41 protein-coding genes and 1 pseudogene (2 of these 42 only partly in view) are annotated in these 57,671 nt (G+C 58.7%); 22 read left to right on the forward strand and 20 right to left on the reverse strand.

What is annotated here, in order from left to right:
• The 3 genes and pseudogenes from AB7M22_RS01695 to AB7M22_RS01705 all read left to right on the forward strand — a co-directional run.
• Positions 1–619, forward strand: the end of a protein-coding gene (locus AB7M22_RS01695) for a tetratricopeptide repeat protein (RefSeq protein ID WP_454185019.1). The gene continues 1,364 nt to the left of window position 1, outside the view; the window shows 619 of its 1,983 coding nt (coding positions 1,365–1,983); its start codon lies beyond the left edge, outside the window; the stop codon is at positions 617–619.
• A gap of 153 nt (positions 620–772) precedes the next feature.
• Positions 773–1,180: a DUF6632 domain-containing protein gene (locus AB7M22_RS01700; RefSeq protein WP_454185020.1), complete on the forward strand. Its 408-nt coding sequence runs from the start codon at positions 773–775 to the stop codon at positions 1,178–1,180.
• Between the two features lie 105 nt (positions 1,181–1,285).
• A pseudogene (locus tag AB7M22_RS01705) lies at positions 1,286–1,516 on the forward strand (GMP synthase (glutamine-hydrolyzing)); the annotation flags it as partial.
• A 75-nt stretch (positions 1,517–1,591) separates the two neighbouring features.
• Here AB7M22_RS01705 and treR read toward each other — a convergent pair.
• Complete coding sequence (treR, locus tag AB7M22_RS01710) at positions 1,592–2,296, reverse strand: trehalose operon repressor (protein ID WP_008014686.1); 705 nt, start codon at positions 2,294–2,296, stop codon at positions 1,592–1,594.
• A 237-nt stretch (positions 2,297–2,533) separates the two neighbouring features.
• Here treR and treP point away from each other — a divergent pair, with 237 nt between their 5' ends.
• From treP to AB7M22_RS01735, 5 genes are all read left to right on the forward strand, one after another.
• Positions 2,534–3,976 carry a PTS system trehalose-specific EIIBC component gene (gene treP, locus AB7M22_RS01715; protein WP_454185021.1) on the forward strand — a complete coding sequence of 481 codons (1,443 nt, stop codon included), beginning with the start codon at positions 2,534–2,536 and terminating at the stop codon, positions 3,974–3,976.
• 119 nt (positions 3,977–4,095) lie between these two features.
• Complete coding sequence (gene treC, locus AB7M22_RS01720; protein ID WP_454185022.1) at positions 4,096–5,745, forward strand: alpha,alpha-phosphotrehalase; 1,650 nt, start codon at positions 4,096–4,098, stop codon at positions 5,743–5,745.
• Positions 5,746–5,839: 94 nt separating this feature from the next.
• The gene (locus AB7M22_RS01725; protein WP_454185023.1) at positions 5,840–7,063 is read left to right on the forward strand and encodes a carbohydrate porin; all 1,224 of its coding nucleotides are present in this window, start codon (positions 5,840–5,842) and stop codon (positions 7,061–7,063) included.
• Positions 7,064–7,224: 161 nt separating this feature from the next.
• On the forward strand, positions 7,225–9,759 hold the full coding sequence (gene ptsP / locus AB7M22_RS01730; protein WP_454185024.1) for a phosphoenolpyruvate--protein phosphotransferase: 2,535 nt from the start codon (positions 7,225–7,227) through the stop codon (positions 9,757–9,759).
• Positions 9,760–9,761: 2 nt separating this feature from the next.
• Positions 9,762–10,052, forward strand: a complete 291-nt coding sequence (locus AB7M22_RS01735) for a PTS transporter subunit EIIB (RefSeq protein WP_454185025.1) — start codon at positions 9,762–9,764, stop codon at positions 10,050–10,052.
• Between the two features lie 244 nt (positions 10,053–10,296).
• Here the strand turns inward: AB7M22_RS01735 and AB7M22_RS01740 are convergent, their stop codons facing one another.
• Positions 10,297–10,620, reverse strand: a complete 324-nt coding sequence (locus AB7M22_RS01740) for a hypothetical protein (RefSeq protein WP_454185026.1) — start codon at positions 10,618–10,620, stop codon at positions 10,297–10,299.
• Between the two features lie 947 nt (positions 10,621–11,567).
• On the opposite strand from AB7M22_RS01740, the gene AB7M22_RS01745 reads away from it, so the two are divergent.
• Together AB7M22_RS01745 and tadA are read left to right on the forward strand one after the other, a co-directional pair.
• A complete protein-coding gene (locus tag AB7M22_RS01745) occupies positions 11,568–12,944 on the forward strand; it encodes a multicopper oxidase family protein (RefSeq protein ID WP_008014673.1) in 1,377 nt (458 codons plus the stop codon).
• Complete coding sequence (gene tadA, locus AB7M22_RS01750) at positions 12,944–13,441, forward strand: tRNA adenosine(34) deaminase TadA (RefSeq protein ID WP_454185027.1); 498 nt, start codon at positions 12,944–12,946, stop codon at positions 13,439–13,441. Before AB7M22_RS01745 ends, tadA begins: the two co-directional genes overlap by 1 nt.
• A 134-nt stretch (positions 13,442–13,575) precedes the next feature.
• On the opposite strand, the gene cmoB is transcribed toward tadA, so the two are convergent.
• The 9 genes from cmoB to AB7M22_RS01795 form a co-directional block, all read right to left on the reverse strand.
• Positions 13,576–14,532 (reverse strand): tRNA 5-methoxyuridine(34)/uridine 5-oxyacetic acid(34) synthase CmoB, encoded by a 957-nt coding sequence (gene cmoB, locus AB7M22_RS01755; RefSeq protein ID WP_454185028.1) that lies wholly within the window; start codon positions 14,530–14,532, stop codon positions 13,576–13,578.
• Positions 14,529–15,308, reverse strand: coding sequence for a carboxy-S-adenosyl-L-methionine synthase CmoA (cmoA, locus tag AB7M22_RS01760; protein ID WP_454185029.1), 780 nt, complete (start codon positions 15,306–15,308; stop codon positions 14,529–14,531). Before cmoA ends, cmoB begins: the two co-directional genes overlap by 4 nt.
• A gap of 174 nt (positions 15,309–15,482) precedes the next feature.
• Positions 15,483–15,986, reverse strand: coding sequence for a hypothetical protein (locus tag AB7M22_RS01765; protein WP_454185030.1), 504 nt, complete (start codon positions 15,984–15,986; stop codon positions 15,483–15,485).
• Positions 15,987–16,155: 169 nt separating this feature from the next.
• Entirely contained in the window at positions 16,156–16,797 is a 642-nt protein-coding gene (locus AB7M22_RS01770; protein WP_454185031.1) for a lysoplasmalogenase, read from the reverse strand.
• Positions 16,798–16,799: 2 nt separating this feature from the next.
• Positions 16,800–17,192 carry a protease inhibitor I42 family protein gene (locus AB7M22_RS01775; RefSeq protein ID WP_427623005.1) on the reverse strand — a complete coding sequence of 131 codons (393 nt, stop codon included), beginning with the start codon at positions 17,190–17,192 and terminating at the stop codon, positions 16,800–16,802.
• A gap of 218 nt (positions 17,193–17,410) precedes the next feature.
• The gene (gene lon, locus AB7M22_RS01780) at positions 17,411–19,828 is read right to left on the reverse strand and encodes an endopeptidase La (protein WP_454185032.1); all 2,418 of its coding nucleotides are present in this window, start codon (positions 19,826–19,828) and stop codon (positions 17,411–17,413) included.
• Between the two features lie 1,142 nt (positions 19,829–20,970).
• Positions 20,971–23,379 carry a glucose/quinate/shikimate family membrane-bound PQQ-dependent dehydrogenase gene (locus tag AB7M22_RS01785; RefSeq protein WP_454185033.1) on the reverse strand — a complete coding sequence of 803 codons (2,409 nt, stop codon included), beginning with the start codon at positions 23,377–23,379 and terminating at the stop codon, positions 20,971–20,973.
• 217 nt (positions 23,380–23,596) lie between these two features.
• Complete coding sequence (locus AB7M22_RS01790) at positions 23,597–24,979, reverse strand: carbohydrate porin (RefSeq protein ID WP_454185034.1); 1,383 nt, start codon at positions 24,977–24,979, stop codon at positions 23,597–23,599.
• A gap of 206 nt (positions 24,980–25,185) precedes the next feature.
• Complete coding sequence (locus AB7M22_RS01795) at positions 25,186–26,031, reverse strand: TauD/TfdA dioxygenase family protein (protein ID WP_454185035.1); 846 nt, start codon at positions 26,029–26,031, stop codon at positions 25,186–25,188.
• 254 nt (positions 26,032–26,285) lie between these two features.
• On the opposite strand from AB7M22_RS01795, the gene AB7M22_RS01800 reads away from it, so the two are divergent.
• Together AB7M22_RS01800 and AB7M22_RS01805 are read left to right on the forward strand one after the other, a co-directional pair.
• Positions 26,286–26,516: a VF530 family protein gene (locus AB7M22_RS01800; RefSeq protein ID WP_007903672.1), complete on the forward strand. Its 231-nt coding sequence runs from the start codon at positions 26,286–26,288 to the stop codon at positions 26,514–26,516.
• A gap of 2 nt (positions 26,517–26,518) precedes the next feature.
• Positions 26,519–27,175, forward strand: coding sequence for a Pr6Pr family membrane protein (locus AB7M22_RS01805; RefSeq protein WP_454185036.1), 657 nt, complete (start codon positions 26,519–26,521; stop codon positions 27,173–27,175).
• Positions 27,176–27,235: 60 nt separating this feature from the next.
• Here the strand turns inward: AB7M22_RS01805 and AB7M22_RS01810 are convergent, their stop codons facing one another.
• Positions 27,236–28,033, reverse strand: coding sequence for a siderophore-interacting protein (locus tag AB7M22_RS01810; RefSeq protein ID WP_454185037.1), 798 nt, complete (start codon positions 28,031–28,033; stop codon positions 27,236–27,238).
• A complete protein-coding gene (locus tag AB7M22_RS01815; protein ID WP_454185038.1) occupies positions 28,030–28,611 on the reverse strand; it encodes a PadR family transcriptional regulator in 582 nt (193 codons plus the stop codon). Before AB7M22_RS01815 ends, AB7M22_RS01810 begins: the two co-directional genes overlap by 4 nt.
• A gap of 519 nt (positions 28,612–29,130) precedes the next feature.
• Here AB7M22_RS01815 and AB7M22_RS01820 point away from each other — a divergent pair.
• The 6 genes from AB7M22_RS01820 (at position 29,131) to AB7M22_RS01845 (ending at position 36,164) form a co-directional block, all read left to right on the forward strand.
• A complete protein-coding gene (locus AB7M22_RS01820) occupies positions 29,131–29,607 on the forward strand; it encodes a CS1 type fimbrial major subunit (protein ID WP_454185039.1) in 477 nt (158 codons plus the stop codon).
• Positions 29,608–29,718: 111 nt separating this feature from the next.
• Positions 29,719–32,241 (forward strand): CS1-pili formation C-terminal domain-containing protein, encoded by a 2,523-nt coding sequence (locus AB7M22_RS01825; RefSeq protein ID WP_454185040.1) that lies wholly within the window; start codon positions 29,719–29,721, stop codon positions 32,239–32,241.
• 70 nt (positions 32,242–32,311) lie between these two features.
• Positions 32,312–33,538, forward strand: a complete 1,227-nt coding sequence (locus AB7M22_RS01830; protein ID WP_454185041.1) for a hypothetical protein — start codon at positions 32,312–32,314, stop codon at positions 33,536–33,538.
• Between the two features lie 60 nt (positions 33,539–33,598).
• Positions 33,599–34,342 carry a molecular chaperone gene (locus AB7M22_RS01835; RefSeq protein ID WP_454185042.1) on the forward strand — a complete coding sequence of 248 codons (744 nt, stop codon included), beginning with the start codon at positions 33,599–33,601 and terminating at the stop codon, positions 34,340–34,342.
• A 63-nt stretch (positions 34,343–34,405) separates the two neighbouring features.
• Positions 34,406–34,900 (forward strand): CS1 type fimbrial major subunit, encoded by a 495-nt coding sequence (locus AB7M22_RS01840; protein WP_454185043.1) that lies wholly within the window; start codon positions 34,406–34,408, stop codon positions 34,898–34,900.
• Positions 34,901–34,925: 25 nt separating this feature from the next.
• Complete coding sequence (locus AB7M22_RS01845) at positions 34,926–36,164, forward strand: hypothetical protein (protein WP_454185044.1); 1,239 nt, start codon at positions 34,926–34,928, stop codon at positions 36,162–36,164.
• A gap of 59 nt (positions 36,165–36,223) precedes the next feature.
• Here the strand turns inward: AB7M22_RS01845 and AB7M22_RS01850 are convergent, their stop codons facing one another.
• Together AB7M22_RS01850 and AB7M22_RS01855 are read right to left on the reverse strand one after the other, a co-directional pair.
• Entirely contained in the window at positions 36,224–40,912 is a 4,689-nt protein-coding gene (locus AB7M22_RS01850) for a dermonecrotic toxin domain-containing protein (RefSeq protein ID WP_454185045.1), read from the reverse strand.
• Between the two features lie 173 nt (positions 40,913–41,085).
• On the reverse strand, positions 41,086–44,193 hold the full coding sequence (locus AB7M22_RS01855) for a transglycosylase domain-containing protein (protein WP_454185046.1): 3,108 nt from the start codon (positions 44,191–44,193) through the stop codon (positions 41,086–41,088).
• Positions 44,194–44,796: 603 nt separating this feature from the next.
• Between AB7M22_RS01855 and AB7M22_RS01860 the strand changes: the two genes are divergently transcribed.
• Positions 44,797–46,218 carry an amino acid permease gene (locus tag AB7M22_RS01860; RefSeq protein WP_454185047.1) on the forward strand — a complete coding sequence of 474 codons (1,422 nt, stop codon included), beginning with the start codon at positions 44,797–44,799 and terminating at the stop codon, positions 46,216–46,218.
• A 164-nt stretch (positions 46,219–46,382) separates the two neighbouring features.
• On the opposite strand, the gene AB7M22_RS01865 is transcribed toward AB7M22_RS01860, so the two are convergent.
• On the reverse strand, positions 46,383–47,507 hold the full coding sequence (locus tag AB7M22_RS01865; protein ID WP_454185048.1) for an OpgC family protein: 1,125 nt from the start codon (positions 47,505–47,507) through the stop codon (positions 46,383–46,385).
• A 241-nt stretch (positions 47,508–47,748) separates the two neighbouring features.
• Between AB7M22_RS01865 and AB7M22_RS01870 the strand changes: the two genes are divergently transcribed.
• From AB7M22_RS01870 to AB7M22_RS01880, 3 genes are read left to right on the forward strand one after another with little or no spacing between them, the layout of a single operon-like run.
• On the forward strand, positions 47,749–48,690 hold the full coding sequence (locus tag AB7M22_RS01870) for a glycosyltransferase family 2 protein (RefSeq protein ID WP_454185049.1): 942 nt from the start codon (positions 47,749–47,751) through the stop codon (positions 48,688–48,690).
• A 1-nt stretch (position 48,691) separates the two neighbouring features.
• Complete coding sequence (locus AB7M22_RS01875; protein WP_454185050.1) at positions 48,692–50,200, forward strand: glucosyltransferase domain-containing protein; 1,509 nt, start codon at positions 48,692–48,694, stop codon at positions 50,198–50,200.
• A gap of 8 nt (positions 50,201–50,208) precedes the next feature.
• Positions 50,209–51,798, forward strand: coding sequence for a glycosyltransferase family 39 protein (locus AB7M22_RS01880; protein WP_454188747.1), 1,590 nt, complete (start codon positions 50,209–50,211; stop codon positions 51,796–51,798).
• Here AB7M22_RS01880 and AB7M22_RS01885 read toward each other — a convergent pair.
• The 4 genes from AB7M22_RS01885 to AB7M22_RS01900 all read right to left on the reverse strand — a co-directional run.
• On the reverse strand, positions 51,776–53,395 hold the full coding sequence (locus AB7M22_RS01885) for an FMN-binding glutamate synthase family protein (protein ID WP_454185051.1): 1,620 nt from the start codon (positions 53,393–53,395) through the stop codon (positions 51,776–51,778). The two genes, AB7M22_RS01880 and AB7M22_RS01885, sit on opposite strands and share 23 nt — an antisense overlap.
• A 221-nt stretch (positions 53,396–53,616) precedes the next feature.
• Entirely contained in the window at positions 53,617–55,020 is a 1,404-nt protein-coding gene (locus AB7M22_RS01890; protein ID WP_454185052.1) for an ATP-binding protein, read from the reverse strand.
• Positions 55,017–56,828, reverse strand: coding sequence for a DAHL domain-containing protein (locus AB7M22_RS01895; protein WP_454185053.1), 1,812 nt, complete (start codon positions 56,826–56,828; stop codon positions 55,017–55,019). The genes AB7M22_RS01890 and AB7M22_RS01895 overlap by 4 nt, the downstream gene beginning before the upstream one ends.
• Positions 56,825–57,671, reverse strand: the 3' portion of a protein-coding gene (locus AB7M22_RS01900; RefSeq protein ID WP_454185054.1) for a cytochrome-c peroxidase. 113 nt of this gene lie beyond the right edge of the window; only the last 847 of its 960 coding nucleotides appear in the window; the start codon falls outside the window, past its right edge; it ends in the stop codon at positions 56,825–56,827. The genes AB7M22_RS01895 and AB7M22_RS01900 overlap by 4 nt, the downstream gene beginning before the upstream one ends.

Genomic DNA, 57,671 nt, shown 5'->3' on the forward strand with positions numbered 1-57,671 from the left:
GATAGGCTGTTCGGGTGAGGGTGATCAAGTCCAATGGCGGATTTCCCTGAGTCTCTGGAACTGCGCGACCCGTACGAAGCAAGTCGTCGAAAGCGGCAGCGCGGTCCAAGCGGAGCTCGGCGGGCTGGTGCTTGACCTTGAGAAACGCTTGCTTGCTTGCATTGGACTGAAGCGTGAGAAGCCAGTGGATGTGTTCTACCTGCATCCCACGGCCGAAGTCTTGCCGGTGTACCTGGCTGAACTGGGCCAAGCCTTCGTGTTGACGCTGCTTGCGAACGGGCATATGCCTAAGTCCTCAATGTGGGGGGAGCGTGCCATGCTCGACTGGCCGCTCAATATGGCCCTCCATTCGCCCACGGTAGAAGTGGCGAAATTGATGTACATCTCCGGATTGGGCAAAGCCCTGGATTACAAGTCGGACGTATTGGCCGAATACAAAGAACGCAGCCTGCAATTGCTGCGCGAGTTGGAGCAGGCGCACAGCCCTGCATTCCATTTGGCGCCGCTGATATGGAAGACGTTCGATATGCAAGCAGAATTACACGCTTATATTCGGAACTTGCCCGCTGATACAAGCCCGGCGCATAAGGCATGGCTGGAGCGAGTTAGCGAGGCATGAGGTCTTATGATCCGTCAGCTCTTCACATGTAGTTTTCACGGGGACAGTCAAGACGACTGACGGCTCCCGTTGAAAGGGTGCATGTCCGAGGAGAGTTCTATACTCACGGGCGTCCAGTTACGGCGACAGACACGCCGCAATAAGGAGCCTGCTATGAACGACAGCCAAAAACTCGCTGCCTTGCGCATCGTTTTGATCGCCGTGGGCCTGATCGCGTTGTTCGCTATCTGGCCGTTGATGATCCTGTGGCCGTCCGGCTGGACTTGGCACAGTGGGCATTCCGACTATCCGTTGATGATCGTCGGTATCTACGCGACGCTCGGCGTGTTCCTGCTGATGGCGTCTCGCGATCCGATGAAGCATCTGAGTTTGATCTGGTTTACGGTGTGGTCGAGCGTGGTGCACGGCGCGATCATGGCCGTGCAGTCCTTCGGTATCGAGACGGATGGAGCGCGGCATTTAGAACATTTATTCGGCGATGTACCGGCGTTGTTTATCGTCGCGGCGGTGCTGGCGTTCTTCACGCCGCGGGGCGAGAAGGCGTACTTGCTGCCTGATTGACCATGGAATGGATCCATAACGAAATGCCCTGTGGGTAACTTCCACAATTGCTGAAGACGCCATCGCTCAGGTTGGCACCGACAACGTACTGCTCGGCCTGTGCAGACGTTCCAGCCGGTGAAATCGGTTGGCGTTGTCGGCGATGGCCGTCGTTACGCTTGGGTGGTTGCCCTGCGTGCCGTGGAAACCATCGACTTCATGACCGCGCGTTGGGCACACCTGTCTTACGAACTGCTGGAAACTGTTTCCGGCCGGATCATCAACGAAATCGAAGGCATCTCCCGCGTCACTTACGACGTGTCGAGCAAGCCGCCGGCGACGATTGAGTGGGAGTGATCCCGCGCAAGCCTTGATGGTTTGATCGCAAGAAAAAAGGCCCCGTGAACGCGAGTTCACGGGGCCTTTTGCGTTTCAGCGCCGGGCGACGTCGGAGAAGTAGAACTTATCCAGCGTATGCCGCGACTCGGTGTACTCGAACTGCCTGCCATCCTGCAAAAACGTCTGGTTACTGACCACGATCACATGGCTCTGGCCGTCGAGGTCCAGGTGTTGCTGGTCGTCTTTGCTGCGGGGCACTGCTTCGATGGTGCGCTGGGCGTAGGCGATTTGCAGTTGCAGGGTCTGTTCGATGAAGGCGTAGATCGATTGTTCGGCGATGTCACGGGACAAGCCGGGAATCACGTCGCTGACGAAATGGTTGATGTCGAGGATCACGCGTTTGCCGTCGATCCGCCGCACGCGTTTGATCCGCGTGATCAGGCTGCCTTCTGCAGCCTTGATGTGTTCGAGCAGCGGGCCTTCGAGGGGGATTTGTGTGAACTCGACCACCTCGGTGCTGACGTCATTGCCCAGTCGCGGGTAGGTTTCCTGGAAACTGACGATGCCGCCGAGTTGAAACTCGATCGGGTTGGTCGACAGCACGAAGGTGCCTTTGCCGTGGACTTTCTGGGCGAAACCACGCTCCTGCAATTGCTCGATGGCCTTGCGCACGGTGCCGCGACTGGCCTGGTAGCTGTCCATCAGTTCGGTTTCGGACGGCAATCGGGCGCCGCGTTCCAGACGTTCGGTCGTGATACTGGCAAGCAGATCGCTGTAGATCTGGTTGTATTTACTCATGGGGATGGCTCTGTGCCGCGCTGTGCTCAAGGTTTCGAACCTTAAGGGCAGGGTAGGGGTTTGTCCATGCGGGTTTAGGTTTCTTTGACTTTTGAGGTAGGAAATATCGCCGCTTGTCGGGTTCAGGATAAACAAAACCAAACTCGTCTGTACGAGTTGTTGCAATAACTCGTACAGACGAGTACTTTTCGCTTCGGCGTGCTGCCAATAACAAAAAACTACAGCGGAAGAATAAGCATGAGCCACGACTATCCGAATATCGTCACTGAGCTGCTGCACAGCCTCGGTGGCAGCGATAACCTCGAGCAGGCCGCGCATTGCGTCACACGCTTGCGCCTGGCCCTCAAGGACCCGAGCCTGGTTAACAGCGCCACGCTGAACCAGATCGATCTGGTTAAAGGTTCGTTCTATACCGGCGGCCTGTTCCAGGTAGTCATCGGCCCCGGCGAAGTGGAAAAGGTCTACGCCGAGCTGCGTCGACAAACCGGTCTTGCCGTTTCAACCATCGCCGACGTTAAACAGAAAAGCGCCGACAAGATCCACCCGATGCAGCGATTGGTGCGGGTGTTTTCCGACGTGTTCATGCCGATCCTTCCGGCGCTGATCATTGCCGGCCTGCTGATGGGCATCAACAACCTGATTGGCGCCAAGGGCATGTTCATCGAGGGCAAGACCCTGCTGGACGCCTACCCCAAGCTTGACGGGCTCTGGAGCCTGATCAACCTGATGGCCAATACCTCGTTCGTGTTTCTCCCGGCGCTGGTGGGCTGGTCGGCGGCCAAGCGCTTTGGCGGCAGCGAAATCCTTGGCATCGTGCTCGGCCTGATGCTGGTGCACCCGGATCTGCTCAACGCCTGGAACTACGGCAAAGCGGTGGCTGGGCTTGAGGGGCAGAGCCTGCCGTACTTCGACATCCTCGGTATGTTTCAGATCGAGAAGGTTGGGTACCAGGGGCAAATCCTGCCGATCCTGATGGCGGCCTATGTGATGAGCGTCATCGAAAAGTGGCTGCGGGCGCGGGTGCCTAACGCCGTGCAATTGCTGGTGGTGCCGATCACCACCATCGTCGTCACCGGCGTGCTGGCGCTGGCAGTGATTGGCCCGGTGACTCGTCATCTGGGGATTCTCATTACTGAAGGTGTGGTGACCCTGTTCGACCTGGCGCCCATGGTCGGCGGCGCGATTTTCGGCCTGCTCTACGCACCGCTGGTGATCACCGGCATGCACCACATGTTTCTCGCGGTCGATCTGCAATTGATCTCCACCCAAGGTGGCACTTTCATCTGGCCGATGATCGTCATGTCCAACCTCGCCCAGGGCAGCGCCGCACTGGCGGTGTTCTACATGACCCGCAGTGTGCGCGATAAAAGCATGGCCTCGACCTCGGCGATTTCCGCTTACTTCGGCATCACCGAACCGGCCATGTTCGGGGTCAACCTGCGCTACAAGTTTCCGTTCTATGCGGCCCTGATCGGCTCGGCCCTGGGCTGCATCTTCCTGTCGCTGAACAAGGTCCAGGCCTCGGCGATCGGCGTCGGCGGGTTGCCCGGTTTCATCTCGATCATTCCGCAGTTCATTCCGATGTTCGTGGTCGGGATGGTGATTGCCATGGTCGTGCCGTTTGTTCTGACCTGCGGGTTGAGCATGAGGATTGTTCGGCCTGGGTATCGGGTTGCCTGACAGATCGCATTCGCGGGCAAGCCTCGCTCCTACAGGGGGGCGCATTCCAATGTAGGAGCGAGGCTTGCCCGCGAAGAGGCCCCCAAGGCCAGTACAAAACTTACTGAAGGAGTCCCGCCATGCAAGACTGGCAACGTTCGGTGATCTACCAGATCTACCCGAAGAGTTTTCACAGCCACGCCGGCAACCCCACGGGGGATTTGCTCGGCGTCGTGGCCAAGCTCGACTACCTGCACTGGCTGGGTGTCGATTGCCTGTGGATCACGCCGTTCCTGCGTTCGCCCCAGCGCGACAACGGTTACGACATCAGCGATTATTACGCCATCGACCCAAGCTACGGGACGATGGCCGACTGCGAGTTGCTGATCGCCGAGGCCGGCAAGCGCGGGATCAAATTGATGCTCGACATCGTGGTCAACCACACCTCGATCGAACACACCTGGTTTCAGCAGGCCCGCAGCAGCCTCGACAACCCTTACCGCGATTTCTACATCTGGCGCGACCAGCCGAACAACTGGGAATCCAAGTTCGGCGGTTCGGCCTGGGAATACGAAGCCCAGACCGGTCAGTATTACCTGCACTTGTTCGACCATACGCAGGCCGACCTGAATTGGGACAACCCCCAGGTGCGCGCCGAAGTGTTCAAGATGATGCGTTTCTGGCGCGACAAAGGCGTGGGCGGTTTCCGGCTGGACGTGATCAACTTGATATCCAAACCGGCGGACTTTCCGGAGGACAACAGCGACGGTCGGCGCTTCTACACCGACGGCCCGAACGTTCACGAATACCTGCAGCAAATGCACCGTGAAGTGTTCGAAGGCCATGACCTGATCAACGTCGGCGAGATGTCGTCCACCAGCCTGGAACACTGCATTCGCTACTCGCGGCCGGAGTCGAAAGAGCTGTCGATGACCTTCAACTTTCATCACCTGAAAGTTGATTACCCGAACCTGCAAAAGTGGGTTCGTGCCGATTTCGATTTCCTCGCACTCAAGCGCATCCTCTCCGACTGGCAGACCGGCATGCAGGCTGGCGGCGGCTGGAACGCGTTGTTCTGGTGTAACCACGACCAGCCGCGTGTGGTCTCGCGTTTTGGTCACGACGGAGAGCATCGGGTAGTGTCGGCGAAGATGCTCGGCACGGCGCTGCATTTCCTGCAGGGCACGCCGTTCGTGTATCAAGGTGAAGAACTGGGCATGACCAATCCGGGCTTCGATCACATCGATCAGTACCGTGATGTCGAAACCCTGAACATCTTCCGGCTCAAGCGCGAGGCAGGTAGCAGCGACGCCGACAACATGGCGGCGATCATGCAGAAGTCCCGGGATAACGGCCGCACGCCGATGCACTGGAACGCCGAGTCGAACGCTGGTTTCAGCGCGGTCGAACCCTGGATCGGCGTGCCGGCCAACGCGGCGCAAATCAACGTCGCCCACCAACTCGACGACCCGGATTCGGTGCTGCATCACTATCGACAGTTGATTGCGCTGCGTCGCAGTGAAACGTTGATGTCCGACGGCGTGTACCGGCAGTTAATGCCTGAGCACACACAAATCTGGGCTTACGTGCGTGAAGGCCATGGCGAGCGTTTGCTGGTGCTGAACAACTTCTATGGCACGCCGTGCGAAGTCGAGCTGCCGCCAGAAGTGATCAGCGAATCGATGATGCAATCTCTGGTGATCAGCAACTACCCGGACTGCCCGCCGCGCAATCGGCAGGTGTTTCTACGGCCCTATGAGTCGTTCGTTCTGCGCCTGACTGACCACTAAAAAACACTAATTCAAAAAACACGCAGAACGCTGCGCGGGGGAGTTTTGCGCGCCGATTCTGCTGCATCACACAATAAAAATAATGAGGTGGTTCTTGAAAACAACAATAAATCGCAGCCTTGCCGTCGCGAGCGTGTGCCTGGCGTTACCGTTGTCGGCCCAGGCGCTGGAGTTCGCCGGCTACTTGCGTAGCGGTGTCGGCACCTCGGTCAACAGTAGCTCGCAGTCATGTTTTCAATTGCCGGGTGCACAGTCGAAATACCGCTTGGGCAACGAATGCGAACAGTATGCGGAGCTGGAGTTGCGGCAGGATCTGTTCACACTGGACGACGGCTCGGTGCTCAGTGTCGACGGCATGGCCTCGCTGTATAACCAGTACGACCGCAGCCTGACGTTCAACGGTGACAACGGCTCGGTGCGCATGCCGCAGCTGTATGCGCAATGGTCGAACATGCCCAGCCTCAACGGCGGTTCACTGTGGGCCGGTCGGCGTTACTACAAACGGAACGATATCCATATTTCCGACTTCTACTACTGGAACCAGAGCGCCACTGGTGGCGGTATCGAAGATGTACTGATTGGTGATCTGAAGTACAGCTACGCCTTCTCGCGCAAGGACAACCTGTACCAGAAGGACTACATCAACCGTCACGATTTCAACGTCGCCGGCTTCGATACCAACCCTGGCGGTGAGCTGGAATTCGGCCTGAGTTACATCGACAAACCAGGCAGCCGCGACGCTCACCACGGTTGGGCGATTACCACCCAGCATGTGCAGAAAGGCTTTCTGGGTGGCAAGAATAAACTGGCCTTTCAGTACGGCGAAGGCCCCGGCACCGGGTTGGGTTATACCGGTAACGTGAAGCTGGACGACAGCAGTAAAAGCTATCGCGTGGTGGAGTTCTTCGACTGGCAAGTGACGCCGCGTTTCGGCGGACAGGTCGAAGCGGTCTACCAGAAAGACATTCGCCCGGACGGCGCCGACCAGAACTGGATCTCCCTTGGAATTCGCCCGGCGTATGCGATCACCGAGCAGTTCAAACTGGTGACCGAACTGGGCCACGATCAGGTTGAAGCCACGGGCGGGACGCGCAAACTGAGCAAGTTCACCTTCGCCCCGACGTGGTCGCCCAAGGGCCCGGATTTCTGGGCGCGCCCCGAGGTGCGTCTGTATTACACCTATGCCAGCTGGAACGAGGCGGCCAAGCGGGCGGCCAATGAACTGGCGGCGGGTTCGGCGTTGTCCGACACCGGCGCCTTCGGCACGGCGCGACACGGTTCGAACGTCGGATTGCAGGTCGAGTATTGGTGGAAATAATCGCCGCATGACCCCGTAGGAGCTGCCGAAGGCTGCGATCTTTTCTCTTGGGCTCACTTGAATCTCAAGCGGAAGATCAAAAGATCGCAGCCTTCGGCAGCTCCTACCAGGTACCGCGAGATCACAAGCGTCTTTTAAAGAACAAAACAGCAGGTGACGTCATGGCCACACCCCAACAATTGCAACTGCTGGCACCCTTGTCCGGCGTGCTGATGCCGCTGGACCAGGTGCCCGATCAGGTGTTTTCCAGTCGCGTGATCGGCGATGGTCTGTGTATCGATCCGACTTCGCAAACCTTGTGTGCACCGCTGGCCGGTGTGATCAGCAATGTGCAGGTCAGTGGGCATGCCGTCAGCATCACCGATGACAATGGCGTGCAGGTGCTGATGCACATCGGCCTCGATACCGTGAACCTGGCTGGAAAGGGTTTCACCCGATTGGTGGAGGAAGGTCAGCGGGTTGAGGTGGGGCAGGCACTGATCGAGTTCGATGCCGATTACATTGCCTTGCACGCACGCAGTTTGTTGACCTTGATGCTGGTGGTCAGCGGTGAGCCGTTCACCTGGCTGGCGCCCGAAACGGGTGTGGTGGAAAGTGGCCAGCCGCTGCTGAGTCTGAATCCATCCGAAGGGGCGGCCGATGAGGGGATGGCGCAGGAGGGCGAAGCGCTGTTTTCCAAACCTGTGACGCTGCCCAACACCAACGGTTTGCATGCTCGCCCCGCGGCAGTGTTTGCCCAGGCGGCGAAAGGTTTTTCTGCGAGCATTTGCCTGCATCGACAGCAGGACAGCGCGAACGCCAAATCCCTGGTGGCGATCATGGCGTTGCAGACCGCCCATGGGGACGCCCTGCAGGTCAGCGCGGCGGGCGCGGATGCCGAAGTGGCAATCAAGACGCTGGCCGAGTTGTTGGCCGCCGGTTGTGGAGAGGCCGTGACGGTGATGGCAGAGGTTGAGACAGTTGCCGCTGAGGCCTCATCGCTAACGGCGCTGCGCGGCGTCTGTGCATCGCCGGGGGCGGCGTTTGGCCAGGTGGTGCAGATTGCCGAGCAGACTCTCGAGGTCAGTGAATCAGGCGTCAGTCCTCAGGTTGAGCGTGAGCACCTGTCCCGAGCGCTGGCTAAGGCGGTTCTGGCCTTGCAGCAGTTGCGTGACAACGCCACGGGTGACGCTCAGGCAGACATCTTCAAGGCACATCAGGAACTGCTCGAAGACCCAAGCCTGCTGGATCAGGCACTGGCACTGATCGATGCAGGCAAAAGCGCCGGTTTCGCCTGGCGTGCGGCCACCGAGTCGACGGCCACTTTATTCAAAAGCCTGGGTAACGCCTTGCTGGCCGAACGGGCCGCGGATTTGGCCGACGTCGGTCAACGGGTGCTCAAGCTGATTCTCGGCGTAGAGGAGCATGTGCTGGAATTGCCGGAAGAGGCGATTCTGATTGCCGAGCAACTGACGCCCTCCCAAACGGCAGGCCTGGATACGCGCAAGGTGCTGGGGTTCGCCACGGTCGGCGGTGGCGCCACCAGCCACGTGGCGATTCTCGCGCGGGCCTTCGGTTTGCCGGCGATCTGCGGCTTGCCGGTTCAGATCCTGACACTGATCAATGGCACCCGGGTGTTGCTCGATGCCGACAAAGGCGAGTTGCAACTGGACCCTGATCTGGCCGCCATCGAGCAGTTGCAGGCCAATCGTCAGCTGCAAAAGCAACGCCAGCAATACGAGTTGGCGAACGCAGGGCTGGCCGCCTGTACCCGCGATGGGCATCACTTTGAAATCACCGCCAATATCGCTTCGCTGGCCGAAGCCGAACAGGCCATGGCGCTGGGCGGCGAGGGCGTCGGTCTGTTGCGTTCGGAGTTTCTTTATCTGGATCGCAACCATGCGCCGAGCCACGACGAACAGGCCTCCACCTACAGCGCCATCGCTCGTGCGTTGGGGCCAGCGCGCAATCTGGTGGTGCGGACCCTGGATGTCGGCGGTGACAAACCGTTGGCCTACGTGCCGATGGACCGCGAAACCAACCCGTTTTTGGGCATGCGCGGCATTCGTTTGTGTCTGGAGCGTCCGCAACTGTTGCGCGATCAGTTCAAGGCGATCCTGAGCAGCGCCGGGCTGGCTCGCCTGCACATCATGCTGCCAATGGTCACGCAATTGTCGGAACTGCGGCTGGCTCGCCAACTGCTTGAAGAAGAGGCGCTGGCACTGGGCCTGAATGAACTGCCGAAACTGGGGATCATGATTGAAGTACCGGCAGCGGCGCTGATGGCTGATCTGTTTGCGCCCGAAGTGGATTTCTTCTCCATCGGCACCAACGACCTGACCCAGTACACCCTGGCCATGGATCGCGATCACCCACGGCTGGCCAGTCAGGCCGACAGTTTTCATCCGTCGGTGCTGCGCCTGATCGCCACCACCGTGAAAGCCGCCCATGCCCATGGCAAATGGGTCGGGGTGTGCGGCGCCCTGGCTTCGGAAAACCTGGCGGTGCCGTTGTTGCTGGGACTTGGCGTGGATGAACTGTCGGTGAGCGTGCCGTTGATTCCGGCGATCAAAGCGGCGGTTCGCGAAGTGGATCTGCTGGACTGCCAAGCCATCGCCCAGCAAGTCCTGGGGCTGGAAAGTGCCGAGCAGGTACGCGAGGCATTGCGGCGGCACCACGAGGCGACGGTCGATACTTCACTGGTTCTGGAGAACTGAGCATGTTCGAGAAAATGCAGCGGGCGTTCTGGAAAGCGTTGACCCCGGACCTGGTGGTGGACGAGCCGAAAATGGAGACTCAGCCGGTTGGCGGTTTGGCCGCAAATATCGTCGCCGCGCTTGGCGGAGTGGATAACCTCAAGTCGCAACAGCCGGTGGCGTTGACCCGGGTGCGGGTGGAATTGCGGAATGTGGCGCGGATGGATCGACAGGCTTTGGCGACGGCGGGGGTGCCGGGGGTGATGATGCTGGAGGATGGAGTGGTTCATCTGATCGCCGGTCTTCAGCCATAACCGGACCTTTGTGGCGAGGGGGCTTCCCTGTGGCGAGGGAGCTTGCTCCCGCTGGGCTGCTGAGCGGACAATCCTGATTGTCGCCAACTCTACACGGTGATCGTTCCCACGCTCCGCGTAGGAATGCCTCAAGGGACGCTCCGCGTTCCAGCCACACCGCCGCTGTCGAGCCAGACACCGATGTGACGCAGAGCGTCACGGGCTGCATTCCCACGCAGAGCGTGGGAACGATCATTCAGCAACGTTAGTCCGAGGGCCGACCCCGCAACCGTCGTCCAATCACATCCAGCACATCACAGCCATCGCGCAATGGAATGGCGCAGAGCAAGGCAAAGTCACTGAGAATGAAGGATTCGCACTCGACTGAACCGCGCATCGACATGTTCTCAAGCACCTGAGTGACGGCACGAATTCGGTAGTTGGCGGCGTCATACAAAACATCGATCGGCGCGTGGGTATCGACGAACAGGGTGGGCATGTCGGTGCAGTTGCTGGTGAGCGCCATGAAGCGGTTGTCGGGGTGGGGAATTGGATTTTCGTAGGGTGGATCGGGGTGAAGACTTTTCATTTTTAAACCTCTGGTAGAAGTGGAGCTACCATCGGCCTTCCTACAGGCTTGGGTGGCAGCTATACGCGGGGTAGGAATATCGAGACCAGAGAACTCGACCACACCGAAGCGTGCCCGCGCACAGCCGCCGCAACTGATCTTACGGACACACGTTGATGGCCGCAATTCAGGTGTCGACGCCGAAGCGTCCTCTCTAGTCTTGAAGGGTTCCTACACCCCACCACTGAATTTTCAGTGACCACCAGAGACTATCGATTGAAAACATTCCACACCAGTTCATGGAAACCGCCGCAGGTTGAAGGAAACTTCCGATGACCTTGCCCAGAAATTTCGTAACCTGTAAGACCGCCTTCGCGGGCAAGCCTCGCTCCTACAGATCACCACCGTCCTGTAGGAGCGAGGCTTGCCCGCGATTGAGCGCGAAGCGGTCATAAAATCTATCTGCCTCAGAGATAGCAGGCCTTACTGTCGAGTTCTTGTTCGATGCGGGCGACGTGCTCCATCAACGCACCGAACGATAGGAGGCGGGGTTAAAAATCGGTTCGAGCATGAGCAATCCCTCGCGCAGAAAATTGGGCGCGGGGACTTTGCGGGGGAACGATCAGGAAAGAAGTCGGGAAAGGTGGAAATGGATGTAGGGCGATTCGCTGATTGGCGGCGACTAAGTCACGTTCAGCGAAGCGGCCGTAAACCCTGCAATCGCATTGCATTTGATACATCGCACTGGATGGTTTTACGACTGCTTCGCAGCCGAACGGGGGCAAGCCCCCTCGCCACAGGGTTCCATGTCATTCAATTAGCTGAGGTTGAACACACCAGGTGCATTGCCAGCCGTGCTTTGACTGTGACCATCCGCCGCTCTGCCCTTACTGTTTCTCAACCGCAGGTGTATCGTATTCGCCTTTTGCAGGCCCCGTGCCTGGCTGATACGTGAGGTAGTTGAGTTCATGTCCTTTACCCGTCGACAAATACTCGGTGGCTTGGCCGGTCTTGTGGTGGTTGGCGTGGGGGCCGGTGGCGCGTCGCGTTACTGGCTGGGCAAAATGGCCGACGCTGACGCCGGCCACGACTATGAGCTGATCGCCGCACCGCTGGACGTCGAGCTGGTAGCCGGGCACAAGACCCCGGCCTGGGCATTCGGCCCGTCGGCGCCGGGCACTGAGTTGCGCGTGCGTCAGGGCGAATGGCTGCGGGTGCGCTTCATCAATCACCTGCCGGTGGCGACCACTATTCACTGGCACGGCATCCGTCTGCCGCTGGAGATGGACGGCGTGCCGTATGTCTCGCAATTGCCGGTGTTGCCGGGGGAGTACTTCGACTACAAATTCCGCGTGCCCGACGCCGGCAGCTACTGGTATCACCCGCACGTGAACAGCAGCGAAGAGCTCGGTCGTGGATTGGTCGGCCCGCTGATTATCGAAGAGCGCGAGCCCACCGGTTTCAAATACGAAAAAACCTTGAGCCTCAAGAGCTGGCACGTCGATGAAGAGGGCGCTTTTGTAGCGTTCAGCATTCCTCGCGAAGCGGCCCGTGGTGGCACGGCGGGGGGCTTGTCGACCATCAACGGCGTCTCACAAGCGGTGATCGACTTGCCCGCCGGGCAGATCACTCGCGTGCGGTTGCTCAACCTCGACAATACGCTGACATACCGCCTCAACATCCCCGGCGTCGAAGCGCAGATCTACGCGCTGGACGGCAATCCGATTGAACCGCGCCCACTGGGCAAGGAATACTGGTTGGGGCCTGGCATGCGCATTTGTCTGGCGATCAAGGCACCACCGGCCGGTGAGGAACTGTCTCTGCGCAATGGCCCGGTACGCCTGGGCACCTTTCGCTCAGTGGCCAATACCGATGCGCCGACCGCGTGGCCGCCGGCGCTGCCCGCCAACCCGGTGGCCGAACCGGACCTGGCCAATGCCGAGAAACTCAACTTCAATTTTGAATGGGTAGGCTCGGTATCGGTGAATGTCGACAATGGCAAGCCGCCAAGCCTGTGGCAGATCAACGGCAAGGCTTGGGACATCACCGACAAGACCTGTGCCGACCGACCGATTGCCAAGCTCGAGAAGGGCAAAAGCTATATTTTCGAATTGAAAAACATGACTCAGTATCAGCACCCGATCCACCTGCACGGCATGAGCTTCAAAGTCATTGCCTCGAACCGGCACAAGGTTATCCCGTACTTCACCGACACCTACCTGTTGGGCAAGAACGAGCGCGCGCAAGTGGCGCTGGTGGCGGATAACCCTGGGGTCTGGATGTTTCACTGCCATGTGATCGATCATATGGAAACCGGCCTGATGGCCGCCATCGAGGTGGCGTGATGCGTCAGATACGCCCCGCAGCGATTATCGACCGCAGCCGTGATCGTGATTTCATGCGCGAAGCCCTGGCCCTGGCCGCTCAAGGCGCGGCGCTGGGTGAAGTGCCGGTGGGCGCGGTGCTGGTGCAGGACGGTGAAATCATCGGGCGCGGGTTTAATTGCCCGATCAGCGGCAACGACCCCAGTGCACACGCCGAGATGGTCGCGATCCGCGCCGCAGCCCAGGCCGCCAGCAACTATCGTCTGCCGGGCAGTACGCTTTATGTGACGCTAGAGCCGTGCAGCATGTGCGCCGGGCTGATCGTGCACTCGCGAATTGCGCGGGTGGTGTATGGCGCGCTGGAACCCAAGGCCGGGATTGTGCAGAGCCAGGGGCAGTTCTTTGCCCAAGGCTTTTTGAATCACCGGGTGTTGTATGAGGGCGGGGTGTTGGCGGAGGAATGCGGCGCGGTGTTGAGCGAATTCTTCAAGGCCCGAAGAGCCAAGCCAGCAGACTAAACACCGAATTACTGTGGGAGCGAGCCTGCTCGCGATAGCGGACTAACATCCAACATCTTCGTTGGCTGAAAGGCCCTCATCGCGAGCAAGCCCGCTCCCACAGGGGGATCTCCATGGGTAGGGAGATCGGTGTTTTACTTGCGGGCGACGATCACCGCGCGCATCGGCGCCGGCAGCCCTTCGATGGTTTTGCTGTGATCCTGCGGATCAAGGAAATCGCTCAACGACTGATACTTCATCCATTCCGTCCCGCGTTGTTCCTCGACCGTGGTCACGCTCACATCCACGCAACGCACATCGCTGAAGCCTGCGCGGCGCAGCCACAGTTCCAGCGCCGGTACCGATGGCAGGAACCACACGTTACGCATCTGCGCATAACGGTCTTCCGGCACCAGCACCTGCTGTTGATCGCCTTCAATCACCAGCGTCTCCAGCACCAGTTCACCGCCCTTGACCAGGCAATCCTTCAGCGCCAGCAAATGCTCGATCGGTGAGCGGCGGTGATAGAACACGCCCATGGAAAACACTGTGTCGAAGCCTTCCAGATTGGGAGGAAGATCCTCAAAGGGGAACGGCAAGTGCCAGGCATTGGGCTCGGACAGGTAACGCTGCACGGCCTGGAATTGGCAGAAGAACAGCCAGTTGGGGTCGACGCCAATCACGCTGTCGGCCCCGGCACCGAGCATGCGCCACATGTAATAACCGTTGCCGCAACCGACATCGAGGATGCGTTTGCCTTTCAGGTCCAGGTGCGGAGCTACCCGGGACCACTTCCAGTCCGAGCGCCATTCAGTGTCGACATGCACACCGAACAGGTCGAACGGACCTTTGCGCCACGGAGACAAACCCATCAGCGCGGTGCGCATTTGCGCACGGGTTTGGTTGTCGCAATCAGTGTCCAGTTTCAAGCCATTCAACAAATCGACTTCGCTAGGCTGAATCTTCGGCAACGCATCCAGCGCGCTCTGCCAGCGTTCCAGGTCGCCGTGACCTTTTTCCATTTTCTTGTCGAGTTGCGCTTGCAGGGTGTTGGCCCATTCGGCCAGCGGAGTACCGGCCAGACGGCGGGCGAGGGGGGACAGATCAATCATGGCAAGGCAATCAACGAGGCAAAGTTAAGACACTGGAACCACGGCACGACTTTCGAGAACCCGGCGGCCAGCAGGCGTTCGCGGTGTTCTTCGAGGCTGTCGGGCTTCATGACATTTTCGATGGCGCTGCGTTTCTGGGCGATTTCCAGTTCGCTGTAGCCGTTGGCGCGTTTGAAGGCCACGTGCAGGTCGGTGAGCAGCGCGTGTTCTTCGGGGTCGTTGAAGCGCAGCTTCTCCGAGAGGATCAGCGCGCCACCGGGCACCAACGATCGGTGAATGCGCGAGAGCAACGCGGTGCGCTGGTCCGGGGCGATGAATTGCAGCGTGAAGTTCAGCGCCACCACCGAGGCTGGCTGGAACTCGAGGGCAAGGATATCGCCTTCGATCACTTCCACCGGCAGCAACTCCTGGAACATTGAGTCCTGGCCATTGAGGTACTCGCGGCAACGCTCGACCATGGCCGCGGAGTTATCCACAGCGATCACCCGGCAGCCGTCGGTGCGCACGTGACGGCGCAAGGCCTGGGTCACCGCGCCGAGGGACGAGCCCAGGTCGTACAGCACGCTGTTGGGCTGGGCGAACTGAGCGGCGAGCACGCCGAGGTTTTCCACGATGGTCGGATAACCCGGCACCGAGCGCTTGATCATGTCCGGGAACACCCGCACCACGTCCTCGTTAAAGGCGAAGTCAGGCACCTGGGCCAAAGGCTGGGCGAAAAGGCGATCGGATTCTTTGCTCACGGCGGTTCCGGCGGTGTCGGTGGAAAAGGCCGGCATTTTAGCCAAATTGACGGGGGGATGCTTGGGTTGTCTGATAAAGCGTGAGAGATGCTCGGCGAGATCTTCTGTCTAGCTAAGGTAAGGAGCAAAACGTAGAAAGGATATGCTAAATAATGAATGAATGGCCAAGCCAGAAAATTGATGCTTGGCCATTCATGATTTGAAGTGCTATTACATTGGCCGCATCAATACGATAAATGTAGCTGTACCATCGATTTTAAGCTCTTCGTTTTTGTTATTCACACCTTTAAAATTTAATCCGATTTTATAGTGCAATTTGCTTTCGCTGTTTTCGATTGTCTCTACGGTGAATGTCCCGCTCTTAGGTTTATATGCGAAAGATGTGATAAAGCCTGCGACGGTTCCCGTTTCAAAGTAGTACGCGTCAAGAAAGGGAAAGTCTGAATCTGTAACAGAATACGCACCAGGTTTAATGTTTTTATCGAATTGCAGTAAAAAGCCTTTTTTATTTGCTTCTGAGATGTCTTCGGCATTAGCACGAGTGATAAAGCCGATCAACGTACCGCCATCGGTTCCGAATTCGGTGTTTTGGGTATAAAAAGGCACACGCTCCGAAATAGTAGCTTTAACTTCAGAGCTGACGGTGATGACCGGCTCTGCAATGGCCTGCGCCTCCTGCAGACCCGGAACAGAACGCTTATTAAAAATATTCATAAATTGCCTTCCTTGCGTTAAATGGATGGTTGCATATAACCATTCAAATAATAAGTTCGCAGAAGTAAGCATGGATACTGTCATATTTGACAGTTTTTTATGACATTTGGCTATGTTCGTGGTGTTTTTTATGTTTATGGCGAAGCGATTAACTGTCCAGAATCGGATTTTAATCGATGGGTATTTTTTTCGAAAACGCCGATGCCGCAATCCCCCATTGCCCCAACCAGTAGCTGAGAATGATTATGTATGGCGCGGCGGTGAATGGTGATACGAAGCGGTTGATGCCGATTACGCTGTCGGAGAACACAAAGGCCACCGCGCCTGCCGCCGCCAGTAGCGCTGATCGCTTGGGCACACCGGTGCCGAGTCGAGCGAGTGCGCGCCAGAGCATGGCGCTGATCGCAGTACCGTAGACAATCACCGGCACCAGCAGCGGCCCGAGTCCGTTGGAAATCAGAATCCCCAGCAGTACTGCGCCAACACCGAGGGCGAGAACCAGAGGTAACAACGCCAGACGCCGGCAATCGCTGAGATAAGCCTTGAGATATGCCAGGTGTGCAACCAAAAACGCCCCAAGCCCAAACACGAACAAATCTTGCGGCCACGCCAGCAACACGTCGCCGACCAGAGAGAAAATCAAACCCAGGCTGATCCAGCGCCGATAGTCACTGGGCGGTGCATCGTGCAACCAACCGAGCAGGGCCAGCACCGGCAACGGTTTGACCAGCAAGCACAGCAACGCGGCATGCACGCTGAGGCCATAAAGAAAGGTCACCGCGCCCATCAGCGCCAGAATCAGCCAGCCCACGATCAGTTAACCGCGATGGCGCAGTCGAAGGTTTTCACCGCCGGAACTTCTGGTGCCCATGGTTGTGAATAAGTCAGTCGCAAGCGGCCCGTGCCGGTGGCAAAGGCCTGGAAGCGCCAGGTGGAAATGCCCGCGCTGCCGACGATCCCGGCATCTTCCGGGTTGCTGTAAACCTCGGGGCTGAGCGCGCGCAACACGCCACCGGCCGAATCCTGGATCGCCCAGCGGTAACCCGTGGTCGGGTTGCTTGGCAGGGTCAGGATCAGGTTTTGCCCGTTGTTCAGTTGCACCGGGCATTCGCTTTGTTTTTCCACGGTCACGTTGTGTTTCGGTTGCGTGGCGCACGCGCTCAGCAGAGCGAGGGCGAGAGGGATAAACAGGCGGGTGGGGGACATAAGTCAGCGGCTCCGGCATTCACGACGAACGGCGAGCATAACTGAAGATGAGACAAAGTGTGACAGTGCTGGGAATGGGGGGTGTCAGGGCTGACGCCTTCGCGGGCAAGCCTCGCTCCTACAGGGGTGTGTGTCGATCACAAAAAATGCGAACGACACACACACCTGTAGGAGCGAGGCTTGCCCGCGAAAGCAATCGCACAGGCACTACACAACGATCAGAACAATATCTTCGCCACATCCGCAAAGCGCTTGGCAAAGTGCACGGTAATCCCTTCCTTCAGATAATCCGGCAGTTCTTCAAAGCTTCCACGGTTAGGCTCGGGCAGGATCAACTCGAAAATCTTCTGCCGACGCGCCGCGATGACTTTCTCACGCACACCGCCAATCGGCAGGACATGCCCGGTCAGCGTCAGTTCGCCGGTCATGGCCACGCCTTTTTTCGGTGGTTGGTTGCGGGCCAGGGACAGCAGAGCGCTGGCCATGGTCACGCCGGCGCTCGGGCCGTCTTTCGGCGTGGCGCCTTCCGGTACGTGGAGGTGAACGAAGGCTTCGTCGAAGAACGTCGGATCGCCGCCAAATTGCTTCAGATTGGAGCTGACGTAGCTGTAGGCAATTTCTGCCGACTCTTTCATCACTTCCCCCAGTTGCCCGGTGAGTTTGAAGCCACGGTTGAGAGTATGAATGCGCGTGGCTTCAATCGGCAGGGTGGCGCCGCCCATGCTGGTCCAGGCCAGCCCGGTGATCACGCCAATGCCAGACAGCACTTGCTCGTTGCGGAACACCGGCCGGCCGAGTGAGGCTTCCAGGTCTTTCGGGCCGAGCTTGATCACTGCTTTCGGTTCATCGAGCAGCTTCATCACGGCCTTGCGCACCAGTTTGCCGAGGTTTTTTTCCAGCTGCCGCACCCCCGCTTCCCGGGCGTAGCCGTCGATCAAGGCTTTCAATGCGTTGTCGCTGATGCTCAGGCTACCCTTGGACACGCCGGCTTTCTCAAGCTGTTTCGGCCACAGGTGACGCTTGGCGATCGCGACTTTTTCTTCGGTGATGTAACCCGACAGGCGAATCACTTCCATCCGGTCCAGCAACGGGCCGGGAATCGAGTCCAGAGTGTTGGCGGTGCAGACGAACAGTACTTTCGACAGGTCCAGGCGCAAGTCCAGGTAGTGGTCGAGGAATTCGACGTTCTGTTCCGGGTCGAGGGTTTCCAGCAGCGCCGAGGCGGGGTCGCCCTGGTAGCTCTGGCCCATTTTGTCGATCTCGTCGAGCATGATCACCGGGTTCATCACTTCGACGTCTTTCAACGCGTGGACGAGTTTGCCCGGTTGCGCGCCGATGTAGGTGCGGCGGTGGCCCTTGATCTCGGCTTCGTCGCGCATGCCGCCGACGCTGAAGCGATAGAACGGCCGACCGAGGGATTCGGCGATGGATTTACCGACGCTGGTTTTGCCCACACCCGGCGGGCCCACCAGCAACACGATGGAGCCGCTGATCTCGCCCTTATAGGCACCGACCGCGAGGAATTCGAGGATGCGGTCCTTGATGTCATCGAGGCCGGCGTGGTGTTTGTCCAGTATCTTGCGCGCGTGTTTGAGGTCGAGTTTGTCCTCGCCGTACACGCCCCAGGGCACCGACGTCGCCCAGTCGAGGTAGTTGCGGGTCACCGCGTATTCCGGTGAGCCGGTCTCGAGGACCGACAGTTTATTCATTTCCTCTTCGATGCGTTTCTGCGCCTGGGGCGGCAACACCTTGCCCGTCAGACGTTGCTCGAACTGCTCGATGTCGGCGCTGCGGTCGTCTTTGGTCAGGCCCAGCTCTTGCTGGATGACCTTGAGTTGTTCCTTGAGGAAGAACTCGCGCTGATGCTCGCCGATCTTGCGGTTCACTTCGGCGGAGATTTCTTTCTGCAGGCGCGCGACTTCGACTTCCTTGCGCAGCATCGGCAGGACTTTTTCCATGCGCTTGAGCATCGGCACGCAGTCGAGCACTTCTTGCAGCTCGCTGCCAGTGGCCGAGGTCAGGGCGGCGGCGAAGTCGGTCAGCGGTGACGGGTCGTTGGGGCTGAAGCGGTTGAGGTAGTTCTTCAGCTCTTCGCTGTACAAGGGGTTGAGCGGCAGCAGTTCCTTGATCGCGTTGATCAGCGCCATGCCGTAGGCCTTGACCTCATCGGTCGGCTCGGTGGGCTGGTGCGGGTATTCGACTTCCACCAGGTACGGCGGGCGATGGTGTTTGAGCCAGGTTTTGATGCGCACTCGGGTCAGGCCCTGGGCGACGAATTGCAGTTTGCCGTTTTCGCGACTGGCGTGGTGGACTTTGACCAGGGTGCCGTATTCCGGCAGGGCTTTGGTGTCGAAGTGGCGCGGGTCTTCCTGGGGGGTGTCCATGAAGAACAGGGCCAGGGAGTGGTGGTCGGATTGGCTCACCAGTTCGAGGGTTTCGGCCCACGGCTCTTCGTTGACGATCACCGGCAGTACTTGCGCCGGGAAGAAGGGCCGGTTGTGGATGGGGATGATGTAGACCTTGTCCGGCAGGTTCTGGCCAGGCAGGGCGAGGCCTTTGCCGGTGGAGTGGTGTTCGGCGTTGTCTGTTTCGGTGTATTCGCTCGTGTCTTCAGGGAATTCTTGCTGGTCGGTCATGGGGCACCTGCGCAATAGGGTATGGGTCTTAGATGGGGCAGGTGGGGGGTGGTTTCAATGGGCCTGGATATTTCAGCTTGTGTGTTCAGGGTTTTGACAGGTGTTTGGACTTGGCGGCCTTCGGGCCGACCATGTTTTGGTTGGGGGGTGTACATATCCGTTGCTGCGGTAACGGCGGCTTAGGGTTTCGCCCTTACGGCGAGGCACTTTTGGCAAACGCCCGGAATGCCGGCCCAGCCAAAAGTACCCAAAAGGTCTCGCCCCAAGCGTCCGGCCCCTCGCTGAGGCTCGGCGTTCCTTCGCTCCGGTATCCATCTGGGGGCATCGCCCTACGGTTGGCTTCGCTTCAACCTACATGCGATGGGTTCGACTGCGTCGAACGGCGCTGCGCGCCAATCCCCAGATGAACACCGGAACGAGGCCTCCCGAAGGGGCGGGTGGATCAAGATCAAAAGCCAGATCAAGAGCTGCAGGCGAGCTAACGCTCGGCCTGTTGAGTGGTGAGGGGCGGGTGCACGCCGATGGCTTTTTGTAGGAGCGAGGCTTGCCCGCGAAGGCGGCCTGACAGCCGACCAATCTCTCGCAGATGCACACGGTTCAATTGTGGGAGCGAGCCTGCTCGCGATGGCGGCGTGTCAGGCGACATCAATGTTGAATATCAGGCCGTCTTCGCGGGCAAGCCTCGCTCCTACAGGGGATCAGCTGTGTGGCGCAGGTTTTGGTATGGCCAAATAGGCAATGGAAAAGCACCAAGTAAAATTCAAGCCGCGACGCCCGGTCGCTGATTTGCAGCGACCCCCAAAGCCTATCCACCCCACTTCCGAACGACAACCGTCAAAACCTGTCGGAAAGTTCTCAAAAAATCACCACGACTGTAGGACCTGCACGGATATCTCTGACTACCACAATCAACTGTAGGAGCGAGGCTTGCCCGCGAAGACGGTGTGTCAGTCGACATTAATGTCGAATGTAAAATCGCCTTCGCGGGCAAGCCTCGCTCCTACAGGAGTTTTGGGTGTGTGGGGGATTGCATTACTGTCTAGTCCTGAAACAGGTGTAAACCTTATTCAGGACGGGACAGCGCCCACAAAAAAAGGCGACCCCCTCACAGGCGTCGCCTTTCCTTTAACTGCCGCTACCGCTTATTCCGACAGTTTGTACGCAATCACATAGTCACCCTGTTTGGTGCCGAGCGATCCGTGACCACCCGCAACAACGAGCACGTATTGCTTGCCGTCTTTACCGGTGTAGGTCATTGGTGTGGTTTGCGCGCCTGCTGGCAGGCGGCCTTCCCACAGTTGCTTGCCGTTTTTCACATCGTAGGCGCGCAGGTACTGGTCGAGGGTGCCGCTCAGGAAGGCTACGCCACCCGCGGTGGTGAAGGTGCCGCCCAGGCTGGGAACGCCCATGCTCAGAGGGATTGGAACCGGCGAGCTGTCGCGCACTGTGCCGTTCTTGTGCTTCCAGATGGTTTTGTTGGTGGTCAAGTCGACCGCCGCCACGTAACCCCAGGCCGGTGCCTGGCACGGCAGGCCCATTGGCGACAGCAGTGCTTCGAGAATCACACCATAAGGTGCGCCCTTGTTCTCTTGCACACCTTCGGTTTCGCTGATGCGAGGACCTTGCTTGGCGATTTCCGCTGCCGGGATCAGTTTCGATTTGAACGCCATGTAGCTCGGGTTCACGAAAGCAATCTGACGCACCGGGTCAACCGAGATACCGCCCCAGTCGAACACGCCGAAGTTACCGGGATAAACGATCGAGCCTTGCAGCGACGGCGGGGTGAACATGCCGTCGTAACGCAGGGATTTGAAGTCGATCCGGCACAGCATCTGATCGAACGGGGTCACGCCCCACATGTCGCGTTCCTTGAGGGTCGGCGGCACGAAGTTCAGGTCGGACATCGGTTGGGTCGGCGAAGTGTGGTCGCCTTCCACCGCGCCCTGCGGCACCGGAATTTCCTTGATCGGCACGATCGGCTGACCATTGCTGCGGTCCAGCACGTAGATGCTGCCTTGCTTGGTGGACGCGAGTACCGCCGGTTTCACACCGTCTGCGGTTTTCAGGTCCATCAGGGTTGGCTGGCCACCGACGTCCATGTCCCACAGGTCATGGTGGGTGAACTGGAAGTGCCAGCGCACTTTGCCGGTGGCGATGTCCAGCGCGGTCAGGCCGGCGGCGTGCAGTTCCGATTCAGGGGTACGCGCGCCACCGAACTGATCCGGGGTCTGGTTGCCCATCGGCAGGTAAAGCATGCCGAGTTTTTCGTCGACCGCGAACATGGACCACATGTTCGGTGAGTTGCGGGTGTAGGTTTTGCCTTCGGCAATCGGCGTGGTGTCGTCCGGGTTGCCGCTGTCCCAGTTCCACACCAGTTTGCCGGTGTGCACGTCGAACGCGCGGATCACGCCGCTTGGCTCGTCGATGGAAACGTTGTCGGTAACGTGGCCGCCAATCACTACCAGGTCTTTGGTGACCGCCGGTGGCGAGGTGGAGTAGTAACCGCCAGCGGTGAAGCCGCCGATGTTGGCTGTCAGGTCAACCTGGCCACCGTTGCCGAAGTCTTCGCACATTTTGCCGGTGTCGGCGTTCAGGGCGATCAGACGGGTGTCGGCAGTCGGCAGGAAGATCCGGCGCGGGCAGACGCTGGTCACCGGCGCGTTGGCCGTGCCGGTCGGGCTCTGCTCGGAGGCGTAGGCGGCGTCATCGTGATAGGTCACGCCACGGCAGGTCATGTGCGCCCAACCCTTGAAGTTCGCCGCGTTTTGCGTGGAGAGCTTCGGATCGAAACGCCAGATTTCCTTGCCGGTGTCCGGGTCCAGTGCGATCACCTGGCTGTGCGGCGTGCAGACATAAAGCATGCCGTTGGCTTTGAGCGGGGTGTTTTCGGCAGTGGTTTCGCCCGGGTCGTTCGGGCCAGGCAGGTCGCCGGTGCGGTAGGTCCAGGCGGGTACCAGTTTGCTGACGTTCTGCGGCGTGATCTGCGCCAGTGGCGAGTAACGATCGCCATGGGCGCTGCGGCCGTAGGAGTTCCAGTCGCCATCGGGCATGGCCGGAGCGGTGTTGGTCATGCCTGGCACGCTGTCGCGATCCAGTTCGCCCTTGATTTCACCAGGGTTGGTGAACAGGCTGGCCAGCGCGGCGATACCGGCGATGACCACGGCAGCACTCAGCACGCCGGTGCCGACCGGGTTGAACTCGCCGCTACGCAACGGGCGACGAAACCATGGCAGCAGCATGACGATGCCGAGGGTAAAGAGCAGCGCCAGACGTGGCACCAGTTGCCACCAGTCCAGACCGACTTCCCACAGTGCCCAGACCGTACTGGCGAACAGCACCACCGCGTACAGGCTCAGCGCAGCATAACGGTCGGCAAGCAGCAGCCCCCCGGTCAGCATCAGGCCGATACCGGCCAGCAGGTAATACAGCGAGCCGCCAAGCATGCTCAGCTTGATCCCCCCGGCCAGCAAGGCCAGGCCCATTAGTAGAAGCACGATACCGAGCAGGCTCGGCAGCAGACGGCTTCGACTGAAAGCACCATCAGCGCTCATAGTGTGGTTCTCCGTGACGTTTTAAGTAGTCCCGCGCAAGTTCACTGTAGATGACGATCTGGCGCGGGCAGGGTTCATATAAAAAACGGTTGGACGCCGCATTCCCTTGTAGGAGCGAGGCTTGCCCGCGAAGACGGATTAACATTCAACAAAAGATGCTGATTAATAAATCGCCTTCGCGGGCAAGCCTCGCTCCTACAAGGATTTGTGGTGATTCTTAGAACGACGACTGGATTTTGATCCCGCCAATCAGCGCGTCATCGACCTTGTCCACCCCACCGGGGTGGCGGATGTATTGCAGGTTCGGGCGTACGGTCAGCCAGTTCGTGACGTGCACACCGTAATAGAGCTCGCTGCTGTATTCGGTGTCTTGCGGTGGCAGGAACGACGGGTCGTCGAAATCGAAGACGGCGCGGGCCTGATTGGTGGCCTCGGCGTTCTTGCGGTAGGCCGGGTTGACATGGACACGGGCCAGAGCAAAACCGATGTCGTCCCTGGCGCGGGCATCGAACAAGCCTTTGTAGACGACGCCGGCCTGGACATAGTTGTCGATAGCGTTGGTCTTTTTGTCGTGCATCGTGCCGTTGGCAAACACGCTCAGGCCCCGAGAGTGGTCACTGGCGCGGCTGGTCAGCTGCTGCTGCACACGCAGCCACACGCCATGCTTGCTCGATGCGCTGCGGTAAGCCTCGCCACTCAGGGCTGCCGGCTGGCCGTTGCTGTCCTTGTAGACGTCGGTGGCCTTGGCATTGCTGTAGTAGTAACCGGCGCGGTATTCACCTGGCAGGCCATTGAATTTCGGAGTCCAGACCAGTTCCACCGGCAGGATAGCGCCCTGAGTGCCGCTGCCGCTGAGCTTGAAGCCGTTGTCCCGATCCAGATTGGACGGGTTTTGCTCGTAAGCCCCGATTTGCGCGTAGAACTCCGGCGTCAGGTGATATTTGACGCGCATCGCCCACTGGCTGACCGGCCAGTTGTACCAGATGCCGCCGACCCAGTTGCCGACCTGGGAACCGCAGAACGCCAGGTTCTGGAAGTCGCAGGGGAAGCTGTTGAAGTCTTCGCCCTCGCCGAAGCGGCCGACTTTGATATCGAGCTTCTGATCGAAGAATTTCTGCTGATACCACATCTGCGTCAGGCGCCAGGTCTGGCCGCGGCCCCAGACTTCCTGAGCCGAGGTGAAACCGCCGACCCGCGGATCGTTGATCCGGTCGTTGCTGATGTTGTTGCCGTTGCGCTCGGTGATGGTCAGCTGAAATTCAGCGTCGTCCCAGCCAAGAATCTTCTGCAAGTCCAGATGGGTACCAAAGCCAAACTGGTCGCTGTAGCGAGCGGTGCGGTCATGGTCGTAGCCGCCGTGCAGGTTGCTACCCATTTCACCGGTGTAATCGACTTTGAAGTCGTAGCCTTTTTCCGAAAGTTCGGTGCGCGTACCGTTCCAGTCACCGAGCATCCACGGCGAATCGCTATCGAAGGCCGGTGCAGCCTGGGTGCAGGTAGCAAGGCCCAACGCAGTGAACCCGCCAATCAGGTTTAAGGCTTTTCGACTGGCCACAGGGGGTAAGACAGCGCTGTCTCGCGGAGTTTGAAAATCGGGCATAGAGAAGAAATTCTTGGTCTTTTTCTAAAGGGGGTGAACTGAACGCAGCAGGAATGAAGCAGGGGAGAAGCGTTTCAGCTGGACGGGCGTAAGGATAATGTTCTGTTACACATAGAGAAAGAGCTTTTACTGACATGGATCATTTCGGATTTGGTAATAGTTGCTCAAAGACCGGCACCGCAGTACCGGTCGGGCTGTGGGCGGTGTTAACCGGCATGTATCAGAGCGCGATTGATGCACCGTGGTGAGCCGTGGAGATGCACTCGCTGCAAGTGTCGGGTGCATTGCGAAGTGAACGCTCGGCGTCCATGCAACAGCGAGTAATTATCGGCGATCAGCAGGTCGCCGGGTTGCCAGGCGTGAGCGTAAACGAACTGCGGATCGCACAGGCGCCGGTGCAGATCCAAGGCGAACTCGCTGATCTCTGATGCTTCGATACCGTGATACTCCAGCGAGTGACGGTTGAGCACCTGGCGGTTGGTGACGGGCGGTTCGCAGTAGCGCAGCACCCACTCGTGGTCTCGAGGATCATGTACCAACAGGGGCGACCGGACTTCGCCGCCATAGTGAGCGACTTTGTCGATACGGTAGGTCACCTCGATTGCCTGCCATTGCGCGAGTCGCTGTTCGGGCACCTGCCGGATCAGCGCGCGGGTATTAACGAAGGTGGTCTGCCCGCCAGCCTCAGGGCCAGGTGCTTGCAGGCAGTGAAACAGCTGGAATTCCGGGACTGTCGGTACAAAGACGCCGTCCCAGTGCAGGTGCATGTCATGGTGATCGAACACATGATCCTGCGCATCCCGGTGTTCGCGCACTTCAAGTATGTCGCCATACGAGCCTGACTGAATTTCGCCCCATTGCCTGGCGTAGTGCACCAGCGCCGTGGGGGTGTGCAAGTCATGGCTGAAGTCGCGCAGGATTACCAGGTGATGTTGTCTGGCGAGCTCGCGCAATTCGTCGATCGGCAAGCGGGACAAGGATTGCCCGCTGAAAGCCGGTGTGATCGTCAGCCCGAACGGCTGATTGAGTTTTTTTTCGATGCGTCCTTGCATGGAAAGTCTCCTGTGGTTGTGGGTCGTTGCAGGGACTTTAGCCTGCGGCATACAACCAAGTCGAAGACGCAGCTCGGAGGATGTTTTACCGGTTTTTTCCTGCGGGATCTTTTGCGAATGAGCCTGCTTGCACGCAGGAGTTCTCCTACAGTTAACTCAGGATCTGTCCCGGTATTCGAAGAGGCACTTCCACCTGACCACACCCTCGGCTAAGGTGCGCGGCTTCCATTCCTTTCATCGCTCGAAGGCCCGGCATGACCGAACAGAACAACAACCCGCTGCACGGCGTGACGCTGGAACAGATCCTCAACGCCCTGGTTGAACACTATGAATGGTCGGGGCTGGCCGAGCGCATCGATATCCGCTGCTTCAAAAGCGACCCAAGCATCAAGTCGAGCCTGACGTTCCTGCGTAAAACCCCGTGGGCGCGGGAGAAGGTCGAACGCCTGTACGTGAAGCTGATGCGCACCAAGCGCCCACTCTGAACATGGTCATACCCTCGACGCCAGGTTCTGCCGCGAGGCGTCGTTGTGTTGCCGTGGCGGCGATTCTGGGCTGGGCCGGTTTGAGCATTCAGCTGTACCTGATTCTATACTTGCGCTGGAGTGTTGCGGCCAGTCTGCTGGGTGGGCTGGTGAGTTTTTTCAGTTTTTTCACCGTGCTGAGCAATACGCTGGTGGCGGTGGTGCTGACCTGTGAACTGACGTCCCGCGAGTCGGCAGCGCGACGCTGGTTTTTACAGCCGTGGGTGAGCAGTGGAATTGCGGTGAGCATCGCCGTGGTCGGTGTGGCGTACAGCCTGCTGTTGCGCCATTTATGGCATCCCGAAGGCTGGCAATGGCTGGCCGATGAGCTGATGCATGACGTCATGCCGCTGCTGTTTCTGGCTTATTGGTGGTGCTGTGTGCCCAAAGGGACGTTGCGGTTACGGCACATTGCGTTGTGGGTGATCTATCCGCTGGTGTACTTCGGCTTTGCGTTATGGCGCGGGCATCTGCTGGCGGTTTATCCCTATCCGTTCATTGATGTGGACAAGTTGGGTTATCCACAGGTGTTTGTGAATGCAGGGGGATTGTTGGCGGGGTTTGTGCTGATTGCGCTGGTGGTGATTGGGCTGGATCGGTGGCGCACGGACCGGCAGTGAACACTGTGGCGAGGGAGCAAGCTCTTATCAAACAAAAAGCAGGTAACCACAGTGTTGTGGTTATTCCTCGTCGCTGTCATCCAGTCGCCAGTAGCCAACGGCTTTCACGAACTGCTCGTCCAGCCCGTGCTCATCGAGCAATACCCGGCGGATCTGCCGTGAGACCTTGGACTCGGTCGCCACCCACGCATACAGATTGCCATCGGGCACTTTGATCTGTTGCACGGTGGTCAGCAGGTTGTTTTTGCCTCCTTCACGCAACACCCAGATCACATCGACCTGGGCTGCGCTTTCCAGGCGTTGTTGTTCGGCGCCGTTCTCCACTTCCACGATCACCAGCGCACGCCGGTTGGCCGCCAGGCCTTCAAGTCGGCGGGCGATGGCGGGCAGGGCGGTTTCGTCGCCGATCAGCAGGTAGCTGTCGAAGATGTCCGGCACGATCATCGAACCCCGTGGCCCGCCGATGTTCAGGAACTGGCCAGGTTTGGCCTGCTCGGCCCAGGTCGAGGCAGGGCCATCGCCGTGCAGCACGAAGTCGATGTCCAGTTCCAGGGTGTCGAGGTCGTAGCGGCGCGGGGTGTAGTCGCGCATTTCGGGCAACGGGCCGTTGTCCTTGCCGGCGCCCAGCACCAGGTTTTCCAGCGCTGCTTCTTGCTCGGCATTCTGCGGGAACAGCAGTTTTACATGGTCGTCCGTTCCGAGGCTGATGAAGCCTGCCAGCTCAGGGCCACCCAGCGTAATCCTGCGCATGCGCGGCGTCAGGTCGACCACCCGCAGGACTTCCAGGCGACGGCGTTTGATCTCATGCATGACGCGGTGAATGGATTGGGATGGGGATTGCAGGATCACGTCAGTCATTCGGCTTTCTCCTGAACAGGTTGAACAGCGGGGCCATCGACGATGGCCTTGGCGGTGTTGTTGAGCAGGTCGCGCACCCGCAGGATTTCTTCCGGGCTCCAGCGTCCATGGTGCATTTGCAGGGCGTGGCGCAAGTTGTGCACCGCTTCGTGAATTTCGGCCGGGCGATCATGGCCACGCAACGAGCGTTTGCTGACTTCAATGCGCATGCGCACACCGTCCAGGGCAATCGCTTGTTCGCTTAATGACAGACGTCCGGCGTCGGTGATGCTGTAGCGTTTTTTTCCGCCCTCGGCGTCGCCCAGGATCATTTCGCTTTCTTCCAGAAAGGTCAGGGTCGGATAAATCACGCCGGGGCTGGGGCTGTAGGCGCCGTCGAACATGTTTTCAATCTGGCGGATCAGGTCGTAGCCGTGGCATGGCTGTTCGGCGATCAGTGCCAGCAACAGCAATTTCAGGTCACCGGGGGCGAATACCCGTGGGCCGCGTCCACTGCGTTCGCGGCCGGGTCCGGGGCGTTTCTCGAAGCCGTCGCGGCCATCGCCGTGTTCGCGGTGGGGGGAATGATGGTCTCTCATTTTTTGCGTTCTCTCGTCGTGTTTAGATACAACTTAAGATATATCTTAAAAGCTTCGCAAGGCCCCCCGACCAACGGCTGATCACAACGCCAGACGAGAATGTCACTGAAAATGGCGTTTTCGCCGCTCCAGAATCGGCTTTTAAAACGGGCGAACAAGTTGAAATTAGTGTTAACTCTCTAAAGTGACGATTCACACCTTAATTCATTAGCTTTGTAATATCCCTCCTACAGAAGTGGCAGTGTCGTTGTCGGCCTTTATTGCCAGTGTATTGGCTTTATGTAGTCTTGATCTGACAGTCGAACAGCGACTTTAACAATACTTCAGTATTTTTCTTTCCGCGGTCGCGGCACTTTGGCTACACCCTTTGAGGAACTTGCCTGCTTACTTTCCAGATTATTTGGTCGATCATCTTTCGGCGTTGAAAGTTGCACTGGAACATCACTGCTCGTGACGGTTGTGCTCCAGCGAAACTTTCAATACTTAGACCCTTTTTATTTAAAAGACAGGTACTGAAAGATGTTCAAGAAAATCGCGTTTGCTGCTCCTCTGGCTATTCTGGCACTGAGTTCCTCGATGGCGTTTGCGGCCACCGAAGCCAAGCACTCCATCAGCATTGTTGCCCACGTGCCGTCTGACGATTTCTACGCGGTACCGGTCGATGCGGACCTGGTCAACAAGGATCAGGACATGAGCTACAACCCGTCTACCGGCGCGATGAGAACAGTCGACGGGCACTTCGACGTGCTGCACACCGCCGGCAAGGTGCATGCCCGCCTGGAAGGTGTGCCGAAGCTGATTGCCGGTAACAGCACCATCGATCTGAAAGTCGAGCTCAATGGCAAAACGCTGACGACGACTTCGCAAGAAGTTGTTGGCGACACCGAGTCCAACGTCCGCTATCGCGCACCGTTCAAAATCAGCGCGACCGGCGCCAAGCCGGCTGCGGGTGATTACACCGGCGTCGTCATGCTGGTCGTTGAACCTTCCGTCTAAGCAACATCGGCGACGGTAAAACGTTTACTTATTCAAGTAGCGTAACCGGTCGGCAAGCTGTTTCGGTTTGTCGGCCGGGCTTTGACTTCCTTGTAATCAGAGTACTTGTTCATGTTCCCGATGACGCCCATCGCGGCAACGCTTGCGTTGCTGTTATGTAGCAGTGCATTTGCGGCGCCTACTTCCGTTGATCATACGCCTCGAAGTTTGCTGGCCCAGGCCAAGGGCCTGCCAGCGGAGTTCGAAGAGCATTTCTTCGATGTGCCATTGGCGGTGCGGGTCGAGCTCGATCAACAACCCCTCGGCGAGGCGATGATTGTGTTGTCCCGCGATGACCGGGTCACGTTGCTCGAATTCGCCGACACCAGTGACAGCCGCTTCAGTGCGAGCGAACGCGACACCTGGGCCACCATCCTCAAACCCGGCGTTGCGCTGGGCACCTGCACCGGACAATGCCCGGAACAGATGCTGGCGGTGCACTACAACCTGGAAAACTCATTGCTGTCGATCGTCACCGAAAATGCCGAACGCGACAGCGAAGCCAAGCGTTTCTACGACCAGCCCGAAGGTGGCAGCAGCGGCCTGATGGTGCGCAACCAGCTCAATCTCAATGGCGGTCAGGATCAGGACCTCGGCGGGCGTTTCGGCCTGGAGGCCAGCGGCAGCCTGGGCAATTGGAGCCAGACGTTCAACATGCAACTGGCGCGTCTTGGCGGGCCGGACGACAAGACCTATCACGCCGTGCATGAGCTTTACACCCAGCGCGAACTGCAAGGCAGTTTTTTTCGCCTGGGTTACTTCACCCCCAATTCCGAAGGCCTGACCCGTCAGCCGCGCTCGTTCGGCACCAGCCCCGACACCGCCGTGGGCGTGATGTACGGCAGCTCCGACAGCCTGGCGATCGACAGTCCCAAACCCAGCGTTTATCCGATTTATGTCACCGCCAATCGACAGGCCTCGGTGGAGATTTTCCGCGATGGTTTGCTGATCAACACCCAATCGGTGCCGGCCGGTTTGCAGACCCTCGACACCCGGCCATTGCCTGGCGGTATTTACGAGGTAGAAGTGCGCCTGATCGAAGACGGTCAAACCACCTCGACCACCCAGGAACTGATCTACAAACCGAATAACTGGCGCAATCACGATGAGCGCTGGCGCTACAACCTGTTCGCCGGACAGGAAAGCAAACTGCTCAGCAACTGGGATCAACAAAACAGCGGCGATGCCACGGCGGGAGCTGCGATCAACTATCTGTTGCACCCCCGTGTGATCCTCGGGCTGTCGGCACGTCAGGTTCGCAACACGCTGCAGTACGGCAGCTCCATCGACTGGAGCCTGGCCAACAGCATCAACCTGTATGCCAACCTTTATCAGACCGAAAACCACGGCACCGGCGCCGATCTGCAAGCTCTCTACAACTATGGCTCCGGCAGCCTGGTGGTGAGCCACAACCGCAGCTGGCTCGACACCACCAACACCTACGACACGTTGCCCGACGCTACCCGCGTGCGCCAACGCAACGTGTTCACCGGCGAGACCAGCAATTCATCGCTGGCACTGAACCACCGGATCAGCCGCAAAAGTTCGCTCAACGCGCGAGTGTCCCACAGCGATGGCAACGTTGAAGGCGTCGGCGTGGATCTGGGCTGGACACAACGCACCGTGCTGTTCGGCAGCGATGCCAACTGGCGACTGTCGTTGTTCGATCGTCCGGGCAGTTACAGCAGCGGCGACGCGCGCAATCGCGGAGTCGATCTGAGCATCAACATGGCGCTGGGTGGTCCGGGGCAGCAGGTTTCCGGGAGCATCGGCAGCCGTACCGCCCGTGACGGCAGCCGCGACACCAACGCCTCGCTCGGTTATCGCAAAGACCTGCAGGACCACGTCTTGCAGAGCGTCTCGGTGACCGCGCTGACCGACACCTACGGCGTCGGTCTGTCGAGCCTGGCGAACTTTCGCACCGATGCGGTCAATGGCGACGGGTTCATTCAGCGCTCCTCGTTCAACGAAAACTTCACCGGTGGCTTGAACCTGGACAGTACCGTCGTCGTTGGCGGCCAACGCATGGCCCTGACCAGCCAGCATCAGGGGCGAGGTGCCGGGATGATCGTTGACGTCGAGTCGGATATCGACGGCATCGCGTTGCGCGCTGACGACCTCAGCGGTGGCAGCGCGGCACTGCGCCCGGGGCGAAATTTCATTCCGCTGACGGCCTACAGGAACAGCTCGGTGAGCTTCGATTTCGAAGGCAATCACGCGCCAGCGGCCAGCATCGAGCCGGCTCGCACCCGCTATCACCTGAACAAGGGTGGCGTGGAGTACCGCAAGGTGCGGGTGATGAAAACCCTGACCGTGCTCGGACGTCTCGTCGACCCACAAGGCCGGCCGCTCAAGGGCCACCACGTGATCAACCACGCCAGTCGTGGGGTGAGTGAAGTCGATGGCTTCTTCTCGATGGAAATGCACGCCGGCTCACCGACGCTGGAAGTGCGTTACGCCGACCAGTTGCTGTGCCAGTTCCGGCTTGATACGGACAAGCACCGCAGTGAAAACAACGTGTTGATGATCGGCGACCTGCGCTGCTCGCCGGATACGTTGGCGGATGCCGGTTTCAGCACGCAGAAGTCAGGTTGAACGACAGCCGATGCACGGAATTTCGAGGGTTGGATCAGTGATGCATATGTCAGGAGCAACGGGCTCGCTAATGAGCCGCTTCACCCTCCTGGGCGTGTTGATGGTGTTGTTGCCATCATCCGCCGAGGCCGTAACTCAGGAGATCAGGGCGGTGTTCAAACCGGACCCCGCGAATCCTCAATTCAACGAGTTCAAGAACAGGACCCCAATGAGTGGTTTTTGTCTTGATAACCCGAACCAATGCAAGGCTGAAAACCTGTTCAGTCTGCGTTTGCCCATTCAGTCCTATTCGAATGCGACCATTCAGGGCGGCCATAGCAATGAGCGGCAGGGCGCGATGTTCAATATTCCATCGCAGTGGGAGACGATTACCGTGACTCATCCGACTGCCCCGCCGCAGGTCGTGAAATTTCGCGTTGCTGGTATGGGTGTGTCTTACAGGCTACCGCTGCCAGCGCCAGAGCTGACGAACGGGGCAGGGCACGATTATCTTTTTGCAGGGGGGATCTGGGCTTATGCCGGCCCCCCCTGTACTGGCTTGCTGGGCGCGGGCAACGACATCGGGTTCAACAGTTTCTGGAGGCATCCGATCAATGCGGGCGTCTGCGCCAAGCGAGCGATGTTCGACATTCCCCAGCCCTTCAAGTACGAAACGTTCGACTTTACCTATGAGCTCATTACCCCTGACCCCCTGGCAATGGTCTCGGGTCAATACACCGGGCAGCACGTGTTTCGAGTGGGGCCGAATCAGGCATTTGACCTGGGTGATGTCATGGTCCCGAATGATGACCTCATCGTTCTGGATTTCCACCTCGACGTCGAGCATGAGCTCAAAGTCGATATCCCCCCCGGTGGCAACATAATCCAGTTGCTGCCGGCCGGTGGCTGGCAAAGCTGGCTGGCGGCAGGGCGGCGCCCGGTGAAGTTGTTCCGTGACCAGACTTTCAATATCTCCGCCTCATCGCGTTTCAAGATTGAGCTGCGATGTGGTGTCAGCATAGATGAGAGGACCGAATGTGCGCTTGATAATCCTGACGAGAACCGTCGAGTCCCGGTGTTCGTCAGCGTCAGCCTGCCTGCCGGCTTGACCGACCTCTCCGGGCAACCGGTCCGGCACCAGCGATTGCGGCCGGGGCCGGAGAATGCCCTGCAGTTCAAACCCGGTTTTTATGTGGATCGGGCACCTGGCACTTTGCATTTCGAGATCCCGGCAGATCGGATGGAAGGGATGTTGCGGCCTGGCATGGCAAGCCGCTATTCCAGCCCTGTTTTTGTGATCTGGGATTCGGAAATCTGACGGGCTGCGCATCGAAAAATCGAGCCAGCACTGTGTTCAATGTCGTGGGGTTTTAAGGTTATGAAACGTCTGTTGCTAATGGTGGGTTTGAGCGGGTTTTCCCTGGGGCTTCAAGCCGGCCCGCAAATCAACGTCGGAACGGTGTACGACTATCTGGATGGCGATAAAAGCACCTATCTCAAGCGCGTGTTCAACAGTGGCGACAGCACAGCGTTCGTCAAGGTCAACATTCTGGAAATCGTCTATGACGCCGAGGGCACCCCTAACGAAGTGCCGGTCAAAAGCGACCCGGGCGCGACATCGCGCGACGGGCTGATGGCCAGTCCGGCGCGCCTGATCATTCCGGCCAACGGTATGCAGGGCACACGCCTGTTGTTCATGGGCGGGCGCGACACCGAGCGCTATTTTCGCGTGCGCTTCATCCCGGTGGTGCCGGAAAAGGAAGACGAATTCGCGGTGTCCAGCGATGAGCGTGAGGACTACAAAAAGAATCTGTCGGCCGGCGTCAACGTCATGACCGGGTTCGGCACGGTGTTCTTCGTCAGGCCGAACAACAGTCGCTACGACAGCCAGATCGAGAATGGCGCGAGCACCTACCGCATTCGCAACAACGGCAATACGTCTGTGGTCGTCGATGAGTTTCGCAACTGCTCGATCAAGCAGGAAAACCAATGCGAGCCCACCACCAAGCACCACATCCGTGCTGGAAAAGAGTTCGCGTTCGACAAACAGCCCGGTCGTGAATACCGCTTCAACCTGGTCGAGGGCGCTTCGAAAAAGACCCTGCACATTGCCAGCCAGTAACCACCGGCACACGCGAGTGGCTGCCGTTGCTCGTCGCTTTTTTTGACGTAACAGGTACCTGAAATGATCAAGCTATCGGCCATCGCCTTGTGGGCAGGCGTCACGGCACTGATGAGTTCCCTGGCGTTCGCCGCACGGGAAGAGCACAGATTCGAAGTCTCGGTGGATATTCCGACCTTGGGTTTTTACGTGATTCCGGCCGAGTCGAACTGGATTCATCTCGAGCAGACATTGCCGTGGAACATCCACACCTCAACGCTGGAAGGGCTGCGCAAGAACTTTGACGTCAAGCACGACAGCAGCGCCATCCACGCGCGGCTGGACAGCGAGCCCTACCTGTCCAACGGCCGCGACGATCAGAACATCTACCTGCTTGTCAGCTTCAACGGCAAGGAATTGAGCCATGACCCACAGCCCCGTGAAGTGCTGTCGCGTGCTCAGGCTGTTGCCGGCGGGCGTTTTCCCCTGCACATCCAGCCGAAAGTGCCAGCAGGTGGGTACAAGCCGGGTCGTTACTACGGGAATGTGCAATTGGTCTTCAGTGCCGCGGCACCGTGAACCCGATTATTGGAGTCAGGGATAGATGAAGCTTACACGTTGGTTATGCAGCGCCTGCGTGGCGTGGACGATTGCGGCGCCGGTCCGGGCCGAACAGGTGGAAATCACTGCATTGTTCAAACCGGATTCGGCACGCCCGCAAATGAACAAGTTCGAGAACACCACGCCGCTCAGCGGTTACTGCGCCAATTACCCCGGGCAGTGCGAAGAGAATCAGACATTCAGTTTGCAGGTGCCGATTCAATTTGATTCGCGCGCGCCCATTCGCGCCAACCATGCCTCGCCTCGACAGGGGGCGATGTTGAAAGTCCCGGCGCAATGGCGAGAGCTGACGGTCAATCACGAAACCACCCGCGAACCGGAAACGGTGAAGGTTCGGATCGTAGGTATTGGCTCCCGGTATGTGACTGAGGATGTCATGCAATTGGTGGGTGGTGCCGAAGACTACCGGGTTGCCCACAATCTTTTATGGGGATTGAGTTGGGTATATAGCCCTGCGCCCTGTCTTTACAGCGGTGTCGGCTGGTTTATTCATAACGCCTACAGTTTTTTCTGGAAAACACCGGAACAAGCGGTGTGCGCAAAACAGGCAAAATTCGATATCCCATGGCTGCGCCTGGATTACCTCGACTTTGCTTATGAACTGACAACGCCTAATCCCTTGGGCATGTCTTCGGGGAATTACCTTGGTTCGCTGACTTACACCGTCGGCCCGAACGGTGACTTCGATTTTGGTGACGTCATGTTGCCGAGCAGTTCCACCTTGACCCTGAACTTCAACCTCGACGTTCAACACACGCTCAAGGTTGATATTCCGCCGGGTGGAGAAAAAGTCCAATTGGTGCCGGCGGGCGGTTGGCAAAGCTGGCTGCAAGCCGGCCGTCGGCCAGTGAGCCTGTTTCGCGACCAGACGTTCAATATCTCGGCGTCATCGCGGTTCAAGATGCAGATGGAGTGTCAGTTCGGTGGTTTCCCTTACGAATGCATGTTGAATGATCCCGTCTCCAAGCGATCAGTCGAGCTACAGGTCAGTGTCAGTTTGCCCAATGGTCTGACGGATATGTCCGGGCAACCGGTCAAGCGGCGCCAATTGCGCACCGGACAAAACAGCGCGCAACAATTTCAGCCCGGTTTCTATGTCGATCGAGCGCCGGGAACTCTGCATTTTGAAGTTGCGCAACAGCAGATGGAATTCATGTTGCAGCCTGGTGTAGCCAGCCGTTACTCCGGCAATGTGACGGTGATCTGGGATTCCGAGGTTTAAGGCCTGATTTTGTCTGCAAGCCTGCCGGCATTTCTGCCGTCAGGCTGCAATGGGCTGGTTTACTGGCCGGCGCGCTCCAGCGCCGCACGGGTCAATCGCCTCGACAGTTCTTTTTCATCGTCACCCAAGTCGACAAGCAGCCTGTTGAAGGTCGCCTCGCTGATGGGTTCATCGGCAAAGACCACCGTTTCCGGCACCGATAAAGCATTCGCAAGATCCCTTAGCCGGTTGCGCAGAGCGGCGCGTTCAAGATCCGACAGTTGCGTTGACTCGACCCATTCACGCTGGGTGGATCGCAGGACCTCAAGCACCTCGTACTTGGCCAGATGCTGTTGTTTGTTCGTTTCCAGCCGCACCGGATACCGCTCGCCCAGGTAGTTTACCCAGAAGTCCTGTTCGAGCATCTTGTTCACCAACCCATCGCCTTCACCCAGTGCCAATACCGTGTCGTAGGCTTGATCGATCATTGCGTCGGTGACACCGGACACTGGCCGATACAGCATGCCTTCGGATTGCCAGGGCAGGCCGAGGCGTTTCGCCAGTCCGGTCTGGTAGGCCAGATAGACTTCAACATCATCAGGGTCGCCTCCACGGCTGGCGACATCGGCCCTGGCAATCTCGTTCACGTGGTCCAGCCGCGCCGCGCCTTTGGCCAGGGTCACCAGCTTGCGTTCAAGCTCTGCCGGTTCGATGGAGTAGGTATAGGCTTCGTAAGCGAGCACGTTGATGCCCATGTGGTTGAACAACTGCGCGCCGGCATCGGCGCAGTCCACCGGTGCGACCACCATGGTGAACAGTTTTTCCCGCAATCGGCTGTCGACATGCACCGCATCGAGCATGCGCCAGACGCGCTGCATCAGTTGATCCCTGATCGCTCCGCCGGCGCGGTAATCGGCAAAGTCACGCACACTGAGCAAGGTCGCCATGAACGGTTGGGCGGCAGGTTCGTCCACCAGTTCCGACCAAGGGGTTTCCCGGTCGAGCCCCCAGCCTGGCACATCGCCCCAATAGTCGGCGCCAAACATCGAGACGATCGATCTGTTTTGCGATGGGCCGGGGGGAATGACGGGTTCCGGTGGCAACGCCATCGAACGGCGGTGTGCCTGGTAGCGCACCTGGTTGAGCTCCGACAGGCTGACGACGTCCAGTCGCGTCCGGGCCACCAGCCACTGCGCATCGGAACCTGTCACAACCTCAGGGATATGTGTGAGGGGATTACCGCGCAGGTCGAGAAGGAAACCCCGTGGCCGAGGTCTGGCCAGCGTGCCTTCGGGCCAGGTGTCCAGCCCGGTATTTTTCAGGATGACGACCTTGAGACGGGGCATGCGCGAAAGGTTGGGTGACAGGCCCAGCGGGTTGTTTTCCAGTCTCAGGACTTCCAGGTACGTCAGGCTGCGCAACCGCTCGACGGCCGCGGTATCCAGCACGATGTGATTGTCGCTGAGCCGCAGGCGTTCGAGGCGGCGCAACGTGGTGCCGATGCGGTTGGGCAGGCGTGTCAGCTCGCAGCCCTTGGCGCTGAGTTCCACCAGGTGCGGGAAGTCCTTGAGCAGACCGTTCGAGTCACTGGAAAAGCGCGTGTTGTCGAGTTTGAGTACGGTGACCTTGTCGAGGAATTTTTTCAGCTCGGGGCGCTTCGCCCACCAGGTTTCCAGATCCAGGGGCAGCATTTCCCGAGAGAGGTCGAGGGCATAGGAAGACGGATCGGCGCGGTTGCCCAGTTCTGCGTTCTTGCGTTCGAAACAGTCGAACAGACGTTCGTAGATATGCAGCCCGCCGCCGTCGCGGAACACCTGACTGCCCGGCCCCCAGCTTTCCGGTTGCTGATAGCGCCAGCGATGGACGATCACCCGCAGTTCATCAAGCTCGTTTTCATGCCTTTCGATGGCTTTGAGGGGCTCGCCCTGTTCGGTCAGGGCATCGGCAAACGCGTCGACCTCACGAGGGCTGAAATGCGGATGCAAGTCCTGAATACGCTCCTGCAGGGTGGCGGCGTCTTTGCTCAGACCTCCCCCGCGCACCAGCAACAGCGTGTCGTGCTGGACAACCGATCGTATGGGGGCACTGGCCAATACGGTGCGGCGTTCGCTCGGAGCCGTGGTCTTGGTGATGATCCACTGCTTGAACTGTTCTGCTTCGGTCGGACGATAGCCCAGGACACTGCGACCATTGTCGTCCATGGCGTGAAGGATAGCTTCATATAGACCGCTCGCTTCATGGATCGGCTGGTTTTCGCCATCGCGCACCAGATAGCGCTCGGACGCGATACGCACCAGCACCCGGATCCGTTCGGCCGACTCGGCACCGGCACTGCAACGTAACTCGCCATCGAACGTCCCCTCGCGGATTTCGATACGCAACGCACCGAAGGTATCGCTGTAGTGACGCAAGGCACCGAGGATCAGGCGTTCGCTGTCGATGTTGCTCAGTGCTTCGCGCTGCAAGCCCTGGGCAGCCCTGACGGACTGCAACTCAAACTGCAGCTCGCGGGCGGTTGTTCTCAAACGCAAAGGCAAACGGCGACGCTGCGCGATCTGCTGCAGTTCCATGGGCCTGGCCTGGGCAATCACCCTCTCTGCGAGGATGGGCGTTAGCTGCGGGCAGTCAACCAACACCTGACTGACTTCAGGGGAGAGCGGTGTCGCCGCATCGTCCGGCGTGGTGCCCAGGTGCACCAGGGTATCGGTCAGCAACGGTGGCGGCGGTGCGTTTTCCACATGCATGCGTCGCAGGATGTTTTCGTCGGTGCCGGTGAGCTGGCGAATCTGCTCCAGCTGCGCATCGCTGAAGCCATCGGTGCTATGCCCGATCCGTCGCATCAGTTGCGTACCTTCCCACTGGCGCGGGTTTTCCGTTTCGCAGACCCAGGCACCACGGGCATTGTGATCGAGGGTGGGCGCATAGGCTTCGGGCCGTCGCGGGTGGCGGATACGATGCTGACCGGTGGCCGGATCCTTCACCACTTCGAACAGGTGCTGATCCAGTTGCAGCAACTGCTTGTCGCCCACCGGATGCAGCCCATGGGCGTCGGGCCGGGTCTGTGCTGGCAGCGCCTGTTTTGGCAATCGGTAAGGTGTGAGATCAGGATTCCACAGCCGCGTCTGGCCATCCGCCAATTGCACCGGTTTCAACCCTTCTACAAACGATGAGAGCTTCATCCCGGCGACGTGGCCGAGGGTTGCACCGGCGGCGAAGGCGCCGAGCTGGACAATGCTTTCCAGCACGCCGATGGCTTGTTCCCCAGCCTCGGCCAAATGACCTTCGGCCAGCTCCACTACGCCTTCGAATACGCCGTCGAGCAGTTGATACGCCGTATAGGCCAGCATCAACTCGCCCAGAAAAGGGACAAGCGGTGTCGCCACCAGCAGTGCCACGTTGAGGATGTCCGAGAGCATTTTTTCCAGATTGTCCCACCAGGCCCAACGTGCCATGCGGTCGGCGTACTCGGTGGAAATCGCGATTTCTCGGGCGTCATTGAGGATCTTGTTCAGTTTTTGCCGGTAGAAGTAGCCCCATAGATCACCGGTGAAGCGCGTCTCGCGATCCTCCTGAATCTTCGACAGGGTGAACTGTAGGTTGGGGTTATCCACTGGCGTTTCACGCCAACTCGGCAGGTTGGAACCCGGCGCGGCGGGCTGCCATTTGACTTTACCCAGACGGTCATTCAATCCGGCAAAAAAATGCCCCCGTTGTTGATGGTTCACGAACGGGCTGAAAAACCGTTGATAGCTTGTGGCAGAGGCACCATCGCGTAGCTGCCGCGTCAGTTCAGCCATAAATTCGAGCGACGACGGGTATTGCTTGAGCGGGTGTTCCGGGTCATGGGGAACGTAAGCGATCACCGGGACAGGGCCGGTGGCGGTGGAGACATCGGCGCAGATCAGGACAATGCCGATCAGGCGCGCATCCATCATCGCCAGGTTGTAATAGCTGATGGCCTGGCCGTTCCAGCGCAGATTTCTGCGGTCATCGAGCATGCCCTGCACCACGTCATAGGCGTCCTGGCCGATGTCGTTTTTCATCAGGGCCATTTGCGCCGCGACATTGAGCGCGCTCTTCTGGCTGAGAATGACTTTGTGGCGCAAGACATTGCTGGCCACTTTATTTGTCGACAGTAAAAATTCGTTCAAGTGTTGTTCGTATCGAGCACCGATGTTCAGTTCGCGACACAGTGACTTGAACTGATCGATGCTCATTTTGTGCTTAAGCTGTTTTATCGCGAAATGACCCCGGGCGTCGGGGCGGGTAATGAATTCGGAATCGGCTGTGAATGTTTCGTTGGCCGAAAAGTTGTGCAGCGCCGCATCCAGCAAGGAAACGGTTCGGCTCTGAGTGCCGGATGCAAAGTCATGCACCCACCACGACGTGTTCACCGGTGCATACAGCCGCAGCCAGATTTGCTCGACGTCATCGTCTACACCGAAGCGTTGTTTCAGAACCTGTTGCAGTAAGGGTTTGGCAAAGGCGTAGACATCTTGCAGGTTGCTCAGTGCTTGCTCGACGCTGTTTTGCGCGTTCCAGTTGAGCTTGAGGTCATTCCTCAAGCTTCGGTGGGCAGCGACCGAAGCGCTCTTGTGCCAGTCGGGAATCGTCAGTCTGACGTTCTTCAGCGCTTGGACTTGTGGCGCTGAAGCGTTCAGCAGCCAGGAAGGGATGGCTTTCTTGATCAACTCATAGTGCGTGCTTTTGGCGGAGAGAGCGATTGAGGCCTGATCTGGTGGTAGAAGTGTCGGGGGGAAATTGGGCATTGCTTGATCGTCCATTGATCAATAGTGGAGCGACCAGACTAGGTAAGCAGCTTGCCCAAAAAAAGCTCAAATATACGTTCGAAATTGCGCCGGCTTCGACTCAAACCTCTCAAAATTGAAGAGTGAAAAATACATAGATACCGCCACGCCGGGCAGGTCTGTTGACCCACGGCTTAGCGTCCAGCCGTTGTCACTGCTCCTTGGCACAGGGTTCCCGGTAGCAGATAAGGCGACAGAATCGGCGCCATGCCCTTGAGCACTTGCACCGGTAACGCCGAGGTGAACTTGAAGTTCTCAGCCGTGCGCCCTGGAACATAGGCGGTGAGGGTGCCGAAATGCCGGTCACCAATGTAGAACACGAAGGTCGCGGTACGGTTGATCGATTTCGAGCTGAGAATCCGCCCGCCGGAACCGATGGCTTCAATGCGGTTGTCGCCGGTACCGGTTTTGCCGCCCATGGCCAACGGGCTACCGTCAGCCCGTTTGAAACTGCCCGCCACACGTTTGGCGGTGCCGGCGTCCACCACTTGTGAGAGGGCTTCGCGCATCGCGGCTGCCACCTCGGAAGGCATCACTCGTTTGCCGACCACCGGATTGTTGATCAGGCGGGTTTCATAGGGCGTATCTGCCGCAAAGTGCAGGCTGTCGATACGTAGCGTCGGCATGCGCACACCGTCGTTGAGGATAGTGCCGATCAGCTCCGCCAATGCCGCCGGGCGGTCGCCGGAGCTACCGATGGCGGTGGCCAGCGAGGGCACCAGATGATCGAACGGATAGCCGACTTTCTGCCAGCGCTGGTGAATGTCGAGGAACGCCTCGATCTCCAGCATGGTGCGGATTCGGCTGTCGCGGGCACCCTTGTGTCGGCTCTTGAACAGCCAGCTATAGACTTCCTGACGCTCGAACTGGCTGGCTTTGACGATCTGGCTGAACTTGGCGTCGGGGTTGTTCAGCAAGTAGCCGATCAACCACAGATCCAGCGGGTGAACCTTGGCGATGAAGCCCTGGTCTGGCAGGTCATAACTGCCAGGGCCATAACTCAGGTAGAGGCGTTCAAGGCGTTCGTCGGTCAGTTTTTCATTGAGCTTGGCGCCTTTGAGGTGCGAGCGTACGAAGGTGTTGAAGCTTGCCTGGTCAGCCTGGGGGAATAGATAACGATGCACGGCGGCCATGCGAATCGGGGTTGGGCGCATGCCGTCGAGAAAGGTCTCGAGCCGCGCCTGGGTGTCCTTGTTGCGGTATTTCTTCCAGAACTTCAGCAGGAACGAGGTGCCTTCTCTGTCGGCGAATGAGGCCAGGTATTCCTGACGCCGAGGGTCGCGATCGTCCTTGAGCAATTCTGCGCTGTTGTTGGGACCGGAATAGGTGGTGTAGCGCACCAGGTCGCGCATCAGGCGAATGAACGGCAGGTTGATCGACTCACGAATGGCATCCCGCAGGGTCGGTATGCGGCCGTTGTCTTCCTTGCGAAAGTTATTGAATGTGTGCAGCCCGCCACCCGTGAAAAAGGCCTCGCCAGGGCTGGCGGAGTATTTGCGATCCAGCGCGGCACTCAGCATGTTCGGCAAGTTGTGGTCTTTGTTCTGCATCAGGTAATCGACGGCCCAGAGGCTCAGACGGTCCTGGTCCGGGACTTCGACTTTTTTCAATTCAGGGACGCTCATCGCTGCGTACTTATCGTGCAGTTCGGCGATGATTTGCAGGTAAGTGGTGAGCACGCGCATTTTTGCGGTGGAGCCCAGTTCCAGCTTGCTGCCTTCATTGATGTCGAACGGCTGGTCGGTGCTGTCGGTCTGCACCCGCACTCGTGAGCCGTCCGGAGTCAGTTCGAACAGGGTGAAGCTGTAGCGCACCTGCGCGGTGCTGGTGGGGGTGAGCAGACGTTCGCCAATCAGGCCGATTTCCGCTGCATAAGTTGGGTCGGCCAGATGCTTGAGGTACGCCGTGGCCTGGGTTTGCAACTCGCCTTGCAGCGTACTGGTGGCTGACAGGTCGAGACGGTCGAGGTCATACAGCGGACGGTTGAGCAACCCGCCCAGACGGCTGCGCGCCACACTGATGCCTTTGTTGGTTTCGATGGGCTGAATGGTGGGCTGGGTGGCCCAGTCGCGGTAAGTCACTTTACTGGCCAATGCTGCTGCCGCGAGTGGCGCATCGATCACGCCATTCTGCGCCAGCAGGCGAATATGGCTGTCAGTGAGACTGGCCAATTCATCACGGCCCTTGGTCAAGTAATGGGAAGGGCGACGCTGAGCGATCATCAGTGACAGCATTTCACGCAGGGCCAGGCCTTTTTCCGACAGACTTTTCGAATCGGAATCAGTGCTGGCCAGCCGTTCGTTGGCCTGGTTGAAATCGGCGCCGTACCAGACGCGCAAACCTTCGGCCATGCCATGCACTTCACCGTGCCCCGGGACTGCCGACAGCGGAACACTGTTGAGGTAGTCACGAATCACATTTTGCCGGGCCTGGAGGGTTTCCGGGCCCGCCTGATAGGCCCGCACGCTGGCGGAAATCATTTGCCGGATCTTTTCCGCACCCGACATCGTCAAGCCATCGGGCGAGTGTCGATATTTCTCCAGCTGCGTTGCCAGCGTACTGCCGCCCGCCGACTGACCGGGCAGGCGCAATAACTTGGCCACCTGGGACCACGCCGCCATGCCGAACCGTGGCCAGTCCACGGCGGGGTTGGCCAAAGGCTGACGGGGGTCGAGCAAAAAGCGGTTTTCGATGAAGAGCAAACTGCTGACCACTACCGGAGGGATCGTCGCAAAGCTCGAATAGAGTTGTTGTGGATATTTGTACTGGTACAGCGGTGCCGCACGGCAATCGGTGATCGACAGCCCAGCCTGGATTTTTTCTGCATAGGGCACGAAAAAGCCCTTGTCGCTGTACTTCATCAGCGCCGGGGAAAAGCGGGTTTGTGCTGACACCACGTAATCACGCTTTAGCAGGCGCGGCAGAAACTCATCCAGGGCGCTGTAACCCAACCGCTGATCGAACGGGCCTGCGCCAGGATAGCGAATCGCATCGCTGGGGCCAGGTTGCAGCTCGTATTTCAGCGAGGCGGCATATTTGCTGATTTCCCGGGCCTGAAACTTGGAGGTGCGCATTTCCTTGGCCGCGGCGAGACCCAGGACAATCAGGATAATCAGCAGCAGCAACCAGAACGCCCCCCAGCCGTGCCGGGAGCGACGGGGTTTTTCAGGTAAAGGCGCTTCATCCACTCTTTCAGTCGGAACCACAGTTTCACTCGAATCGGTTTGCCACAAAGCGCCCATAGTCGACTGATCCATTCACGCAGATTGATCGGACTTGTTAGAAGCTTAGACGGTGGTTGGCGTTGGTGAAAAAATTGTGAATAACCAAATATCGGGTACGCACCATTCCTTGTGGCGAGAGAGCTTGCTGTGGCAAGGGGGCTTGCGATGGTTAGGGGCTTGCTGTGGCAAGGGGGGCTGTTGTGGCCAGGGGGCTTGCCCCCTCGCCACAACAGCTGCCTCACCCACAGGGGGAGTGGATGTCGTCTGAAATAGCTGAGCTAGACGCATCAAAGCACTAAATGCTGTCTGGATAGGGGCATGACGATGCACCATTGCTGTGCAATACTCGGCGCCGTTTCAGTGGCGAATAATCCTACATAAGTCAGGTAATGCCCCTCCGAAAACCGCGCTTTTGCCGAGAGTTATGGCTGAATGTTGTGGTTTATAGAGTGAAAAACCCTGCCGGAAGCTTTTTATACTGCACGCCCCGCTGATCTTGCAGGTTTTGCCCTACAAGACGCGTCTGCCCATGAAGCAGGCCCGGTTTCGCAGAAGCGCTGGCTTATCGGTCGGTGCTTCGACACTCGGTGGTCAAATCCAATAACAAGACGAGGTACCCCTATGCCAGTTGGCAATCACCCGCCTCACGGCGAGACCGCTCAGGGCGGCCCGCTTAAACGCGAACTCGGCGAACGGCATATTCGCTTGATGGCGCTCGGTGCCTGTATCGGCGTCGGCCTGTTCCTGGGTTCGGCCAAGGCCATCGAAATGGCCGGCCCGGCCATCATGCTCTCCTACATCATCGGCGGTCTGGCGATTCTGGTGATCATGCGCGCCCTCGGCGAGATGGCCGTGCACAACCCGGTCGCCGGCTCGTTCAGTCGTTATGCCCAGGACTACCTTGGCCCTCTGGCGGGCTTTCTGACCGGCTGGAACTACTGGTTCCTGTGGCTGGTGACCTGCGTCGCGGAAATCACCGCGGTGGCGGTGTACATGGGCGTCTGGTTCCCCGACGTGCCGCGCTGGATCTGGGCACTGGCGGCGTTGATCAGCATGGGCTCGATCAACTTGATCGCGGTGAAAGCCTTCGGTGAGTTCGAGTTCTGGTTCGCCCTGATCAAGATCGTCACCATCATTGCGATGGTGGTCGGCGGCATCGGCGTGATCGCATTCGGTTTCGGCAACGACGGTGTGGCGCTAGGGATTTCCAATCTCTGGGCTCACGGCGGCTTCATGCCCAACGGCGTGCAAGGCGTGTTGATGTCCCTGCAAATGGTGATGTTCGCCTACCTCGGCGTCGAGATGATCGGCCTGACTGCCGGTGAAGCCAAGAACCCGCAGAAGACCATTCCCAATGCGATCGGCTCGGTGTTCTGGCGGATTCTGCTGTTCTACGTCGGTGCCTTGTTCGTGATCCTGTCGATCTACCCGTGGAACGAAATCGGCACCCAGGGCAGCCCGTTTGTGATGACCTTCGAGCGCCTGGGCATCAAGACCGCCGCCGGCATCATCAACTTCGTGGTGATCACCGCTGCGCTGTCGTCCTGCAACGGCGGCATCTTCAGCACCGGGCGCATGCTCTACAGCCTGGCGCAGAACGGCCAGGCCCCGGCCGGTTTCGCCAAGACCTCGAACAACGGCGTGCCGCGTCGTGCGCTGTTGCTGTCGATCGGTGCGTTGTTGCTGGGCGTGTTGCTTAACTATCTGGTGCCGGAGAAAGTCTTCGTCTGGGTCACCGCGATTGCCACCTTCGGCGCGATCTGGACCTGGGTGATGATCCTGCTGGCCCAGCTCAAGTTCCGCCAAGGCCTGAGTGCCAGCGAACGTGCCGGCCTGAAATACCGCATGTGGCTGTACCCGGTCAGTTCTTACCTGGCACTGGCATTTCTGGTGCTGGTGGTCGGCCTGATGGCGTACTTCCCGGACACTCGCGTGGCGCTGTATGTCGGGCCTGCTTTCCTGGTGCTGCTGACGGTGTTGTTCTACGTGTTCAAGCTGCAACCGACCAATGTGTCGCAAGGTGCGGTGCGTTCGGCTTCTTGAGTCTGTAACGTCAGAAATGCAAAAGCCCCGGTCTGAATGATCGGGGCTTTTGCGTTGTGGAAGATCAAAAGATCGCAGCCTCGTTGCACTCGACAGCTCCTGCATTGGGATGGTGTACACCCTGTAAGAGCTGTCGAGTGCAACGAGGCTGCGATCTTTTGATCTTAAGCTACCGACACCACCATAGACCGATTCAACCGCTTGTTGAAATCCAGCCAGGCCCCCAGCAATGCCATCAACCCGACTCCCAGCAGTGCACTGAATACCTGCATCGCCAGTGCATTCGCGCCCAAGGCATTGAGCATGTCCGCCAACGGCGCAAGCAACACACCAAGACAGAACACTTCCAGCGAATACCGCCCCATGCGACAGCTTTGTTGCGCCAGCCAGTGCTGCGTCCAGCCCGTGTCCGGCAACAACCTGGCGGTAACGTAAGCGAGGGCGAGAAAGTGCAGCAGGCGCGCCGGCGAGAGGTTGGTCTTGCTGATCGGATAGAGCCATTCGCTGAGCCGTTGAGGCATGAAGGCGTCATGCACGGTCGGCCATTTCCACGACACTGCGATCAGCCCGGTCAGCAGCAAATAGGTCAGCGCTGCGATAAAAACCGGCTGCCGAATCAGCGGTCGAGGTTGTGGGACCCGAGGCCTTTGCCCGTGAATCGCCGCCGCGCCACCGAGAATAAACAGCAGCTGCCAGGCCATCGGATTGAAAAACCACACGCCACCGTCGGTGCCCGCCAGGTTCCACTGGAGCCATGGCGCCAGCAGGTACAAGACCACCGACAACCCCACCACGTATTCAGCCTTGCGCAGCAGCATCGGTAGCACCAGCGGCAGGCCAAGCAGCAAAAAAATATACAGCGGCAACGGGTCCATCAGGTTCGGCTTGAAGCGCAGCAACAACTCATCCATCAACGCCTGCTGCGGATTGCTGAGGAAATACTGCAAGCCCATTTCCTGCACCAGATCACGGGTTTCCACGTGGCTGTTGGCGAAAAACACGATGCCCATCAACAGCGCCAGCAAAAAGATATGCACCACATAAAGCACCCAGGCGCGTCGCAGGATTTTCACCGTGGCGACCATGAAGCCGTCGCGCCGGGCGATTTTGCCGTAGGCCAGCACGGCCGCGTAACCGGCCAGGAACACGAAAATCTCCGCCGCATCGCTGAAACCGAAATTGCGCACCGTGAACTGCGCGAGCGGGTTTTGCGGCACGTGATCCCAGAAGATGAAGATCAGGGCCAGGCCGCGAAAAAAGTCGATTCGGTGATCGCGTTCAAACGTCATGAAGGCGGGCTCTTGAACGGGGTTGTTGGGTAGGAGCGAGCGGGCGACGATCCTGCAGCGGCGCGCAGGGTGGCGTGATTCGCGGGTAATTGCAAAAGGCTGGATATTACCGAATGTCTCAGCTGCCTATAGCGAACGAATTGAGCCCATGTCCGTCGGTCTGCCGGGCAGTTCGCGCACCGGAACGCCCCCTGATGAGCGTCTGTCGAACATCTACACTTCGTTTTCAGGAGTGTGAAATGTGAAAGTTTCGCTGATTGTCCCGGTATTCAATGAAGAGCAGGCGATCAGTCTGTTCTATCAGGCGGTGCGTCGCGAACTGAAACTTGACCCGTGCGAGGTCGAGATCGTGTTCATCAACGACGGCAGTACCGACCAGACGGCTGAGCAGGCCAAGGCGCTGGCACAGGTCGATGAACAGGTGTTGCTGATCAATTTTTCGCGTAACTTCGGCAAGGAGCCGGCGTTGTTTGCCGGGTTGGAATACGCCACCGGTGATGCGGTGATCCCCATGGACGTGGACCTGCAGGATCCGATCAGCGTCATCCCGCAGTTGATTGCCGAGTGGCAAAAGGGCGCTGATGTGGTGCTCGCCAAACGCAGCAATCGTGACAGTGACAGTTATTTGAAACGCCACAGCGCATCGCTCTTCTATCATTTGCTGAACAGGATTTCCTACACCCGGATCGAAGAAAACGTCGGGGATTTCCGGCTCATGGACCGCAAGGTGGTCAATGTGATTCGCGCGCTTCCCGAGCATCAGTTGTTCATGAAAGGTGTTCTGTCCTGGGCCGGGTTCACCACGGCGGTGGTGGAATACGAGCGGGCCGGGCGAGTGGCGGGAAGCAGCAAGTTCAATGGCTGGAAACTGTGGAACCTGGCGCTGGAAGGCATTACTTCGTTCAGCACCGTGCCACTGCGGTTGTGGACTTACATCGGTGGCGGCATTTCGATCTTCGCGGTGCTGTACGCGGTGTACATGGTGCTGGACAAGATTTTCTTCGGTAACAATGTCCCCGGTTACCCCTCGCTGATGACGGCCATTCTGTTTCTCGGCGGCGTCCAATTGATTGGCATCGGCATCCTCGGTGAGTACGTCGGCCGCATCTACATCGAAGCCAAGCACCGGCCCCGTTATGTGGTCAAAGACGTCATTGGCGGCAAAGACCGGATCGGGCTTTAGCATGGGCAGACTGGGCGACTTTTTCAGCAGAGAACTCGGGTATCGTCGGGTCTGGCTGTTTTTCCTGATCGCGACCCTGGTTTATGTCATTCCGCTGATCCTCGCGGACTATCCCTACATTGATGACAACTGGCGCTCGCTGTCGGCCGGTACGGCCTGGGCGGGGCAGGGGCGGTTGTTCACCGAGCTGTTCTATAACCTGCTGACGTTCAGCGATGCTGCGCCGAACATCTTTCCATTGCCGCTGCTGATCGCCACGCTGGCCATGGCCTCGGCGTTGACCAGCCTGACCTTCCATTATTACCCGCGGCCGACGATATCTTGCTGCCTGGTGCTGTTGCCGCTCTGGTACAACCCGTTCTTCCTGCAGAACCTGTCTTATCAATACGACGGGCCGGCCAATGCCTTGAGCTTGGTGGCGGTGATCTACGCGATCACGTTTCGTCATCCCTCGCGCATATTGCAGTGGCTGCTGCCGGCCTTCCTGATTGCGCTGGCGCTGGGGTTCTATCAGGTGAGCCTGAATGTGTTTCTGGGCCTGTGTTGCCTGGAGCTGCTCAGGGGCGCGAATGACAAGTGGGCTTGGCGGCAGTGGTACGAATTGATTGGCTGGAAAGTCGCCCAGGCGGGGCTGGGCGGGTTGATCTACAGCGTCACGGCTTATCCGTACATGCATCACGATCGCGTCTTATTGTTGAACTGGGCAGCGGAGCCTTTGCTGCAAGTTGAAATCAACATCGGCCGGGTGCTGGAAAAAGTCGCGCTGCTGTTTCACGGTGGATTCATTTGGGTGTTCGCCGTGCTGCTGTTGTGTGCCCTGGTGGGCAGCGCACGGTTGGCCCGCAACGTGATGGAGCGCCAGGACTCGGGGCTGAGAAAAATCGTGATGGGCCTGGCGTGCGTGCTGACGGTGCCGGTTGTGGCTTTACTGGTGTCGGGGGCTGCGCTGTTTTTCCGCGATTTCAATGAAGGCGCCAGAACCTTGATGGGTTTCGCGGTGTTGCTGGTGCTGTTGTTCTATTTGAGCCATCTGGCGCTGGCGCCCATCCATGAGCGGCTGCCGATGCTGTTGGCGGTGCCTCTGTTGGCCATGCTTTCGTTGTCTTACGCCTATGGTCGCGTGCTGACGGTGCAGAACACCTTTGCGTCCAGCGCGTTGTTTTCCCTGGGGCATGACATTGCGGCCCATCGGCAACTGCACGAAGCCAAGCGCATTTACCTGGCGGTGAGTTATTCCGATCACTGGCTGGTGGGGGCCGCGGGTTCGTTCAAGCAGATGCCGGTCTTGCATTATCTGCTGAACATCAACTTCTTCATGCTGGCTGAAAACCTGCCGAAGACGGGCATCACCAATGTGGTCGTGGAGAGGGAGCGGCGCAACGCGACCCTGATGGGTTACCAGGCTTATCCCCCGCTGGTGGAGAGCAAGTTTTACCGCATCTATCTGCTGGGTGATTACGGTTTTATCGTCATGAAGGAGCCAACCCCGATCACCACGCTGCAGTGGTGAACCTGGTGATGACCTCTTCGATTCCTCCCGAAAGTTTTCCATCCCGGATGGCCGACAGGGCAGGTCTGGTGGCGGTGATCGTCCTCGCGTTGTTCGCAAGGTTTCACTCCATCACCGTGCCGGTCATCTGGTACGACGAGGCCTACAGCCTGCTGCTGGCCGAGGGCTCGCCTGCGTATATCTGGGCTACAACGGCGCGGGATGTTCATCCACCGCTTTACTATGTCTTGCTGCATTTCTGGATGTTGCTGTTCGGTAATGGCGTGTTGTCTGCGCGGTCCCTGAGTGCACTGGCCGATGTTGGCACGCTGTTGCTGAGCATTAAATTGATGAGCCTGGTGACAACGCGAAAGGCGACCTGGATAGCGGCATTGTTGTTGGCATTGCTACCGATATCGGTGCGCTACAGCCAGGAAGTGCGCATGTACACCTTGCTCGGCTTCTGGCTGATGGGTGCGACCGTGGCGCTGGTGTGCTGGATCAGGGCACCGGATCAAAAACGTTATCCGGTTTTTTACGCGCTGTTGATGACGGCTGCTTTCTATACGCATTACTTCGCCGCGCTGTGCGTTTTGGTGCATTGGCTGTGTTGGTGGCGAGTGCGAGAGAGCGGTCGGTCCATGGCAATACCGATTCGTGCGTGGGTCTTGGCCAATTGCGCAATCGTCGTGTTGTACCTGCCATGGCTACCCGATTTCATCGATCAATTGCTGCGAATGGACGGACTCGAGTGGATACCGCCGCTCACCTGGCAAACAGCGCTGACCTTCGTTTGGCAGCTGGTGATGATGGAGGGAGCGGTCAGTCATTCATCCTTATGGCGGGTGTTGCCCTCGGTGTTGATCGTTGTTTGCGCCGCAGCAGTGCTTCTCAAGGCACGCCATGAGCGACCTTTCAGCGTCTTGTTGGTGGGCTATTTCTTTGTGCCGGTGCTGACCGTTATGCTGGTGTCGCTGATCGTGCCGGTTTTCAATGCCCGATACCTGGTGTTTGCTGCCGCCGCGTTGCCCCTGATCGTTGCGCTCGCGCTCGACGCATGGAGCCAACGCCATGCCATTCTTGCCGCTGTCGCCATGGCTTTGGTTTTATTGGCAGAAGTACACGGGCTTTCGGCGGTCTACGCACAAACGGATGAGATGAACGGGACAAGCATTCGCAAAGACGCAAGGCTGGACGCCGTGATCGCCGGTCTCGGTCGCGAAGTCCGTCCGGGTGACGAGATCGTTGTGGATAACCTGTACTGGTATTTGCCGTTCACGTACTACAACTCGACCGGTATTCAGCCGAGGCTATACGCTTTCAAACCACCGACAGGCACCCTTTGGGGAACCGCCGAATACGGTGGTTGGGCACTCATCCCCCGTCACCTGCATTCGATTCTCTTCGACGATTTTTCAACCTTGAAACTCAATGCCAAACGGATCTGGTGGGTCACGGGCTACGCTCGTCCTGAACACGACGCCTTGTTTCCCAAACACTGGAAGCAGGTGCTGAGGCTAAAGGAAGGGGACAGCGAAGCCCGTTTGTTCTTCCGGGGGGAAACGCCAACCCCTGAGGTTGGCGCGCAAACACGGCCTATGCCGCAGCCGCTTCATTAGGCTCAAAACTATCCGCCCGCGCCATCTGCCACATCCGCGAATAAAACTCGCCATTCACTTCACCGGTCAGCAATTCCCCCGGCTTCAGGAACACATGCAGCTGCGAGAACAGTTTGATCTCGGTCGCCGACATGCGCCGCACCAGATGCTTGGCCGACAGCTGTGAAGGATGATCGAGGCCCGCGGCGGCAAGCATTTCGGCCAGGGCCTTGAGCGTATTGCGATGGAAGTTGAACACGCGCTGCGCCTTGTCCGGAACCACGAGGGCGCGTTGGCGCAGGGTGTCCTGGGTGGCGACGCCGGTCGGGCATTTGTTGGTGTGGCAGCTTTGCGACTGGATGCAGCCGATGGCGAACATGAAGCCGCGCGCCGAGTTGGCCCAGTCGGCGCCGATGGCCAGGACGCTGGCGATGTCGAAGGCGCTGACGATCTTGCCGCTGGCGCCGAGTTTGATCTTGTCCCGCAGGTTCAGGCCCACCAGCGTGTTGTGCACGAACAGCAGACCCTCGCGCATCGGCACGCCAATGTGGTCGGTGAACTCCACAGGCGCGGCGCCGGTGCCACCTTCCTTGCCGTCGACCACGATGAAGTCCGGGAGGATGCCGGTTTCCAGCATGGCCTTGGCGATGCCCATGAACTCCCACGGGTGGCCCAGGCAAAACTTGAAGCCCACCGGTTTGCCGCCGGACAGTTCACGCAGTTGCGCAATGAAGTGCATCAGTTCGATCGGCGTGGAAAACGCGCTGTGGCGTGACGGCGAGATGCAGTCTTCGCCCATCAGGATGCCGCGGGTTTCGGCGATTTCCTTGGTGACTTTGTGCTTGGGCAGGATCCCGCCGTGGCCAGGTTTGGCGCCTTGGCTCATTTTGATTTCGATCATCCGCACTTGCGGGGTCTGTGCCTGGGCGGCGAAGCGTTCCGGGTCGAAGCGGCCATCGGCGGTGCGGCAGCCGAAGTAGCCGCTGCCCAGTTCCCAGGTCAGGTCGCCGCCGTTTTCCCGGTGATAGGCGCTGATGCTGCCCTCGCCGGTGTCATGGGCAAAGTTGCCGAGTTTGGCGCCTTGGTTCAATGCGCGAATGGCGTTGGCGCTAAGGGAGCCGAAGCTCATGGCCGAGATGTTGAACACCGACGCCGAGTACGGCTGGGTGCACTGCGGGCCACCGACCATCACCCGGAAACTGCTCGGATCGCTCAACGGTGCCGGGCGCATCGAGTGGCCGATGAATTCGAAGCCCGACTGATACACGTCGATCAGCGTGCCGAAAGGTTTGTCGGCGCTTTCGTTCTTGGCCCGCGAATAGACCAGCGAGCGTTGGGCACGGGAGAAGGGCAGGGCATCGCTGTCGGATTCGAGCAGGTACTGGCGGATTTCCGGGCGGATGCCCTCCACCAGATAACGAATATTGCCCAGGATCGGGTAATTGCGGCGCACCGCATGGGGGCTTTGCAACAGGTCGAACAGACCCAACAGGCTGAGGGCGCCGGTGACGGCGGTGATCGGCCAGAGCCAGTCGTTTTCCAGAAAGGGCAGGCTGGCGAGGGTGAATATCACACAGACAGCAAAGAAGGCGTAGCGGCTCAGGAGTGACAGGCTCATACGGTTTCCTTGGGGTCGGACTCGGTTGTGTCGGCGCGTTACATAACCTGGATACATCAATCCCTGTAGGAGCGAAGCTTGCTCGCGAAAGCGGCGTGTCAGCCAACATCAATGTTGAAATTGATGGCCCCTTCGCGAGCAAGCTTCGCTCCTACAGAAAACGACGGAGATTTCCAGCTTACGGGCGATGGCTATATTGGAGCAACCGGGTAGGAGCGTGCTTATGCTGGCCAGGATTGGCGCACCGGCAACTCGACCCGGAACGTGCTGCCCACCCCGACTTCGCTGCGTACCGAGATATCGCCCTGATGTTTTTTCACAATGCCATAGGACAGAGACAACCCGAGCCCTGTCCCCTGGCCCACCGGTTTGGTGGTGTAGAACGGGTCGAATATTTTCTGCAGGTTGTCCGGCTCGATACCTATTCCCGTGTCCGCGACCTCGATCGACACCGTTTCACCTTCAAGCCCGGTGCGTAGCGTAATGGTGCCCCGTTCCGGCCCCATCGCCTGCGACGCGTTGACGATCAGGTTCATGATCACCTGATTGATTTGCGACGGCAGGCATTCAATGTCGGGCAGCTTTTGAAACTCCTTCACCACATCGGCCTTGTACTTGAGTTCATTGGCGACGATGTTCAAGGTCGACTCGATGCCCTGTTGCAGATTGGCCCACTGCCATTCCTGATTGGAGTCCACGCGGGAGAAGTCCTTCAGGTCTTTGACGATTCGCCCGACCCGGCCGATGCCATCCTTGGATTCCTTGATCAACAGCGGAATGTCTTCACGCAGAAAGTCCAGTTCCACCCGTTCACGTAATTGACCGAGACGGTCGATGACCTCGCTTGAGCCAATGGCGTTTTCCGCCTCCCGATAGGCATCAAGCATTTCCTGCAGTTGCTTGAAGTAGCCATCGAGGGTGCCGAGGTTGGAGGAAATGAAGCCGATGGGGTTATTGATTTCATGGGCGACGCCCGCCGCCAGTTGCCCCAGCGAGGCGAGTTTTTCCGACTGCACCAATTGGGATTCAAGCTGTTTACGTTCGTCGATTTCCCGCTGCAACGCCTCGCGGGCCTGCTTGAACTGGTCCGTGCGCTGATCCACCAGATGCTCCAGATGGCTCATCTGAATAGACGCCCGTTCGGTCATTTCCCATTTGGTGAGCAGGGTGTTGGCCATCTGCTGGACTTCAATGTTATCGAACGGCTTTTTCAGAATCAGCAGGCGGTCGTGAGCGTGCAAGCGTTCCAGCAGTTCATCCCAGGAATAGTCGGAATAGGCGGTACACACTACAACTTGCAGCAGCGGGTCTTCCTGCCACAGGTGTTCGATGGTCTGCGCACCGTCCCAACCTTCAGGCATGCGCATGTCGACGAAGGCCAGGGCGTAGGGGCGGTTTTCCTGTAAGGCCTGAATGAGTTTGCCCAGCCCCTCCTGACCGCCATAGGCCGAGTCCAGCTCGAACAGCGGGTTGGTGGATTTCACTTCGCTGCCGAACAGCGCGGCCTCCATTTCGTCCAGTTCTACATGCAGTGCCGACGTTGGGGTGAGGATCTTGCGAAAGTCTTCATGGATGGACGGCGTGTCGTCAATCAACAGAATGCGTCGGTTCGAAAGGTCGCTCATGCTTCCTCCATGACGGTTTTCAACGGGATCTGCAAAGTGAACAGTGCGCCTTTGCCCGGCCCGTCGCTGTGGGCGGTGAGATGGCCGTTCATCTCGATCGCGGCCAGGGCACAACTATGCAGGCCGAAGCCGTGACCTTCCTTGCGGGTGGTAAAACCGTGGGCAAAGATCCGTGTCATGTTCTCCGGCTCGATGCCTTCGCCGTCATCCTTGACGCTGATTTGCAGAATCGTGTCTTCGACGACTTTCACCCCAAGGGTCATTTGCCGCGGGCGGTTGCTGAGGTCAGTCATGGCGTATTTGGCGTTGCTGATCAGGTTGATCAGGATCAGCAACAATCGGTGTTTGTCGCCCATGATTTGCGGTACCTCGCCGTACTCCTTGACCACCGTGACGTGATGCCGGGTCAGGGCGCCGGCGTTCATCCGCAGGGCGTCCTCCAGCAGTTCGCTGACGTGCAACGGTTCCATCAGGCTGTTGGCACCCGCGTAGGACTGTTGGGTGGCGACGATGTCCTTGATGTGGTCGACGCTTTTGCTCAGTTGCGCGAGTTCGTCGGTCATGCCTTGTTGTTCAAGGGCAATGGCATCCACCAGTTGGTTCAGATAACCGGGTAGCAGTTTTCCTTTCTCGTCCTGAGTCAGGAAGGCGCCCAGGTCGTCTTGATGCACGTTGATCAGCTGCATCGCCTTGCCCAGTCCCTGGGCCTTGCTGTTACGCAGCTTGCGGGTGACCAGGTCGGCCGAGATGTTCACGCTGTTGAGCACGTTGCCGACGTTGTGCAGCACGTTGGTGGCGATTTCAGCCATGCCGGCCTGGCGCGCGGTGTCGAGCAGTTCGCTTTGGGTATCCTTGAGTTCGCGGGTGCGCTCCTCGACCCGTTGTTCGAGGACGTCATTGGCGGTTTGCAGTTCCTTGTTGACCCGGTTGGTCTCCCCGAAGCTGCGCATCAAGCGGATTGCCAAGTACACCAGCACCATTACCAGCAGCGTCGAAAACACCAACATATAGAGGTGGTAGCGCCGGTTGGCTGCATCGGTTTGCTGCTGATCCTGGTTCAGCAGGCTGGTGATGTCGTCCAGCCGTTCGGCCACAGGAACGGCTTCGATGTTTTCCAGCAGCCGATTGACCACGGGTTGTTCGCGCAGGATCAGCGCGATGTGATTGCTCAACACATCGATCGGGCTATGAAACTGCTCCGGTAATCGCTCCTTGTTCACCCCCAGTTTGTTCAGCCCGACCAGGATGTCGGCCGCTTTGTCGTCGGAGGTGACCTGGGCGAACTCCAGGCTGCTGAGCAGCAAGTCGTAGGTGTCGGTGGCAATGTTTTGTAGTTGTAGTTTGTCTTCGTCGAGCAGTCGGGTAAGCGGTTCCTGGATGTCGTCTTCGGCGGTGGGCAAAAACGCCAGTGAGTTGCGCAGCACCGCGTTGTGGGATTTGAACTGTTCCACCAGCCGGGTTTTTTCCTGAATGGCGGCGTGGTAAGCCTCATGGCTGGCACGCCAGGTCGGCGAGTCATTGCGGCCATGATTGGACTCCATGGTCTCGAACCGCTCCCACAGGTGCGTTATCTCGGTCAGCGGTGCCACCAGCGGATCGTAATTGTGGCTGATGGCAATTCGGGACTTGAGAATCTCGGTTTCCCACTGCGCGTTGAACTGTTTGATTCGGCCGATCAGGTCCCGGGACTCGGCGTAAGTCGAGGTCTGGTCGGAGCTTGATTTGAGGTACAGAAACAGCAGTGTCGAGGCCAGCAACAAGGCCACGCCACTGAGCAATACCAGATTGCGACGGTGGTACATGTTCATAAAGGTTTGTCTCCCCACTCACCGGTCAGGGTCTTGAGGAATTTGATGATCAAGGTCTTGTCTTCGTCAGAGGGCACGCGACCGAGCTGGAACTTGAACATCACGTCTACCGCCTCTTCGAGGGTCTTGGCCGAGCCGTCGTGAAAGTACGGCGCGGTCACGGCGACGTTGCGCAGGCTCGGAACCTTGAACACGTTGCGGTCTTCTTCATCCTTGGTGACCAGATAGCGGCCCAGATCGGCTTCGGTGGGGTTGCCTCGAACCTGGAAGTAATCACCCATGACCCCGAATTTCTGGAACATGTTGCCGCCGATATTGACCCCCTGATGGCAGGCGATGCAGCCGTAGTCCTTGAAGCGTTGGTAACCGTACTTCTCCTCGATCGTCAGAATCTCGGTATTGCCCAGCAGGTATTGGTCGAAACGCGAGTTGGCGCTGATCAGCGTGCGCTCATAGGTGGCCAAGGCATTTTGCACATTGTTCATGGTCACGCCGTCCGGGTAGGCCTTGGCGAAAGCGCTTTTGTAAGCCGGGTCGGCGGTCAGTGTCTGAACGACATGCTCCCAATGACTGCCCATTTCGCTGGGGCTCTGCACCACTTCGTGGGCCTGTGTTTCCAGGGTGTCGGCGCGGCCGTTCCAGAATTGCCGGAAATTCAGGCTTGAGTTGAAGACGCTGGGGGTGTTGATCGTCAGGGGATCGCCTTTGAAGCCGAGAGACAATGCTTTGTCGTCTGCGCCTCCGATTTCCAGACGATGGCAACTGGCGCAGGACAGGCTGTTGTTGACCGACAGACGTGGCTCGTTGAACAACCGGCGACCGAGTTCGACTTGCAAGGGGTTC

This window comes from Pseudomonas sp. ADAK2 TE3594 (assembly GCF_053628675.1).

Bases quoted from the DNA above. Each gene is read 5' to 3' on its own strand.
- AB7M22_RS01700 (WP_454185020.1), top strand. From the start codon at position 773: ATGAACGACAGCCAAAAACTCGCTGCCTTGCGCATCGTTTTGATCGCC.
- treR (WP_008014686.1), bottom strand. From the start codon at position 2,296: ATGAGTAAATACAACCAGATCTACAGCGATCTGCTTGCCAGTATCACG.
- treP (WP_454185021.1), top strand. From the start codon at position 2,534: ATGAGCCACGACTATCCGAATATCGTCACTGAGCTGCTGCACAGCCTC.
- treC (WP_454185022.1), top strand. From the start codon at position 4,096: ATGCAAGACTGGCAACGTTCGGTGATCTACCAGATCTACCCGAAGAGT.
- ptsP (WP_454185024.1), top strand. From the start codon at position 7,225: ATGGCCACACCCCAACAATTGCAACTGCTGGCACCCTTGTCCGGCGTG.
- AB7M22_RS01735 (WP_454185025.1), top strand. From the start codon at position 9,762: ATGTTCGAGAAAATGCAGCGGGCGTTCTGGAAAGCGTTGACCCCGGAC.
- AB7M22_RS01740 (WP_454185026.1), bottom strand. From the start codon at position 10,620: ATGAAAAGTCTTCACCCCGATCCACCCTACGAAAATCCAATTCCCCAC.
- AB7M22_RS01745 (WP_008014673.1), top strand. From the start codon at position 11,568: ATGTCCTTTACCCGTCGACAAATACTCGGTGGCTTGGCCGGTCTTGTG.
- tadA (WP_454185027.1), top strand. From the start codon at position 12,944: ATGCGTCAGATACGCCCCGCAGCGATTATCGACCGCAGCCGTGATCGT.
- cmoB (WP_454185028.1), bottom strand. From the start codon at position 14,532: ATGATTGATCTGTCCCCCCTCGCCCGCCGTCTGGCCGGTACTCCGCTG.
- cmoA (WP_454185029.1), bottom strand. From the start codon at position 15,308: ATGCCGGCCTTTTCCACCGACACCGCCGGAACCGCCGTGAGCAAAGAA.
- AB7M22_RS01765 (WP_454185030.1), bottom strand. From the start codon at position 15,986: ATGAATATTTTTAATAAGCGTTCTGTTCCGGGTCTGCAGGAGGCGCAG.
- AB7M22_RS01775 (WP_427623005.1), bottom strand. From the start codon at position 17,192: ATGTCCCCCACCCGCCTGTTTATCCCTCTCGCCCTCGCTCTGCTGAGC.
- lon (WP_454185032.1), bottom strand. From the start codon at position 19,828: ATGACCGACCAGCAAGAATTCCCTGAAGACACGAGCGAATACACCGAA.
- AB7M22_RS01785 (WP_454185033.1), bottom strand. From the start codon at position 23,379: ATGAGCGCTGATGGTGCTTTCAGTCGAAGCCGTCTGCTGCCGAGCCTG.
- AB7M22_RS01790 (WP_454185034.1), bottom strand. From the start codon at position 24,979: ATGCCCGATTTTCAAACTCCGCGAGACAGCGCTGTCTTACCCCCTGTG.
- AB7M22_RS01795 (WP_454185035.1), bottom strand. From the start codon at position 26,031: ATGCAAGGACGCATCGAAAAAAAACTCAATCAGCCGTTCGGGCTGACG.
- AB7M22_RS01800 (WP_007903672.1), top strand. From the start codon at position 26,286: ATGACCGAACAGAACAACAACCCGCTGCACGGCGTGACGCTGGAACAG.
- AB7M22_RS01805 (WP_454185036.1), top strand. From the start codon at position 26,519: ATGGTCATACCCTCGACGCCAGGTTCTGCCGCGAGGCGTCGTTGTGTT.
- AB7M22_RS01810 (WP_454185037.1), bottom strand. From the start codon at position 28,033: ATGACTGACGTGATCCTGCAATCCCCATCCCAATCCATTCACCGCGTC.
- AB7M22_RS01815 (WP_454185038.1), bottom strand. From the start codon at position 28,611: ATGAGAGACCATCATTCCCCCCACCGCGAACACGGCGATGGCCGCGAC.
- AB7M22_RS01820 (WP_454185039.1), top strand. From the start codon at position 29,131: ATGTTCAAGAAAATCGCGTTTGCTGCTCCTCTGGCTATTCTGGCACTG.
- AB7M22_RS01825 (WP_454185040.1), top strand. From the start codon at position 29,719: ATGTTCCCGATGACGCCCATCGCGGCAACGCTTGCGTTGCTGTTATGT.
- AB7M22_RS01830 (WP_454185041.1), top strand. From the start codon at position 32,312: ATGAGCCGCTTCACCCTCCTGGGCGTGTTGATGGTGTTGTTGCCATCA.
- AB7M22_RS01835 (WP_454185042.1), top strand. From the start codon at position 33,599: ATGAAACGTCTGTTGCTAATGGTGGGTTTGAGCGGGTTTTCCCTGGGG.
- AB7M22_RS01840 (WP_454185043.1), top strand. From the start codon at position 34,406: ATGATCAAGCTATCGGCCATCGCCTTGTGGGCAGGCGTCACGGCACTG.
- AB7M22_RS01845 (WP_454185044.1), top strand. From the start codon at position 34,926: ATGAAGCTTACACGTTGGTTATGCAGCGCCTGCGTGGCGTGGACGATT.
- AB7M22_RS01850 (WP_454185045.1), bottom strand. From the start codon at position 40,912: ATGCCCAATTTCCCCCCGACACTTCTACCACCAGATCAGGCCTCAATC.
- AB7M22_RS01855 (WP_454185046.1), bottom strand. From the start codon at position 44,193: ATGGGCGCTTTGTGGCAAACCGATTCGAGTGAAACTGTGGTTCCGACT.
- AB7M22_RS01860 (WP_454185047.1), top strand. From the start codon at position 44,797: ATGCCAGTTGGCAATCACCCGCCTCACGGCGAGACCGCTCAGGGCGGC.
- AB7M22_RS01865 (WP_454185048.1), bottom strand. From the start codon at position 47,507: ATGACGTTTGAACGCGATCACCGAATCGACTTTTTTCGCGGCCTGGCC.
- AB7M22_RS01875 (WP_454185050.1), top strand. From the start codon at position 48,692: ATGGGCAGACTGGGCGACTTTTTCAGCAGAGAACTCGGGTATCGTCGG.
- AB7M22_RS01880 (WP_454188747.1), top strand. From the start codon at position 50,209: ATGACCTCTTCGATTCCTCCCGAAAGTTTTCCATCCCGGATGGCCGAC.
- AB7M22_RS01885 (WP_454185051.1), bottom strand. From the start codon at position 53,395: ATGAGCCTGTCACTCCTGAGCCGCTACGCCTTCTTTGCTGTCTGTGTG.
- AB7M22_RS01890 (WP_454185052.1), bottom strand. From the start codon at position 55,020: ATGAGCGACCTTTCGAACCGACGCATTCTGTTGATTGACGACACGCCG.
- AB7M22_RS01895 (WP_454185053.1), bottom strand. From the start codon at position 56,828: ATGAACATGTACCACCGTCGCAATCTGGTATTGCTCAGTGGCGTGGCC.